Origin of the sequence: Ruegeria arenilitoris (genome assembly GCF_013032445.1) — a bacterium.
Lineage (GTDB): Bacteria > Pseudomonadota > Alphaproteobacteria > Rhodobacterales > Rhodobacteraceae > Ruegeria > Ruegeria arenilitoris_F.
The window spans coordinates 57,672-113,000 of record NZ_WQCA01000011.1 but is presented as its reverse complement, the minus strand read 5'-3'; the positions used below and the strand labels follow the sequence as shown (position 1 = coordinate 113,000).

Here is a 55,329-nt window from a genome sequence, read left to right as displayed (position 1 = left end):
AGGCCCTGATGGCAGACAGCGATTTTCCCGGTTGGCATGGCACAACGATCATTGGCGTCAAAAAGGGCGGCCAGGTGGTGATTGCCGGCGACGGACAGGTCAGCTTGGGCCAAACCGTGATCAAAGGCACCGCCCGCAAAGTGCGCCGCCTGTCGCCCGGCGGGTTCGAGGTTGTGGCTGGATTTGCCGGATCGACCGCCGATGCGTTCACCCTGCTGGAACGACTGGAAGCCAAGCTTGAGGCCACGCCAGGACAGTTGGCCCGCGCCTCGGTCGAATTGGCCAAGGACTGGCGCACAGATAAGTACCTGCAAAAGCTCGAGGCGATGCTAATCGTCACCGACGGCAAGGATCTGCTGGTGATCACCGGGGCAGGCGACGTGCTGGAGCCGGAACACAACGTGGCGGCCATCGGATCGGGCGGAAACTTCGCCTTGGCCGCAGCCCGCGCGATGATGGACAGCGACAAAGAGGCCGAACAGGTCGCGCGTGAGGCGATGGCAATCGCCGCCGATATCTGCGTCTACACGAACGGAAATCTAACGGTGGAAACCATTTCAGGCTAACAACGCTTTGATCTCTTTTCCTTTCCAACGGCGATGCATCCCGATCAGGCCAAAGATCGCGACGATGATCACGATGTAATAGGGCACGCGGATGTCGATGCTCATCAGCCCGCCGCCGATCAGGGACATGATCCCTCCGGCGAGGCAGAAGACCGCCGTGGTCACACCCATGACCCAGCCTTGATCCGTCTCGCTGACGCTGGATGAAAACAGACCCAGTAGGGTTGGGTAAGAAACGCCGAAGAAGAAATAGAAGAAGAAGACTGGCACATAGCTCAGCACCCCGCTGGGGCTGAAGGCAAAGGCAAAGCCGCAGATCACCATGACAACCAGCGAAGTATAAACGATCTGGTGCTTGCTGAATCTCTCCTGCGCGGGTTTCACCAGGAAGGTACTGGAAAACGCTAGCGCAAAGCCAATCACCACCATCGCCACGCTGCCGCCGATCACGCCATAACCAAAGCGGCTGGTCAGGAAATTGTCGACAAAGACATAGAAAGTCACGTTGGCGATCATGAAGAACGCATAGACTGGCAGGATTTTCAGAACCATCGGATGCCCGCGCACGGCAATCAGACTGTCGGTGATATCACGGGGGCGGAAAACAAAGGCAGCGCGCTCGGTCCGCGTATCCTTGAAGAAGAACAGCACAAGGAAAATGGCGATCAACACCAGAACGAAAGCACCGTAGAACGGGGTTTTCAGCGTGGCGACACTGCCCAGCAGCGCCGAATCCGACAGGACCGCCCCAATGATCGGGCCTCCGACCAGGCCAAAGCTGACGCCGGTCACGATATACCCCATGTTGCGATCCCGGTCGGCTGCATCAGTGCTGCCGTCAATCATCGCCGCCTGCGCAATCGGCTGGTTGCCAGCCGTGAACCCCGTGATCGACCGGCCCAGGATCAGCAGCAGCAGGCTGTCCATATAAAGCGAGGCAATGGTAATCGCATAGCCTGCCAACGCTCCGCCCAAACAGACCAGCAAAGCGTTTTTGCGCCCGATGGAATCCGATACCTTCGAGACATAGACCACCCCCAGAAACCACGACAGAAAAAAGCACCCGATCACCAGCCCGTAATAAAAATGTCGGCGGCCGTCGGGAGTGCTGTCGGGTAGAAAACCGGATTTCGTCTCCATGATCAGTGAGTTGATGATCGGGAAGACAAGCCCCTGTCCGATCAGGTCCACAAACACCACAAACAGCAAAGTAATCTTGGCAATTTTCGTCATGTCCGCGCTCCTGACCCTCAACGCCTTGAAAACACTGTATCAGAGCGGGCGGATTTCACCTATGGAAAGCATTTGCAAACCGGGTGGGGCATTGCTAACCAACGCTGCTAATGAAAAAGGCTTGGTTGTTTTCGCCTCAGCGGTGATTACCTAAGCCCAAGCTTTGATATGCCGACCGGAAGGACTACGCTTTGACCGACCTGACCCCGCGCGAGATTGTCTCGGAACTGGACCGTTTCATCATCGGTCAGAAGGATGCCAAGCGTGCCGTCGCCGTAGCCCTGCGCAACCGCTGGCGGCGCAAGCAATTGGCCGATGACATCCGCGATGAGGTCTATCCCAAGAACATCCTGATGATCGGCCCCACCGGCGTTGGCAAGACCGAGATCAGCCGCCGTCTGGCCAAACTGGCTCGCGCGCCCTTCATCAAGGTTGAGGCCACCAAATTTACCGAGGTCGGATATGTCGGGCGCGACGTGGAACAGATCGTGCGCGATCTGGCCGATGCCGCCATCATCCAGACCCGTGAATACATGCGTGAGGATGTGAAAGCCAAGGCGCATCAGGCCGCCGAAGACCGCGTCATCGAGGCCATCGCCGGCACCGACGCCCGCGAAGGCACCCGCGAGATGTTCCGCAAAAAGCTGAAAGCGGGTGAGCTGGACGATACGGTGATCGAGCTGGAACTGTCCGACACCTCAAATCCGATGCCGATGTTTGACGTGCCCGGCCAGCCCGGCAGTCAGATGGGCATGATGAATCTGGGCGATATCTTCGGCAAGGCCTTTGGCGGGCGCACCGTCAAGAAACGCATGACAGTCGCCGAAAGCTATGATGCGTTGATCGGGGAAGAAGCCGACAAACTGCTGGAGGATGAAACCGTCAACCGCGTAGCGTTGGAATCCGTGGAACAGAACGGCATCGTGTTTCTGGACGAGATCGACAAGGTCTGCGCCCGCGCCGAAGTACGCGGCGGCGACGTCAGCCGCGAAGGGGTGCAGCGCGATTTGCTGCCCCTGATCGAAGGCACCACCGTCAGCACCAAGCATGGCCCGGTGAAAACCGACCATATTCTGTTCATCGCTTCTGGCGCGTTTCACATCGCCAAGCCCTCGGACCTGTTGCCGGAATTGCAGGGCCGACTGCCGATCCGCGTGGAACTGCGTGCACTGACCGAAGAAGATTTCGTGCGCATCCTGACCGAGACCGACAACGCCCTGACCCTGCAATACACCGCCCTGATGGGCACCGAAGAGGTCACCGTCAGCTTTACCGAAGATGGTATCGCGGCGCTGGCCCGTATTGCTGCGGATGTGAACCAGACCGTCGAGAATATTGGCGCACGGCGGCTTTACACGGTGATGGAGCGAGTGTTCGAAGAGCTGTCCTTTACCGCGCCCGATCATGCCGGAGCCGAGATTACCGTGAACGCGCAGTTCGTGGACGACAATCTGGGTGAGCTGACCAAATCCACCGACCTCAGCCGTTACGTTCTGTAACACGGCCAGCCGGTTTTTGCCGTTCCTATTGCCCCATGTTGCTGGACGCGGGGCCAGAAATCGATAGCTTGGCGCAAAAGCTTCCGAGGTCTGCCCGTGCTGCGCTATTTTATTGTTCTGATTGCCTCACTGTCTGTGACCGCCTGCGTCGACAGGACGATCACGGAAACTGTGCCCTCGGCCCTGACCGTGGGTACACCCAAAACCGTGTTTGCCAGCACATCGCGCGCACGTGAGGTGGATGGGTCATACGGCTTCCGGCGTGGCGAAACGCTGCAATACCTGGAAACCAAAGTTTCTATCCCGCCGAACCACACACCAGGAACGCTGAAGTTTTCCTACGCCAACCCGAACCCACAAAAAGAATTCGTTCTGGCGGACATAACCGAACTGAATGGACCACAGGGGTTACGAGAGCATCTTCGCGGACAGGACGACGTTACGATCTTTGTGCACGGCTATAACTCGACCCAAACGGAAACCATCTTCCGCGCGGCGCAGTTATCCCATGACATTGGTCTGCCCGGACAGATCCTTGTTTATTCCTGGCCCAGCCGCGCGACAGGGTACGGCTATGCCTACGATCTGGACAGTATGCTGTTTGCCCGCGACGGGTTAGAGCAAACAATCCGCGAACTGAAATCCATGGGTGTTAAGCGTGTCATTCTGGTGGCGCATTCCATGGGGAGCGCCTTGTCGATGGAGATGATGCGGCAGGCCGAATTGCAGGAACCCGGTTGGGCCAACAGGAACCTCGAAGGCGTCGTACTGATCTCACCCGATCTGGACGTGGACTTGTTCCGCTCGCAGATGGAGCGGATCAAGACACCGCCAGATCCCTTTATTGTTATGGTGTCGCAGAAAGACAAAATCCTGAACATCTCGGCCCGCCTGCGTGGCACGGACGAAGGAGAAAGACTTGGTAATATCAGCTCGGTCGACTCGCTGGCCGAGTATCCGATCAATGTGATCGACACTACGGCCTTCAACAGCGATGCTGAATCCTCGCATTTTGTGGCCGCCACCTCTCCGGCGTTGCTGGCAATCCTCAGTTCGGTCCGGCGGGTCAGCAACACGTTCGGTCCCGATGAACGGCCCGGAATCGATGTTCTGGTACCGCCCAGTCAACGCAACCCAGATGGCGCAACCGAGATCGTCCTGACGGAAACCGGTGAGGCCGAGGTGACAACCCCGTGACAGGGTTCAGCCTGCGCCGGTATCTGATTGAAAATGCAAACTGGCTGAGTGCGGGCGTCCTTCTGACCTTCATGTCCAGCTTTGGACAGACCTTCTTCATCTCGATCTTCTCGGGCCATATCCGCACGGAGTTCGGCCTGACCCACGGCTCATGGGGCGCGATCTATTCGCTGGGCACCACGGTATCGGCCATTGTGATGATCTGGGCCGGGGGCCTGACCGACATCTTCCGCGTGCGGATATTGGGGCCGGTTGTTCTGGCCGGTTTGGCGATGGCAGCGATGGCGATGGCCACGAACACTGCGCTGTTTCTGTTGCCCGTGATGATCTTTCTGTTGCGCCTGTTCGGGCAGGGGATGAGCATCCATCTGGCGCAAGTCGCCATGGCGCGCTGGTTCACAGCGACTCGGGGCAAGGCCCTGTCCGTTGCCTCGCTGGGTTATGCGATTGGGGAATCCCTGCTGCCCCTTATCTTTGTCGCCGCAATGGCTTTTCTGGACTGGCGCTGGTTATGGGTGGTCGCCGCGGGGGTGACGATCACAGGTATCCCGGTCCTGATGGGTTTATTACGGCATGAACGCACCCCGCAGAGCCTGACAGGCGATCACACCGCCACCGGGATGCAGGACCGCCATTGGACCCGGCGCGCGGCGCTGCTTCATCCGCTGTTCTGGTTCATGGCCCCTGCAATCCTTGGGCCATCGGCCTTCATAACCGCTTTTTTCTTCCATCAGGTGCATTTAGCTGCGGTCAAGGACTGGCCCCATATCCAACTGGTGGCCCTGTTCCCGATGTTTACAGGTATGTCGATCCTGTCGATGTTTGCGGCGGGCTGGGCGCTTGATAGGTGGGGCACGGCACGCATCATGCCCTATTACCAGCTACCCATGGCGGTTGGCTTTGCCATCCTCTCGGTCACGGACACGATCGGCGGAGCATTGGTCGGCCTGATCTTTCTGGCCCTGACCGTCGGCGCGAACACGACATTACCCAGTGCCTTCTGGGCCGAGTTCTACGGCACTCGGCATATCGGCGCGATCAAGGCGCTGGCAACGGCGGTCATGGTGCTGGGATCGGCCATCGGCCCGGCTCTGACCGGCGTTTTGATTGATCGAGGCATTTCGCTGGGCACTCAGTTCCTATGGATCGCCGTCTTCTTTGTGCTGGTTTGCGCGCTGTGTTGGATCGGTATCCGCCGCGCCCGATCCGAGCTCTAACGGCTGCGCCGCAGATATACGTAGTAGGCCCCATCACCACCGTGACTGATATGGGCAGGTGTCACCTGCAGCACGGCTTGCGCCAACGGCGGGATCGACAGCCAGTGCGGCACATTGTTACGCAGCACGCCGCGCGGGGTCGGGATCGGGCCGGGTTCATCCCGGTCCTTGCCTTTGCCGGTCACCACCAGAACCAGCCGCTTGCCCTGCGCCTGCGATGTCAGGACAAAGCGGATCAGCGCCGGGTGTGCTGTGTCAACGCGCATCCCGTGCAGGTCAAGTTTTCCTTCGGGCTTTAACTTTCCGCGTTTCATCCGCCCAAACGCTTTGGTGTCCATCTGCACCGGGCTGGCGCGCAGGCTATCGGTGACTGAAGGTTTCAGTGCATGACGCACCGGCTTGACGTGGGCGGTCTGGCCAACCTCAAACCCCTCCAGACGTATCTTTGGTGCTTTGGTCGGTTTGGGCTTTGGCAGGGTGGTCGGATGCACCGATTGCGGCAGTTCCGGGTGCAGGCGTTCAGCCTGTTTGGTGACCTTGCGCCATAGCTCGATCTCTTCTTCGGTCAGTTTGCGCCGGGTCATCAGAATTCGTCCGGGATCAAGGCGTAGGCGCGCTGGATCGGCAGCAGAAGGACCATTCGGCCCGGATCTTTCAAACGTCCGGCGGCTTGTCCGGCCTCATCACCAGTGCCAAAGAAGATATCCGCCCGCTGCGCCCCCTTGATGGCCGCGCCCGTGTCCTGTGCGATCATCAGCCGACGCAGCGGTTCTTTGCCGTCTTTTTCCACCCAGACCGGAGCCCCCAGTGGCGTATAGGCCGGATCGGCAGCGATACTACGCATAGTGGTGACGGATCGGTTCATCGCACCCAGCGGCCCGAATTCAGGCGCGACGCGGGTGACCTCTCGGAAGAATACGTAAGAGGGGTTGTGAAGCAGCAACTCCGCCCCGGCCTCAGGGTTCTTGCGCACCCAGGCCTTGATCATCTGGGCACTGACCTGATGTGCGCCCAACGCACCCTGCCGGATCAGTTCCGAGCCGATGGAGCGATAGGGGTGCCCGTTGGCACCGCCATAACCCACGCGCAACGCCCCTCCACCGGCAAGGCGGATACGGCCCGACCCCTGAATCTGTAGAAAGAACAGTTCGACCGGGTCATCGACCCAGGCAATCTCAAGCCCCCGGTCCGTCATGGCCTCACCGGTCAGGATTTCACGGCGGCTGAGCCACAGCCCTTCAGCTCGCGCTTCGGGCGGCATCTTATAGATTGGGTATTTGAAACGGTCTGTCCGGGTGCGGGACCCGTCCAGTTCGGGTTCAAAGTATCCAGTGAACAGTCCATCTTTGCCGTCTTCGACCAGAACCGGGCGGAAGAACAGTTCAAAGAACGATCGCGCGGCGTCGGCCTCATAGGTTTGCGCCACGTGGCACAGCGCCCGCCAATCCGGGTCGTCCAGATCGCCGCAAGTGTTCAGAAAAACAGAAAGGGCCGCCCCGTGGTCATCGGCGGCCCAGCCTTCAAGATCGTCAAACGACAGGATTGAGCGCGTCGCCTCAGCTCCGGCGGCGCTTGCGGTGGTCATCGCGCCCACCAGTAAAAGCGACCGGAGTGCGGCAATCATGCGTCCGTGGCAACAAGCAGCCAGTTCGGATCGTCCGAGCCCATCACACGGGCAAAGGTCCAGCTGTCCTTTTGGCGTTTGACGGTGTTGGGGTTGCCTTCGATGATATCGCCGCCGCGATCCCGCACGACCGAGGTCAGTTCACCCACAAACTTCATGGTGATCTCGGCCTGATTGGTATCTTTGTCGAACTTCACATCAGCCAGCGAGGTCTCGCGGACGCCAATGAATTCGGCTTCGATGGTTAGGCCTTTGTCTTCCCGATCGGCAACGACGGAAACGAAGGTATCAAACACCTCTTCGGACAGGAAAGGCTGGATTTCGTCCAGATTTCCTTTTTCGAACCCCATGACGATCATCTCATAGGCGCCGCGTGCACCCTGCACAAACTCACTGACGGAAAAGCTGGGCTCAACCCGCTTCATCGCAGCCAGAGTTTGCGCCTGTTCGCTGTCTTCGGCGACATGGTCTGTGATGTCGTGATCCGGGCCGCCTTCGATCACCTCGAACCCGCGACGGGCATTCTGTGTATCGGGCTGCTTCTGAACAGGAGGTTTCTCAAAACCTTCACGCGTGCCCAGCACGCTTTTCAGGCGCAGGATCAGGAAAACGGCAATTCCGGCCAGGACCAGCAACTGGATCATCGGTTCGTTCATTTCATCCTCTTTTCAGACTGCGGCTTTGTATACGCAGCCTCATGCCACTATGTAGGTGACAGTTCGTGGCAAGTCCACCGCCCGGCCTCTGGTAAAGGATAACGCAAATGTATCTGTTCTTGGCATTTTTATTGGTCCCGATCATTGAGATTGCCCTGTTCATTCAGGTTGGCGGTCTGATTGGCCTGTGGCCAACCCTTGCAATTGTGGTTCTGACGGCCGTTCTGGGCGCTGCATTGGTCAGGACACAAGGTCGCATGGCGCTGGCCAATCTGCAGCGATCCTTTGCCGAACTGGACGATCCGACCGAGCCATTGGCCCATGGTGCTATGATCCTGTTGTCGGGTGTACTGCTGTTGACGCCCGGGTTCTTCACAGATGCGGTCGGCTTTGCGCTGCTTATTCCGGGCATTCGGGTGGCGGTGTTCCGCTATCTCAAGTCAAGAGTGACTATCACACAGTTCCAGATGGGCACCGGGGCGCAGTTCCGGTCCGGACCAGCACCGTTTGACGATGACGTGATCGACGGCGAATTTACCGAGGTCCGGCCCCGTCAGGACCCCTCGAAGCCATCGAAATGGGTCGAAGGCCCGTGACCTGCATTGAGGTGCCGCGCCCAACTTGTTAAGCAGAAGCGAATTTCATTTTCGGAGTAGATCCATGGCTGACGAAAGCCCTGCAGAAAACACCGCGGCGCAGGCTGCACCGCAAATTCAGATGCGCGTTCTGGGACAATTCATTCGCGACCTGTCTTTTGAAAACGTGATGGCGCAAAAAGGCGTGTCAGGTGACGTTCAGCCCGAGATCGCAGTTCAGGTGAATCTGGATGCGAAAAAGCGTTCGACCGAGCATCAATACGAAGTGGCAATCAAGCTGAACCTCAAGTCGAAAGCCAAGGGCATGGAGGACGTTCTGTTCCTGTGCGAGATCGACTATTGCGGCCTGTTCCACATCGAAGGCGTAGCCGACGACCAGCTGCACCCGTTCCTGATGATCGAATGTCCGCGGATGCTGTTCCCGTTCCTGCGCCGCATCGTCAGCGACATCACCCGCGACGGTGGCTATCCACCGGTGAACCTGGACAATATCGATTTTGTCGGACTGTACCGCAACGAATTGATGCGTCGTCAGGCCGAAGCACAGAAAGCCGAAGCTTAATCTGTACGACCCGCGCCGGGATTGGTATCAGGCGCGGGTCCACAGGGCGTTTTCGCCCAGTTTTTCCACAAATTCCTCATGCGCCGCGCGTTCTGCGTCGGTGATCTTTGACGCCAGTGGTGTCGGGCGCGCCGTTGGTCGCCAGTCATCTTGACCACCTGCGCCCGATGACGCGGATGTCGATAGTCCGAAATCCGGCTGCCGTCCGCCGATCAGTTCCAGATAAACCTCAGCCAGAATCTCCGAGTCGAGCAACGCCCCGTGCAGCACCCGGTTGGTATTGTCGATATTGAACCGCCGGCACAACGCATCCAGAGAGGCGGGCGAACCGGGAAACCGTTTGCGCGCAATCGCCAGCGTATCCAGCGCCTGATCCACCGGAATCTGCGGCAGGCCCAACCATCTGAGTTCCGCGTTCAGGAATTTCATGTCGAAGGACGCGTTGTGGATGACCAGCTTGGAATCCTGGATGAAATCCAGAAAGCCTTGACCCACCTTGGCGAAGACAGGCTTGTCTTTCAGCGTCACCTCACCCTTTTCAGGCGGGCGCGGGGTTTCCAGCAGGTCGGGGCCGATGCCATGCACGCCAAACGCCTCTTCGGGCATCGAGCGTTCGGGGTTGATATAGACGTGATAGGTCTCACCGGTGGCCACGTGGTTCCACAGCTCGACCGCACCGATTTCAACGATCCGGTCGCCGCTTTCGGGGTCAAACCCCGTGGTTTCGGTATCGAGTACAATCTCACGCATCTGCCATCCCCGCCCGTATCTGCCTGACAACATCCTGCACCTGCGCGCGGGCGTGGTCCAGCGTATCCGTCACGATCACATAATCCGACCGCGCGCATTTTTCGTCATTCGGCATCTGCTTGGCGCGGATCTGCTCGAACTGAGCCTCGGTCATGGTACCGCGTTCCATCACGCGGCGCTTTTGTTCATCAGCCGGAACGGAAACACAGGCGACGGCATCCATCGCCGCATCGCCACCGGTCTCAAAAAGCAAAGGAATGTCGAACACCAAAATATCCGCCTTGGTCTGCTCGCGGAATGCGGCCCGGTCGGTGGCCACCAGCGGGTGCACGATGGCTTCGATCTGTTTCAACGCAGTTGGGTCCTGCGCGATGATCTGTTTCAGCACATCGCGGCTGACGGTACCCTCAACAATCGCATCCGGAAAGGCTGCCTGCATGGGCTCAACGGCGGCTCCTTCCCTTGAATAGAGTCTATGTACGGCCTCATCCGCATCCCACAGCGCGCAGCCTTCATCGACGAAGATCTGCGCCGTGGTGCTTTTGCCCATCCCGATTGAGCCCGTCAGGCCAAGCGCGAAACTCATCCCAAAACCGCCGCACGAAGATCATCGGTCACCTCGGGGCGGACACCAAACCAGCTTTCGAATCCAGGCACTGCCTGATGCAGCAACATGCCCAAGCCGTCGACGGTGGTACAGCCGGCCTGTTCCGCCGCTTGCAACAAGTGCGTCTTCAACGGGGCATAGACCAGATCGGTGACCACCGCACCGGGCTGCAATCCATCCAGCGGAACCCGCAATTCCGGCTGCCCCAACATCCCCAATGAAGTTGTGTTGACCACCAGTTCCGCGTTTTCGATGACATTTCCCGCCTGTAGCCAATCAACAACGGAAATGCGGTCACCGAATTCCTCCTGCAACTGGTCTGCACGTTCGCGGGTGCGGTTGGTCAGCATGATCTGGGACACGCCCGCGTCCAGCAAGCTCTGCAATACCGCCCGCGCCGCGCCGCCTGCGCCAAACACCACCGCCGGGCCGCCCGAGGGTGTCCAATCCGGTGCACCGCTGCGCAGGTTCTCAAGGAATCCATAGCCGTCGGTGTTGTCCGCGTGGATCGAACCGTCCTCCTGAAACACCAGCGTATTCGCGGCACCTATGACCGATGCGCGTCCAGACACATGATCGGCAATGCGCAGCGCGGCTTCTTTATGGGGAACGGTCACATTGGTGCCGACAAACCCGGCCTTAGGCAGAGTGCGCAGGACGGTCTCAAAATCATCCGGGGCCACGTCCATCGGAACGTAATGCCCCGCCAGACCATATTTCTTCAGCCAGTGGCCATGCAGTTGGGGCGATTTGGAATGCGCGATCGGGTGCCCAATCACCCCGGCCAATGGAATTCGGTTATGCGTCATTGATCGATCACCCCTTTGACGGCCAGAAAATTGAGCAGTTCCAACAGGGGCATACCCAAGACATTAAAATAGTCGCCGTCAATGGTGGCGAACAGGCGGACACCTTCCTCTTCCAGCTTATAGGCGCCAACCGCATGGCGGATGCTGTCCCAGTTGCGGTCGATATAGTCGCGCAGGTAAGCGTCCGAGCTCATCCGCATCCGCAGGCGCACTTGTCCAACGTGGCGCCAGATCGGCTCACCATCCTGATAGATCACCGCAGCCGAAAACAGCATATGACGTTTGCCCCGCATCGCCTTGAGTTGCGCCAGAGCGTCCTCGGGCGTTTCGGGTTTGGACAGCAACTGCCCTTCAAAGTCCAGCACCTGATCGCAACCCAGAACCATCGCCCCGGGGGTTTTGTCACTGACCTTGCGGGCCTTCATCTCGGCCAGAGCGTCGGCGATGTCGCGGGGCGGGGCGCCTTCGGCCAGCAGCGCGCGTTTCATGGTATCCTCGTCCAAGCGGGCAACCTGAACGGAAAACGGCACGCCTGCGTTTTCCAGCAGCTGCGCGCGAATGGATGAGCCTGAGGCCAAAATGATGGGGACAGACATGTGGACAACCCCGTGTGCAAGTAGTTGAGCGTTCTGGGACGGTTTGTATGGTTTTCCGATTGACACGCAACCCCGGGAATTTCGCGCAAAACTTCCCTGAGTCGCTCGAACGCTGTCCATCCGGGACAAGGATAAGTCAGACAGGGGGGATAAGCGGGAGCTCCACAGATACTCCACGATTTATCCCCAGACAGATTGCAGGACGTTGTTCTTAAATATTTGAAATTATGTTATTATTTTCGAAACTCACAGAATCATACCCCTGAACCAAAAAACTTTCCACCTGGGGAAAACACATGTGTAAAAAAGTAATCCACGGATTTTGTTCACCCTACAAAACCATCTTCCTTTTTCTTTTCTTATTTTTTTATTAGGGAGAGTTCCGAGCAACGCCCGGAGCCAGAATGACCGATCTTCTTTTCACGATTTACCCGTGGGTGAAGTCTTTACACATCATGGCCGTGATCTCGTGGATGGCCGGATTGTTCTATCTGCCCAGACTGTTCGTCTATCACGTAGAAAAGGCACAAGCCGTCGACGGGGCGGAACCCATTTTCTTTGAAATGGAAGACAAGCTGCTGCGCGTGATCATGCGCCCGGCAATGTACGTGGCGTGGGTTTGCGGGCTGATCATGGTGTTCACGCCCGGCATCGTTGGGTGGGATTGGTCCTGGCCCTGGGTGAAGGGCGCAGCGGTGCTTGGGATGACCTGGTTCCATCATTGGCTGATGGCACGGCGCAAGGACTTCGCTGAGGGCCGAAATAAGCTCACTGGACGGCAGTATCGCATGATGAACGAGGTTCCGACCATTCTGATGGTTGCCATAGTCCTGGCGGTCATTCTGAAGTTCTGACGGCCTGTTTGACTCCGACGACTGCCGCGCTTATGTAGGGATCAACACGCCCGTCCGGGCGGCGTATTTTCCGTACTGAAATTCCACTTCGTGCCGCGCAGTAAGCGGTGAAGGTATGTATCATGTCCACTGAATCCCTGAATCTGGCCGACCTGAAAGCCAAAAGCCCCAAAGACCTTCTGGCGATGGCCGAAGAACTAGAGATCGAAAACGCCTCGACCATGCGCAAAGGCGAGATGATGTTCCAGATTCTGCGCGAACGCGCGGATGAAGGCTGGACTGTCGGCGGCGATGGCGTGCTTGAGGTGCTGCAGGACGGCTTCGGCTTCTTGCGCTCGCCCGAGGCAAACTATCTGCCGGGTCCGGATGACATCTATGTCTCGCCCGACATGATCCGTCAGCACTCGCTGCGGACGGGTGACACGGTGGAAGGCGAGATCAAGGCACCTGATGATAATGAACGCTATTTTGCGCTGACCAATGTCACCAAGATCAACTTTGAAAATCCTGAAAAGGCAAAGCACAAGATCCTGTTCGACAATCTGACGCCTCTGTATCCGGACGAGCGTCTGAAGATGGAGATTGAAGATCCCACCATCAAGGACAAGTCGGCCCGTGTGATTGATCTGGTTGCGCCGATCGGTAAAGGCCAGCGTTCGCTGATCGTGGCGCCGCCGCGGACCGGTAAAACCGTGATCCTGCAGAACATCGCGCATTCGATCGAACAGAACCACCCCGAATGCTATCTGATCGTGTTGCTGATCGACGAACGCCCGGAAGAGGTGACGGACATGCAGCGCTCGGTGAAGGGTGAGGTTGTGTCCTCGACCTTCGACGAACCGGCAACGCGCCACGTGGCCGTGTCGGAAATGGTCATCGAAAAAGCCAAGCGATTGGTCGAACATAAACGAGATGTTGTTATTCTTCTTGATTCTATCACAAGGCTTGGTAGGGCCTTTAACACTGTAGTGCCGTCCTCGGGTAAAGTTCTGACCGGTGGTGTGGACGCAAATGCGTTGCAACGACCCAAGCGTTTCTTTGGTGCGGCGCGGAATATCGAAGAGGGTGGTTCGCTGACCATCATCGCCACCGCGCTAATCGATACCGGCAGCCGGATGGACGAAGTGATCTTTGAAGAATTCAAAGGTACCGGTAACTCGGAAATCGTTCTGGATCGCAAGATCGCCGACAAGCGCGTGTTCCCAGCCATCGACATCCTCAAGTCCGGTACGCGGAAAGAGGATCTGCTGGTCGACAAGGGCGATCTGGCCAAGACCTTTGTCCTACGCCGCATCCTCAACCCGATGGGCACCACCGATGCGATCGAATTCCTGTTGTCGAAGTTGAAGCAGACCAAGACAAACGGTGAGTTCTTCGATTCGATGAACACCTGACACAGGTCTTAACTGACGCGAGGCCTTCGAATGGATACGATATTCGCCTTGGCCAGCGCACAGGGCAAAGCAGGGGTGGCGGTGATCCGCCTCTCTGGCCCTTTAGCGCATTCTGCTGCGGCTGGCCTGACCTGCGACCCGCTGCCGCCCCGTGGTATGCGGGTTCGATCCTTGTATGCGGATGACGGTTCGCGACTGGATGACGGGTTGATCCTGACCTTCCAGGGGCCGGCCAGCTTCACCGGAGAAGACGTGGCCGAGCTGCAAATTCACGGCAGCACCGCTTCAGTCAACGCAGTGATGCGCTGCCTGTCTGATACAGACGGGCTGCGCCTTGCAGAACCCGGTGAGTTCACGCGCCGCGCGTTGGAAAACGGAAAAATGGACCTGACCCAGGTCGAAGGTCTGGCCGACCTGATCGACGCGGAAACCGAAGCGCAGCGGAAACAGGCGCAGACCATTTTGGCCGGGGAACTGGGTGGATTGGCCGAACGCTGGCGCCGTCATCTGATCCGAGCGGCGTCGCTGTTGGAAGCCGTCATCGATTTTGCCGACGAAGAAGTGCCAACGGACGTCACACCGGAAGTGCAGACACTGGTGACCGGTGTCATGCAGGACCTGCAGCGTGAGGCGGATGGCGTCAAGATTGCCGAACGCATCCGGACCGGGTTTGAAGTGGCAATTGTCGGCCTGCCAAATGCGGGCAAGTCGACCTTGCTGAATGCCTTGGCGGGGCGTGAGGCCGCGATCACCTCGGAATATGCAGGCACGACCCGCGATGTGATCGAGGTTCGGATGGATCTGGCCGGGTTGCCGGTGACGCTGCTGGATACGGCCGGTTTGCGCGAGACCGAGGATCACGTCGAAAATCTTGGGATTGAGCTGGCCCGTAAACGCGCGGACTCGGCTGATTTGCGGGTATTTTTAACCGAAGATCCATCAGAGCTTGGCGTTCAGATGCTGGACGGTGATATTCAGATGCTGCCGAAATCTGATCTCCGTGAGGATGGCAATGGCGGGATTTCCGGGAAAACGGGGCAGGGGATTGATCAGCTGATCTCCCATATATCGTGTGTTTTGGGTAAGCGATCTACCAGTCATGGTATTGCAACTCGCGAACGGCATCGTGTCGCGTTGATTGATGCCCGGACGGCATTGGGTGCAGCGATGGCGGTTCTGGAATCAGGGCCAGACCTGTATGATATCGCTGCTGAAGAACTACGCACGGCGATCCGTGCCTTGGAAACACTGGTTGGCAGGATTGGGGTCGAAGACCTTCTGGACGAGATATTCTCCAGTTTCTGTCTGGGTAAGTAGGGAGTGTTTCACGTGAAACATTCAAAGTTCGATGTGATTGTTGTTGGCGCGGGTCATGCCGGAACCGAAGCCGCGCATGCTGCCGCACGGATGGGGGTAGAGACGGCTCTGGTCACTCTGTCCGCCTCTGATATCGGTGTGATGTCCTGTAACCCCGCCATCGGAGGTTTGGGAAAAGGGCATCTGGTGCGCGAGATTGATGCGCTGGACGGCGTCATGGGACGGGTTGCAGATCAGGCGGGCATTCAGTTCCGTTTGCTGAATCGCCGAAAAGGACCGGCGGTGCAGGGCCCCAGAACCCAAGCTGACCGCGCGTTGTATCGGGCCGCGATGCAAAAGGAGACGCAGGCGCAGAATCATTTGACTGTCGTGGTTGGAGAGGTCGTCGACTTTTTGATGGACGGTCCTAAGGTGGTCGGAATCAAGTTGGCAGACGATACAGAAATCCACGCCGGTGCCGTTATCCTGACTTCGGGAACCTTCTTACGAGGTATTATCCATATCGGTGATGTTTCCAGGCCAGGAGGGCGGATGGGGGATAGGCCCTCGGTCAAACTGGCGGAACGCTTGGATAGTCTTGATCTGCCGATGGGGCGCCTGAAAACAGGGACACCGCCAAGGCTGGACGGTCGGACAATCGACTGGTCCGATCTTGAACGTCAGGACGGAGACGACGATCCTTCGTTGTTTTCCTTTCTCTCAACATCCGTTGTGGCACCCCAGGTTTCGTGCGGAATCACGCATACAAACGCACGCACCCATGAGATCATCGAAAAGAACCTGTCCCGATCTGCCATGTACGGGGGGCATATCGATGGGGTGGGGCCGAGATACTGTCCTTCGATCGAAGACAAGATAGTTCGATTTGCGGAAAAGGATTCTCACCAGATTTTCCTGGAGCCGGAAGGGGTTGAAGACCACACGATCTATCCGAACGGTATTTCGACCTCTTTGCCTCAGGACGTACAACAGGATTATGTACGTTCAATAAAGGGTCTGGAGAAGGCCGAAATCTTACAACCGGGCTACGCGATTGAATATGACTACGTTGATCCCCGCGTTCTGACGTCGTCACTGTCTTTACCTGATGCACCGGGTCTATATCTTGCGGGCCAGATCAACGGCACCACAGGATATGAGGAAGCAGCTGCCCAAGGCTTGGTGGCCGGATTGAATGCTGCCTTGGCCGTTTTGGGTCGCGATCCCATTCATTTCACTCGGGCCGACAGCTATATCGGCGTGATGATCGACGATCTGACCACACGCGGTGTGGCCGAACCGTACCGTATGTTCACCTCTCGTGCGGAATTCCGTCTGTCCTTGCGGGCTGACAATGCGGATCAACGACTGACACCGATAGGCATCGGCCTTGGGTGTGTCGGAAAGGAGCGACAGAGTCGTTTCGGCGAAAAGATGGACAAACTCACCGCCGTCAAGTCCAAGCTGACCGATCGAACATATACGCAGAAAGAGGTGCGAGCCGTCGGAATCAACGTCAATCAGGACGGAAATCGTCGGGATGGTATGGCGTTGTTGGCGTTTCCCGACGTTTCATTTGATGATTTGGTTCCTCTTGTCCCGGAGTTGGAGGCGGTCGAAACGGGCATCCGCCTCCAGGTCGAGCGGGATGCGCTATATGCCAACTACATAGCGCGTCAGAAAAAGGATGTCGAAGCGATGAAACGCGATGAATCCTATGAAATACCACGGGATTTTGACTACTCCGCGTTGGAAGGCCTGTCATCCGAGATGAAACAGAAGCTGTCACTGGCCAGACCCTTGAATATTGCTCAGGCCGGGCGCGTCGAAGGAGTAACACCAGCCGCGCTTACACTGTTGTTGGCCAAATTGAGGCGTGAACAAAAGGTACGCAAGGCATGAGCCAAGAGATCTTTGATGGTTTGAGTGTTTCACGTGAAACATTCGAGCGGCTCGAGACCTATGTAGATCTGGTGCAACGCTGGAATCCAAAGATCAATCTGGTATCCCGCAATAGTTTAAAGGACATCTGGGCGCGGCATATTCTGGACTCCGTACAGGTATACCGCTGTGCAGGCACGTACAAAACCTGGGCGGACTTGGGCAGCGGTGGTGGATTCCCTGGTATGGTCTGCGCGATCATGGCCATAGAGGAAGCACCAGATGCCAAATTCACTTTCGTGGAAAGCGACCAGCGCAAATCGGCCTTCCTGCGCAGTGTGGCACGGGAATGCGGCGCCAATTGTGCTGTCATTTCAAAGCGAATCGAAACTGTGGTGCCGTTGCAGGCAGAGGTGTTGTCTGCGCGGGCGCTTGCCGATCTGAAGGCATTATTGTCATTTTGTGACAGACATTTAGGAAAAACCGGTATTGCTTTGTTGCCGAAAGGTGCAAGCTGGAAAAAAGAGCTGGAAGCTGCACGCGAGCAATGGAATTTCGAGTGCGAGCCGATTACAAGTTTAACTGAACCCCAAGCTGTTATCCTAAGGATCAAAGGAGTATCGCGTGGTTGATCTGTCTCGTCCCTCAGGGCCCCGGATAATTGCGGTTGCCAATCAAAAGGGTGGGGTGGGAAAAACGACGACAGCGATCAATCTGGCCGCTGGTCTGGCAGAAGCAGGATGCAGGGTTCTGGTTGTTGACCTCGATCCACAGGGCAATGCCTCGACCGGCCTTGGCGTCGAAGACCGGGACTGGACGACCTATGATTTGATCCTTGACGACGCGCCGCTTGAGGCGGTGGTGCAAGAGACCGAAATCGAAGGCCTGTTCGTGATCCCCGCAACCGTTGATCTGAGTTCGGCCGATATTGAACTGATTTCCAACGAAAAGCGCAGCTATCTACTGCATGACGCGCTGCGCCAGACGCCAATTGACAAGTTTGAGCTGGATTTTGTGCTCATTGACTGCCCACCATCTCTGAATCTGCTGACCGTAAACGCCATGGTTGCGGCCCATTCCGTTCTGGTTCCGTTGCAAAGCGAGTTCTTTGCGTTGGAGGGCTTATCGCAATTGATGCTGACGATACGAGAGGTCCGTCAAACCGCGAATCCGGACCTCAGAATCGAAGGTGTTGTGTTAACAATGTATGACAACCGCAACAACTTGTCCCGTCAGGTTGAAAAAGACGCGCGTGACAATCTGGGTGAGATGGTATTTAAAACCAAGATACCCAGAAATGTGCGGGTCAGCGAGGCGCCGTCGTACGCTTTGCCGGTTCTGCAATATGACTCGGGGTCGTTGGGGGCGATGGCATATCGGCATCTGGCGCGCGAAGTCATTCATAAGAATAAGAAAGCCGCCGCCTGAGCGGCAGTGAGGAGGGCTCAGTGGCCGTCAAGAAATCAAAACCCAGAGGTTTGGGCCGCGGATTGTCGGCTCTGATGGCAGATGTAACGCAAGAAACTGAAGGATTGGTCCCGTCTGAACCCCGCCGACCAGACATGAAAGTCCCGATTGAAAAGCTTCGCGCCAATCCGAACCAGCCGCGGCGAACGTTTTCGCCGGATCAGCTGGATGAGCTTGCGGCTTCGGTCAAAGAAAAAGGTATCATTCAGCCGTTGATCGTGCGGGAAATCAACGGCAGCGAATATGAAATCGTGGCAGGTGAGCGCCGCTGGCGCGCCGCCCAAATGGCGCAGCTGCACGATATTCCGGTCATTGTCCGTGATTTTGACGATACCGAAGTGCTGGAAGTCGCGATTATCGAGAACATTCAGCGTGCAGACCTGAATGCCGTCGAAGAGGCGGCAGGCTACAAACAGCTGATGGACCGGTTTGGGCATACGCAGGAAAAACTGGCAGAAGCGCTGGGTAAAAGCCGTAGTCACATCGCGAACCTACTGCGATTACTGTCTCTACCTCTGGACGTGCAGACGCTTGTGATCGAAGGAAAACTGTCTGCAGGTCATGCGCGGGCACTGATTACGGCGGAAAGCCCGTCCGAACTGGCGAAAATCGTTGTGAGGGACGGGCTATCGGTGCGTGCGACCGAGGCGCTGGTGAAGAAACAAAACGGTGATCCGGCTAAGGCTGCTCCGCGCTCCAGAAACCTGGATGCGGGCAAGGATGCCGATACGAGGGCGCTTGAGAAGGATCTTTCCGCGATTCTGGCGATGAAGGTTTCGATCAATCACAAGGCCGGAACCGAAACCGGACAGGTTGTTCTGACTTATGAAAACTTGGATCAGCTGGACGATCTTTGCGCCAAGCTCAGCCGTTAGGACGGGTCCAGATAAAGATCATCACCGCGCTCAGCACCACGGCCTGAATGATCAGGACGTGTGAGGGCAGGGCCAACAGAAGTGACAGCCCGAACACGGCGGCGATCGAAACGGTGGCCGCCTTTTTTGCTCTTGGACGAATGGCGCCAGAGCTTTGCCAATCCACGATCAGCGGTCCGAATGAGGGGTGCGTGATCAGCCAATTATGCAGGCGCGAGGATGAGCGGGCAAAAAAGAACGCAGCCAAAAGCAGAAACGGCACCGTTGGCAACAGGGGCAGAACAACGCCCACCATCGCAAGCCCGACGCAGATCAATCCCAGAATGGCCCAGATATATTGCATCATCTATCCCAACAATTCCCGGATCACCGCATTCAGTACCGCGCGCCCGTCTTTGGTGGCGATCAGTCGTCCGCCTGTCTGCTCAATCATGCCAAGTTCGACCAGATCAGCCAGCCTGTTCTGCGGCAAAGGCTGCTTGGACAAGGCGTTAAACCTATCAATATTTAGCCCTTCGGCAACCCGTAAACCCATCATAAGGTATTCGTTTGCCTGATCTTGCGATGAAAGCGCGGCACGCTCTTTTTCTCCGGATCCGTTTTCAACAGCCTTCAGCCAGGCATTCGGAGACAGGTAGGTTTCCGTCGCCAGTTTCCGACCGTTCAGCGTGATACGACCATGCGCCCCGGGTCCGATGCCGACATAATCGCCATAGCGCCAATAGATCAGGTTGTGCTGCGACTCCGCGCCGGGCCGGGCGTGGTTTGAAACTTCATAGGCGGGCAGGCCGTGCGCCCCACAAATCTCTTGCGTGGCCAGATACATGTCGGCGGCGCTGTCGTCCTCGGGCAGGCCCCGCAGTTTTCCGATGGCGTAGCGATCACCGAATGCGGTGCCGTCCTCGATGGTCAGTTGGTACAGAGACAGGTGATCGACGGCCATCGACAGCGCCTCAGTCAGTTCTGCGCGCCAAGTATCCAATTTCTGATGTTGGCGGGCGTAGATCAGGTCGAAACTGACCCGGTCAAAACAATTGCGGGCGATGTCAAAGGCGGCGCGGGCCTCGGCCACGGAGTGAATGCGGCCGAGACGGCGCAGGTCTTCATCATTCAGGGCTTGCACGCCCATTGAGATACGGTTCACGCCAGCGTCGCGATAAGCGGCAAAGCGGCCGGCCTCAACCGAGCCTGGATTGGCTTCGAGCGTGATTTCCATGTCGTTGGCAGGCCGCCACAGGGCGCGGGCCTCGTCAATCACCGCAGCGACGGTGTCGGGCTCCATCAGGGACGGGGTGCCACCGCCAAAGAAGATCGTATTTAACACCCGGTCGGGTGTTTCGGCAGCCGAACGACGAAGTTCACTTAGATAAGAGTTAAGCCATTGTTTTTGATAAATATTTCGTGAAACATGGCTGTTGAAGTCGCAATAGGGGCATTTGGCCTCGCAGAAAGGCCAATGCACATACAGGCCAAAGCCCCCGTTGCGCCAATCATCCGCCAAAGCAGCCTTTCACGAACATCTCCACCGCGCGGCCGCGATGGCTAATCTTGTTCTTTTCCCAGCGATCCATTTCGGCAAAGGTAATGTCGTATCCGTCGGGGACAAACATCGGGTCATACCCAAACCCACCTTCGCCCCGGATCGGCCAGACCAGATGGCCGGGGGCGATGCCTTCGAACACCTCGTCATGCCCGTCGGGCCAGGCCAAAACCAGCGTGCTGCGGAACTGTGCGGTGCGGGGGTGCGGAGCGCTTTTCGCCTCAAGCTCATTATGGGCACGGGTCATCGCCATCAGGAAATCGCGGCCATTTCCGGTTTCGGCCCAATCTGCCGTGTAGACGCCGGGCGCGCCGTCCAGCGCATCGATGGTGATGCCGGAATCGTCCGACAGGGCAGGTAGGCCGGTCGCCTTGGCCGCCGCATGTGCCTTGATTCGGGCGTTGCCGACGAAAGTGTCCTCGGTCTCTTCCGGTTCGGGAAGGTTCATCTCTGCGGCACCAACAACCGCCACGCCAAAGGGTTCGAGGAGATGCGCCATTTCCTCAAGCTTGCCCTTGTTATGCGTGGCCACCAGCAGCCTGTCGCTGTCGAACTTGCGTGTCATGCGGTGGCGGCCTTTTGCGCGGTGGCAAGTTCACCAACACCTTTTTCGGCCAGATCCATCAGCTGATCCATCTGGGCGCGGCTGAAGACCGAACCTTCGGCGCTCATCTGCACTTCGATCAGTTTGCCGGACCCGGTCATGATGAAGTTGCCGTCCACGCCTGCTTCGCTGTCTTCGGGATAGTCGAGGTCCAGAACCGGCTGACCGGCGTAGATACCGCAAGACACGGCAGCGACCGGGTCTACCAAGGGGTCCGAGATCACGTCACCCGCCTTCATCAGCTTGTTCACTGCCAGACGCAGGGCGACCCAACCACCGGTGATCGAGGCGCAGCGCGTGCCGCCATCGGCCTGGATAACGTCACAATCGACGGTGATCTGACGCTCACCAAGCGCAACCCGATCCACACCGGCACGCAGGGCGCGGCCGATCAGGCGCTGGATTTCCACGGTTCGGCCGCCTTGTTTGCCACTGGCGGCCTCACGGCGCATCCGGGTGTTGGTGGCGCGTGGCAGCATGCCGTATTCGGCGGTGACCCAGCCCAGGCCCGAACCCTTGATAAAGGGCGGCACGCGATCTTCGATCGTGGCGGTGCACAGCACGTGGGTATCGCCCATTTTGATCAGGCAGGACCCTTCGGCATGTTTGGTGAAACCTGTCTCAATGGAAACAGCGCGCATTTCGTCTAGATTACGTCCTGAGGGTCGCATGGAAATTCCTTTGTTTGCTGGCTTGGGGATAACGCCCCGCGGCGTTACGATGCAACCCCGATTGACCTTTCTTGTGCCTGGGATTTAATGACAATCCAGCAGAGGGTTGCCGATGAGCGAAGCAAGCAAAATTCTGAACGAGATGAATGACCGGTCGCGCGAAGTGTTTCGGTTGATCGTTGAGAGTTATCTGGACAGCGGCGAGCCTGTTGGTAGCCGCACCCTGACCCGAACCCTGTCGGAGAAAGTTAGCGCCGCGACGGTGCGCAATGTGATGCAGGACTTGGAATTTCTGGGCCTGCTCGACAGCCCTCATGTCAGCGCGGGGCGGATACCGACGCAGCAGGGGCTGCGGATGTTTGTCGACGGGCTGCTTGAGGTCGGTGATCTGGGCGCGGATGATCGGCAAAAGCTGGATGAGACTTTAGGCTCTAATGCAGGCGATGTGGGTGGAATGCTGGACCGGGTGGGGTCGGCATTGTCACACGTGACACATGGGGCGTCTCTGGTTTTGACGCCCAAGCATGAATCCGAGATCAAACATATCGAGTTTGTCTCGTTAGCGCATGACCGCGCGTTGGTGGTTCTGGTGTTCGCCGATGGTCATGTCGAAAACCGACTGTTCACACCGCCCCCCGGGCAGACGCCCAGCTCGATGCGTGAGGCGGCAAATTTCCTGAATGCGCTGATCGAAGGGCGCACGCTGGGCGAAGTGCGCCGTCAGATGCAGACCCAGATCGACGCGCGCAAGCAAGAGATCGACGTGCTGGCGCGTGCTATGGTTGAAAGCGGCATGGCGGCCTGGGACGGGGACGGCGGCGACTCGGCCCGTCTGATCGTGCGTGGGCGGGCGAATCTGCTGAATGAACCCGGTCAGGAAGAGGAACTGGACCGAATCCGGACGCTGTTTGATGATCTTGAACGCAAGCGCGACATCGCCGAATTTCTTGAATTGACCGAAGAAGGTGAGGGTGTGCGCATTTTTATCGGCTCTGAGAACAAACTTTTCTCACTTTCGGGTTCCTCTTTGGTGGTGTCTCCATATATGAACTCTGATCGAAAGATAATTGGTGCGGTTGGGGTCATCGGACCCACGCGTCTGAATTATGGACGGATCGTGCCGATCGTGGATTATACGGCGCAACTGGTCGGCAAGCTGATATCCGACCGGAGCTAGAGGGTAAGAGATGGCAGAGCCCAAGAACGAAGAATTTCTGGACGATATCATGGCCGCTGAAGCGGAAGAACTGGCCGAGGAATTTGCTGAAATCAGCGACGAAGCGCTGGAACTGGATGAGTTGCGCGCCGAGCGCGACGATTACAAAGACAAGTTCATGCGCGCGCTGGCAGATGCGGAAAACGCGCGCAAACGCGGTGACAAAGCGCGTCGTGATGCGGAAAACTACGGTGGGTCGAAACTGGCCCGTGACATGCTGCCTGTTTACGACAACATGAAGCGCGCGCTCGAGGCCGCGACTGATGAGCAGAAAGAGGTTGCCGCCGGCCTGCTGGAAGGGGTCGAACTGACCATGCGCGCGCTGAAAGACGTGTTCCAGAAGCACGGGATTCAGGTAATCACGCCTGAGGTTGGTGATCGTTTTGATCCGAACATTCACGAGGCGATGTTCGAAGCGCCTGTCCCGGGCACCCGTGCCGGTGACATCATTCAGGTCTCGGCCGAAGGCTTCATGCTGCACGACCGCCTGCTGCGCCCGGCGCAGGTTGGCGTGTCTTCGACGCCTGCAAGCTAAGTAGCTTTACAACTGAAAAGTGTTGAGGCGGTCAGGTTCTGGCCGCCTCTTTCAGTTTGTAGATCAGGTCCAATGCCTCGCGCGGGGTCAACTCGTCCGGCAGGATGTCATCCAGCATATCCGTGACAGGTGAGGCCTTGGGCGCCGGAGGTGGTGATGGAGGGGCAGCCGAGAACAGCGGCAGGTCGTCGATCAGGGCCTTCTGCTTGCCGCCTTCGCGTTCGGTTTTCTCCAGTTGATCCAAAACCACGCGGGCACGTTCAACGACCGAAGCGGGCAGGCCAGCCAGCTGCGCGACCTGAACACCATAGGACCGGTCGGCGGCACCTTTGTGGACCTCGTGCAGGAAGATCACCTCGCCTTCCCACTCCTTGACGGCAACTGTGGCGTTGTCGACACCTTCCAGATTACCGGCCAGCGCGGTCAATTCGTGGTAGTGGGTGGCGAACAACGCGCGGCATTTGTTGGCGGCGTGAAGGTGTTCCAGCGTGGCCCAGGCGATTGAGAGGCCGTCATAGGTGGCCGTACCCCGCCCGATTTCGTCCAGAATGACCAGCGCGCGGTCGTCGGCCTGATTCAGGATGGCGGCGGTTTCGACCATTTCGACCATAAAGGTTGAGCGGCCCCGGGCCAGATCGTCAGAGGCGCCGACGCGGCTGAACAACTGGCTGACCACGCCGACATGGGCCTGTTCCGCGGGAACGTAGCTGCCCATTTGAGCCAGCAGCGCGATCAGCGCGTTCTGCCGCAGAAAGGTCGATTTACCAGCCATGTTGGGACCGGTGAGCAGCCAGATCGCGGCGCCTTGATCTGCGCTCAGATCGCAGTCATTGGCGATGAAGGCATCGCCATTTTGTTGACGCAGCGCATGCTCCACGACCGGATGACGGCCTCCCTGAACATCAAAAGTGCGTGACGTATCGACTTGCGGTCGGCACCAGTTTTCTCCGCGTGCTAGATCAGCCAGCGCCGTGGTCAAATCCAGCTCGGCCAGCCCTCGGGCGGCTTGGTTCAGGCGAGCGGCGAGGGTTAAAATATCGTCAGAAAGCCTTTGATAGAGCCGCTTTTCGATCTCAAGCGCCAGATTTCCCGCGTTCAAGATGCGGGTTTCGATCTCGGACAGTTCGACGGTCGTGAACCGCACCTGATTGGCTGTGGTCTGACGGTGGATATAGGTTTCAGAGAACGGCGGGTTCAGCATCTTCTCGGCATGGGTGGCCGTGGTTTCGATGAAGTAGCCCAGCACGTTGTTGTGCTTGATCTTCAACGAGGTGATGCCGGTATGTTCCGCGTATTTCTGCTGAAATCCTGCGATGAACGAGCGGCCTTCGTCGCGCAGGGTGCGCGCTTCGTCCAGTTCAGCGTCGAAGCCGGGGGCGATAAAACCGCCATCGCGCGCAAGAAGGGGTGGTTCGGCGACAAGCGCTTCGTCCAGAAGGTTCAGCAGGTCGTCAAACCCGACAAGGTTTTGCAAAGCGGTCGCCAGCAGAACCGGCAGGTCCTGACCTTCACAAATTCCGGCAATGGCGGCGGCCTGGGTCAGCCCGTTGCGGATGGCGGCCAGATCACGAGGACCGCCGCGGTCCAGCGACAGGCGAGACAAGGCGCGGTCCAGATCGGGAGTTTTGCGCAGCGCTTCACGTAGGTCCGAAGCGGTCAGGCTGTCCTCGGCGGCAAAACTCACCGCGTCCAGCCGCGCATGGATCACGTCCAGATTGCGGGACGGGCTGGATAGCCGTTGTTCCAACAACCGCGCACCGCCCGGTGTCACGGTCCGGTCGACCACCGACAGCAACGAACCGGCGCGGCCGCCGGACAGGGACCTTGTCAGTTCCAGATTGCGTCGCGTGGCGGCGTCGATTTGCACCACGCGATCCTCGGATTCCTTCAAAGGCGTTTGCAGCAGGGGCAGTTTGCCCTTCTGCGTGATCTCAAGATAGTCGATCAACGCGCCCATCGCTGAAACCTCGGCGCGACCAAACGACCCAAACGCGTCCAGCGCGCCCACGTGAAACAAACCGCAGATACGTTTTTCCGCTGCTGTGCTGTCGAAACTGGCGCGTCCAATAGGTGTCAGCGAAATCCCCAGATCGCGCACTGGTTCACCCAGCTTTTCCTGCACCCCATCGGCCACGATCAACTCGGACGGGGCCAGCCGCGCCAGTTCGGGGCTGAGGCGGACCGAGGTCAAAGGCATCACGTGAAACGCACCGGTTGAGATATCGGCCCAAGCCAGCGCGGCCTCATCCCGAACCTCGGCATAAGCGGCCAGAAAGTTGTGTCGGCGGGCCTCCAACAGCGCGTCTTCGGTCAGCGTGCCGGGCGTCACCAGACGCACCACATCGCGCCGAACCACCGATTTAGAGCCTCTTTTTTTCGCCTCTGCCGGGCTTTCCATCTGTTCGCAAACGGCGACGCGGAACCCTTTACGGATCAGCGTCAGCAGATACCCCTCGGCCGAATGCACCGGCACGCCGCACATCGGGATATCTTCGCCATTGTGCTTGCCGCGCTTGGTCAGGGCGATGTCCAGCGCCTCGGCTGCGTTGACCGCGTCTTCGAAGAACATCTCGTAGAAATCGCCCATGCGGTAAAACAGCAGGGCGTCCGCGTGGGCCTCTTTGATCTCGAGATATTGCGCCATCATCGGCGTGACTGTGGACAAGAGCGGCCCCCTTCTGGCGTATTCCGGGCGCGACCTTACAAACCCGGCCTCTGCTGTGAAAGGTGAAAACGTATTGTCGTTGAGGCGCGCCCCAGCCTGCGCTATGACGCATCAGCCCCGAAGTCATGGAAACGACCGTTAAGATGCCCAAAACGAAGATCACCAAAGAAGAAGCGCTGGCCTTTCATCTGGACCCCACCCCCGGCAAGTGGGAGGTGCAGGCCACAGTTCCCATGACCACGCAGCGCGATCTGTCGCTGGCCTACAGCCCCGGCGTCGCTGTTCCATGTGAAGCCATCGCCGAAGCGCCCGAGACCGCCTATGACTATACCAACAAAGGCAATCTGGTCGCCGTAATCTCGAACGGGACGGCAGTTCTGGGTCTTGGCAACCTTGGTGCGCTGGGTTCGAAACCGGTGATGGAGGGGAAATCCGTCCTGTTCAAACGGTTCGCCGATGTGAACTCGATCGATATCGAGCTGGACACCGAAGACCCGGACGAATTCTGCCGCGCGGTGCGGTTGATGGGCCCGACCTTTGGCGGCATCAATCTGGAAGACATCAAGGCGCCCGAGTGTTTCATCATCGAACAGCGCCTGAAGGAAGAGATGGATATCCCCGTCTTCCACGACGACCAGCACGGCACGGCGGTGATCTGTGCGGCGGGTCTGCTGAACGCGCTGCATATTTCGGGCAAAAAGATCGAGGACGTGAAGATCGTCCTGAACGGAGCGGGCGCGGCAGGGATCGCCTGTATCGAGCTGCTCAAGTCGATGGGCGCGCGGCACGAGAACTGCATCGTCTGTGACACCAAGGGTGTGATCTATCAGGGCCGGACCGAGGGGATGAACCAGTGGAAATCGGCGCACGCGATCACCACCGACCTGCGGACGCTGGAAGATGCCATGAAAGGCGCGGATGTGTTCCTTGGCGTGTCGGTCAAAGGCGCGGTGACGCAGGATATGGTTGCCAGCATGGCCGACAACCCGGTGATTTTTGCGATGGCAAACCCCGATCCCGAGATCACTCCGGAAGAGGCGCATGAAGTCCGCGTCGATGCCATTGTCGCTACCGGACGCAGCGACTATCCGAACCAGGTGAATAACGTTCTGGGCTTCCCCTACCTGTTCCGTGGCGCGCTGGATATTCATGCCCGCGCTATCAATGACGAGATGAAGATCGCCTGTGCCCACGCGCTGGCGCGACTGGCGCGCGAGGATGTGCCTGATGAGGTCGCCATGGCCTATGGCAAATCGCTGACTTTTGGCCGTGACTACATCATCCCGACGCCTTTCGACCCACGCCTGATCCACCGTATCCCTCCGGCGGTTGCTAAGGCCGGGATGGATACCGGGGCCGCGCGCCGTCCGATCATCGATATGGAGGCTTATGAACTGAGTCTCAAATCCCGAATGGATCCGACAGCAAGCATCCTGCGCGGTCTGAACGCCCGTGCGCGTCAGGCGCAAAGCCGGATGATCTTTGCCGAGGGCGACGATCCCCGCGTTCTACGCGCAGCGGTGACCTATCAGCGGTCCGGCTTTGGCAAGGCGCTTGTTGTGGGCCGTCAGGACGATGTGAAACAAAAGCTGGAAGAGGCCGGTTTGGGCGACGCTGTGCGCGAGCTGGAGGTGGTGAATGCCGCCAATACCACACACCTCGATACCTATAACGATTTCCTCTACAAACGCCTGCAGCGTAAGGGGTTTGACCGTAAGGACATTCACCGGCTTGCTGCCCGCGATCGGCATGTGTTCTCGTCTCTGATGTTGGCGCATGGGCATGGCGACGGTCTGGTCACCGGGGCTACTCGTAAATCGGCGCATGTGCTGGATCGGATCAACCACGTGTTTGACGCCGATGCGGCACATGGCGCGGCGGGTGTGACCGCACTGCTGCACAAGGGGCGGATCGTTCTTATCGGCGATACTCTGGTGCATGAATGGCCGGACGAAAACGATCTGGCCAATATCGCCGAGCGTTCCGCCGCCGTGGCCCGCCACATGGGGCTTGAGCCGCGCGTGGCCTTCGTCAGTTTCTCGACCTTCGGCTATCCGGTCTCGGAACGAGCTGAAAAGATGCACCGTGCGCCCGCTGTTCTGGACCAGCGTGGCGTTGATTTCGAATACGAAGGTGAGATGACCGTGGACGTGGCGTTGAATGTGGATCAGCAAGCAGCCTATCCGTTCCAGCGTCTCACCGGCCCAGCCAACATTCTGATCGTTCCTGCACGGCACTCAGCGTCGATTTCGACCAAGCTGATGCAGGAAATGGGCGGTGCCACCGTGATCGGCCCGATCCTATCGGGTGTCGACAAGCCGATCCAGATCTGTTCGACTGTTTCGACGGCGAATGACATTCTGAACATGGCCATTCTGGCCTCCTGCGATATCTCGGGCAAACCATGACGATCTGGAACCTCGGCTCGATCAATGCGGACATGATCTATGACGTGCCGCATCTGCCCGGGCCGGGAGAAACCCTTTCGGCCAATCGACTGGATCGGTTTCTGGGCGGCAAAGGCGCGAACATGTCGGTGGCGTCTGCACGGGCAGGGGCGCAGGTGGCACATATCGGGGCCGTCGGACCTGGCGGGCGCTGGGCGCGGGATCGCCTGACGGAATACGGCGTGGACACGCGCCATATCGCTGAGGTCGATGTGCCCACCGGCCACGCCATCATCGCCGTGGATGCGCAGGGTGAAAACAATATCATCCTGTTTCCGGGTTCGAACCACGCAATCAGGCCGGATCAGCTGGGGCAGGCGCTGTCCTCTGCTTCGCAAGGCGATCTGCTGGTTATGCAGAATGAAACCACTTTGCAGGTCGAGGCCGCAAAGATGGCCCGCGCGCTAGGCCTGACAGTCTGCTACGCCGCAGCACCATTTCAGGCCCAGGCGGTTCAGGCCGTGTTGCCTTATCTGGATTTCCTGATCCTGAATGAGGTCGAAGCCGAGCAATTACGCGATGCAACCGGCCAACCGGTGACCGATCTGGAGATCGAACATGTGATCGTCACGCTGGGGTCAAAAGGCGCGCGGTATTACCATCGCGGTGAGGCTTCGGATTTTCCGGCCCACAAGGTACATGCTGTGGATACGACGGGTGCTGGCGATACGTTCACCGGCTATGTTCTGGCAGGGATGGATCGCGGGATGCCGATGGCGCAGGCGGTTGCTCAGGCAAATCGTGCCGCGGCCCTGATGGTCACGCGGCACGGAACGGCGGATGTGATCCCCGACCTCAAAGAGGTGCACGAGGCGCGGTTCGATTAAGATCCGGCGAACGGAGCAGCGCTGCCCCAAAGTTGCTTGACGCGGGCGTCGCGTCCGCAGGCTTTGCGATAGGCTTTGTAGGCGCTGTGCTGACGCTTGGGACCAAAGCGGGTTAGGACCAGCTTAGTGCCCTTGTAGTAATCCTGATGATAGGCTTCTGCCGGATAGAACGCGCCCTGTTGCAGGATCGGGGTCACAACCGTTTGCCCCAAAGCGCGTTGGGCATCCGCTTTGGCTTGCTGTGCAAGTGCTTTTTCCCCAGCGTTAGAGACGAAAATCGCCGTTCGATAGCTGTCTCCCCGATCACAGAATTGACCACCTGAATCGGTGGGATCGACCGAGCGGAAGAACATGTTCAGCAGTGTTTCACGGGAAACGCGGGCCGGGTCAAAGGTGATTTGGACGGCTTCGTAATGGCCAGTGCCGCCTTTGGTGACCTGATCATATGTTGGGTTGGCGGTATTGCCTCCGGTAAAGCCGGACACTGCACCGATCACTCCCGGAACGGATTCGAAATCAGATTCGACGCACCAGAAACATCCACCAGCAACTGTCAATGTCTCGGTTCCGGCGGCGGGTGCAGGCGCGGCGCGCAGCAATGCTGCCAGAGTGATCAACGCAAGCAGAAGTGTCGGTTTAACAAAGTCGAGATAAGCGGTGCGGGTCATGGCAGGTCTCCTTTCGGGATCAGGCTGCCCTGACTTATGAACCTGCGCAATCCGCTGACATGGTTTGTCACGCGGTGGTGAGACGAGTTTATCGTCTTAGCCCAGAAGCTGCCCCAGCTTCACCGCAACGCCCATATTGCCCGAAATCTTGAGTTTACCCAGAGCCACCCCGGTCATCGGGTTAAGCTTGCCGGTCAGCAGTTTGGTCAGGTTGTCCTGTGAGATTCTGATGGTACAGTCGGTGTCACGATCCTGCGTGGTGGCCTGATTGTCGGCCAGAACAATTACACCTGCTTCGCCGCAATCGAATTTCAATGAGCCCTCAAAGCTCTTGCCATTCAAACCTTGTTGAATCCCATCGGCTATGTCCTGAAGCATCCCCGCCCCCTTCACAGTTTACGTATGCGTAAAGGCTTGGGGCGTTCCTGCGCAAGGGTGACCCAACTGGACCCTTCGGTTAAAGCATCCGCAGGATTTGCAATGTCCGCTCACAGGGTTGCCCTGCATAAAAAGCATCAAGCACAGCCTGAAACTCTGGCGGGGCCCCGGGAACGGACGAAAACAGCGTCATCGAGGATCGCAGTTTCTTGGCGTCGATCCCGCCCAGAATGTCACTGGCATCGCGCCCTTTGTGCCGCAACATCAGACCTGCAACTTTGGTCAGGCGCTGACGGAGGTCCGGGTGATCCAGATAGGCCTTGGCCTCATCCAGATCCTCGATGCCATATAGCTGTGCCATGTGAGAGCGGCCAAGTTCGGCCAACTGCGGAAAAACGAACCACATCCAGTGGCTGGTTTTCTGCCCCTGTTCCAGTTCGCGCAGGACATCGGACCACACCGTGTCCTGCGCTTCGATGAACATATCGAGCTCGTTGTCGATGTTGTCGTCTTCGGTCACTTGGACAAACGCTTGTCTCGCGCGGCCAGAAGTTTCAGGCGCAGGGCATTCAGTTGGATGAAACCAGCCGCATCTGTCTGATCATAGGCACCGGCGTCTTCCTCAAACGTCACATGCGCCTCGGAATACAGCGAGTGATCCGACCAGCGACCCACGGTTGAGGCCAGACCTTTATACAGTTTCACGCGGACGGTACCGGTGACGTGTTCTTGCGATTTGTCGATCGCGGCTTGCAGCATTTCGCGCTCGGGCGAGTACCAGAAACCGTTATAGATCAGCTCGGCATATTGCGGCATCAACTGGTCTTTCAGATGCATCGCGCCGCGGTCCATGGTGATGGATTCAATGCCGCGGTGTGCTTCCAGTAGGATGGTGCCGCCCGGCGTTTCGTAGATGCCGCGTGATTTCATACCGACAAAACGGCCTTCGACCAGGTCCAGACGGCCAATGCCATGCTTGCCACCGTATTCGTTCAGCTTGGTCAGGATGGTGGCCGGGCTCATCGCCTCGCCATTGATGCTGACCGCGTCGCCTTTTTCGAAACCGATCTCGATGTATTCGGGTTCGTTCGGGGCATCCTCGGGGTGGACGGTGCGCTGGTAGACATAGTCCGGCGCCATATCGGCGGGGTCCTCCAGAACCTTGCCCTCGGACGAGGTGTGCAGAAGGTTGGCATCGACCGAGAAAGGCGCCTCGCCGCGTTTGTCTTTGGCAATCGGAATTTGATGCGCTTCGGCCCATTCGATCAGGCGGGTACGGCTGGTCAGATCCCATTCGCGCCACGGGGCGATAACCTTGATGTCGGGGTTCAGCGCATAGGCTGCCAGCTCAAAGCGAACCTGATCGTTGCCTTTGCCGGTTGCGCCATGCGCAACGGCGTCGGCACCGGTTTCCTGCGCGATCTCAACCAGACGTTTCGAAATCAGCGGACGCGCGATCGAGGTGCCCAGCAAGTACAAGCCTTCGTACTGCGCGTTGGCGCGGAACATTGGGAAGACGAAATCGCGGACAAACTCTTCGCGGATGTCCTCGATATAGATGTTCTCGGGCTTGATCCCCAGCATCTCCGCCTTTTGGCGGGCGGGTTCCAGTTCCTCACCCTGACCCAGATCGGCAGTGAAGGTGACGACCTCACAGCCATACTCGGTCTGCAACCATTTCAGGATGATCGAGGTATCAAGGCCACCGGAATAGGCCAGGACAACTTTCTTGGGCGCGGACATCTGACTTCCCCTTATGCGTAGAACGCTTGGCCCCTAACGGGTTTTGAAAGCGGGGGCAAGTTATCTGCGTTGACGCGGCACGGGATTTGCGGTGAAACGGACGGAAAGAAAACAAGGATTGGTTGAAAGGGCAGTTTTAGGATGTTGGGTTGGCAGATTTTTGTGCACTCGGTGCGGATGGTGTTTGGGAACCTCAAACAAGTTCTACAAATCACTTTTGGTCCCGCTTTGATTGGAACGGTTCTGGTCGTTTTGTTGTTCATGGTATCAGGTATTCCGCTGGAAGCCCTTGAGTCAGACGCAAACGGTTTACCACCGGGCACCTCTACAGGCGGGGTCTTACTATTCGTTTTCGGTCTGTTTGCAGTGATATTTATCACCATGTTCTGGATCGCGGTGTCCTGGCACCGGTTCATCCTGCTTGAAGAATATCCAACAGGCATATTCCCAACGTTCCGCTTCGATCGCATTCTTGCGTATTTTGGACGCGCTTTGCTTCTTGGCCTGATGATCGGGCTTGCTTGGATTCCGGGTGGGATGTTGTTCGGTGGATTACTTCAAAGCTCACCGGTCGGAGCGGTTGTCCTTGTTGCCGCCTACATGATCTTTTTGTCCGTGTGCTTCTATCGTCTTGCTATCATTCTGCCGGCTGCAGCGATTGGCAAACCGATCAAACTTGGCGCGGCTTGGACCGGCACTGCCGGTGCGGGCTGGTCCATTCTGGTCCTTCTTATTGTCGCGCTCCTCTTTCAGGTACTTGTGCAGCTTATTTTCACTGTGCTGGCTGTCATTCCGGTGTTGGGGATACTGCTGACAGTGTTCTTTGGAATTCTGGTTCTGCCGATGATTAATGTCAGTCTGTTCACCACAATGTATGGCGTCTTCATCGAAAAACGCGAACTTGCTTGATCCGCGTACACATATGTATTCCTTGCCCTTTTAGTCAGGATAGGCCACTGAACGGGTCATGACTGATTTCATGACCCGCGCCCGCGCCGCTGAACAGGCGATGCGTACTGTGTTTCCGCCCACACCTCTGCAGCGGAACGCCCATCTGTCCGACCGCTATGGCGCGGATATCTGGCTCAAGCGTGAGGACCTTAGCCCGGTGCGGTCCTACAAGATCCGCGGTGCGTTCAACGCTATGCGCAAGCAGCAGGGACAGGAATTGTTCGTCTGCGCTAGCGCGGGCAACCACGCGCAGGGCGTGGCCTATATGTGCAAGCATCTGGGCGTGAAGGGTGTGATCTTCATGCCGGTGACGACGCCGCAGCAGAAAATCCAGAAGACCCGCATCTTTGGTGGCGACAATATCGAGATTCATCTGATCGGCGACTATTTCGACGACACTCTGGCCGCCGCGCAAGCATGGTGTGCACAGCAGGGCGGACATTTCCTGTCTCCCTTCGACGATGAGGATGTGATCGAAGGTCAGGCCTCATTGGCGGTTGAGATTGAGGCGCAGCTGGGCGGTCTGCCCGATCACGTGATCCTGCCGGTGGGCGGGGGTGGCATGTCCTCGGGCGTGGCGACGTGGTTCGGGGATCGGACCCATTGCTTATTTGTCGAGCCCAAGGGCGGGGCCTGCCTGCACGCGGCGATGGCGGCGGGGCATCCGGTGGCCCTGGATCATATCGACAATTTCGTCGATGGTGCGGCGGTGGGCAAGATTGGCGCGAAACCGTTTGAGCTGCTTAAAGATCGCCACCTGTCCGACGTGCATGTCCTGTCCGAAGACCGCATTTGCACCACGATGATAGAGATGCTGAATGTCGAAGGCATCGTGCTGGAACCGGCGGGGGCGCTGGCGATCGAGGCGCTGGGCGATATTCAAAGCTTCATCCGAAACAAGACCGTGGTCTGCGTCACCTCTGGCGGCAATTTCGATTTCGAACGCCTGCCTGAGGTCAAAGAGCGGGCGCAGCGTTATTCTGGCGTCAAGAAATACTTCATCCTGCGCCTGCCGCAGCGCCCCGGCGCGTTGAAGGAGTTTCTGGGCATTCTCGGCCCCGAAGACGACATCGCCCGGTTCGAATACATGAAGAAATCGGCGCGCAATTTCGGCTCGGTCCTGATCGGTATCGAAACCCGCAAGCCCGAGAACTTTGCCCGCCTGTTCGCGCATCTGGACGAGGCCGGATTCACCTATACCGACATCACCGAAGACGAGACGCTGGCGCAGTTCGTGATTTAGGTCAGGTTCGCGGCCTTGTCAGTCAGGAACACGGCGCGGGACTCGTCAAAGATCTTAAGGATCGCTGGCAGATCGACTTCGGCCGCCTTGCCAGCGGCGGCGTTGCGCTCGGCATCCTGACATAGGCTTGAGAAGCGGTTGAACCCAAGGCTCAGCGCGCTGCCTTTGAGGAAATGCATGTTCTGTTCGAACTCGGCACGGTTTGCGTCCCGGTGCACTCGTTCGATGGTTTCCTGCACCTCGTCCAGAAAGATCTGCACCACCTCGTCAAACTCATCTGCGCCTACCTCATCCCGCAGTTGTCTGACCCTGGACCAGTCGATCATGTTCGGCGCCTCCACACTTATCGCGACATGATCTGCGTATCCCAAGGCCGGTAAAGATGGGGTTAAACTACGCAATCAGAACGCCTTCACGGGATGTTAAACCGCCGCGCGCTAGGGTCGGTGCGTTCAGGTATGGTCGCAGTGCAGAGGGTGCAAGTGACAGAAGGCAGTCAGGCAGAGGCCAGGACAGAGCTGGATTTTGGCGCGATCCAAAAGGTGCTTGTCGTTGATGACAGCCGCCTGCAACGGCGGATTCTGGTGGCTTCGCTGAAAAAATGGGGCTTTGAGGTGCTTGAGGCCGACAGCGGTGACGCCGCGATCGAGATGTGCCAGACCAACCCGCCGGATTTGGTGGTCAGCGACTGGGTCATGCCGGGGATGAGCGGGCTTGAGTTTTGCCGTACCTTCCGGGCGTTGGATAGCGAACAGTATAGCTATTTCATCCTGCTGACCTCAAAAAGCGAAAAGCAGGAGGTGGCAAAGGGGCTGGATGCCGGGGCCGATGACTTTCTGATCAAACCGCTTGAGGCCGATGAACTGCGCGCGCGCATTTCGGCCGGGGCGCGTATCCTGGACATGCAGCGCGAGCTGTCCGAGAAAAACCGCATGATCGAAACTGCGCTGAAAGAGCTGCGCGTGGCCCATGACGCCATCGACAAGGATCTGATGCAGGCCCGGAAAATTCAGGACTCGCTGGTTCCGGAACTGACGCGTGAATTTGGCAAGTCGCGGGTCAGCATGTTGCTGAAACCCTGCGGCCATATTGGTGGTGATCTGGTGGGGATGTTCTCGCCCGGGGTCAACCGGCTGGGGTTCTACAGCATCGATGTGTCGGGCCATGGCATCACCTCGGCAATGATGACGGCGCGGTTGGGCGGCTATCTGTCCAGCAAGCATTTCGAACAGAACGTGGCGATGGAAAAGCGGTTCGATAAGTTCTACGCGCTGCTGCCGCCAGAGCAGGTGGCCGAGATGCTCAATTCCCGCCTGATGGCGGATGCCGGGGTCGAAGAGTATTTCACCATGGTCTACGCGATCATCGATCTCCGCAACGGGCATCTGAAAATGGTGCAGGCCGGGCACCCGCACCCGCTTGTTCTGCGCTATGACGGCAGGACTGAGTTCCTGGGCGAAGGCGGCTTGCCCATCGGGTTGCTGTCGGATGTTTCGTTCCAGCAGACCGAAACCTATCTGCACCCCGGCGACAAGCTGCTGCTGTATTCGGACGGTTTTACCGAGTGCGGCCTTGAGGGGGGTGGATTGTTGGAAGAAGAGGGCCTGCGCCAGATGGCCTTGGACTGCGCCCCTGGCCGCAGCGGAACCGAGTTTCTGGACGACATGTTCTGGCGCCTGACACAGGCCGTGGCCCCCGGCAGCGGCATGGATGACGACGTGTCAGCGGTATTCTTCGAATATAACGGGCCTTAAAGCCCGTTCAGATGCTGGTTGGCAAAGTGGCGGTCACCGGCATTACCCAACATCTGACAGGCATCTGCGGTATCCATCCACAGCGCCTCGTGAAATGGTTCGGTCGGCGGGCCGACGCGGCGCACGGGGCGGGCGCGATAGATCAGGCAGACCTTCTCGGCCCACAGATCGTATTCCGGCATGAAGGTGAACCGCCGGAACGCGCCGACGCGGCGCGGCGCAGCCACAAGCCAGCCGGTTTCCTCAAACACTTCGCGGTGCAGGGCGGTGACGGGTGATTCGCCCGGGTCGATCCCGCCGCCGGGCAGTTGCAGATCGGGGCCGGGCTCCATCTGGCAGGTCAGCAAAAGGTGTCGGCCACGTGGCAATAATGCATAAACACCCATACGCCTGATGTATTTCTGCCCCGCTTGCGGGGTTTCACCGAACCGTCTGATCATGTATGGCCCCTTACAACCCGAATTGTTCGACCTATATGCTGGCGGTATGCCAACCTGTGGCGTGTAAGGAAACCCCATGTCTCTTGGAACGAAAATCGCGTGGGACGATACTGTCCTGCCCTTTCAACTTGATGTATCGGATATGCGCGGCCGCGTGGCCCGTCTGGATGGCGTGCTCGACGGCATCCTGAAGCAGCATGACTATCCGGAAAAGGTCGAGGCCTTGGTGGCCGAGATGGCCCTGCTGACCGCACTGATCGGCCAGACCATTTCGCTGCGCTGGAAGCTGTCGTTGCAGGTTCAGTCCAAAGGCCCGGTGCGTATGATCGCGACCGACTATTATGCCCCCAAGCAAGAGGGCGAGCCGGCCCGCATCCGCGCCTATGCCAGCTTTGACCGTGACCGCCTGACTGACGGCGCGCCGTTCGATCAGGTGGGTGAGGGCTATTTCGCTATCATGATCGATCAGGGTAAGGGCTCGCAGCCGTATCAGGGAATTACGCCGCTGGCCGGTGGGTCGATCAGCGCGTGTGCCGAGGCATATTTTGCGCAATCCGAACAGCTGCCGACCCGGTTCTCGCTAAGCTTCGGAAAATCGACCGAGCCGGGCGTTGGCGAACATTGGCGCGCCGGTGGGGTCATGTTGCAGCACATGCCGAAAGCCTCGCCCTTTGTGGCTAGCAGCGAGGGTGAGGGCCAGATCCTGACCGCAGAAGATCTGGTGGATGGTGAAGAGGGTGAAAACTGGGGCCGCGTCAACATCCTGCTGGATACGGTCGAGGATCTGGAACTGATCGGGCCGTCGGTGGCGCCCACCGATCTGCTGGTCCGGCTGTTTCACGAGGAACAACCGCGGGTCTATGACGCACAGCCGGTGCAGTTCGGCTGCACTTGTTCCGAGGAGCGTGTGCGTCAAAGCCTGTCAATCTACTCGGCCAAGGACATCGAAAAGATGACCACGCCCGAGGGCACGGTAACTGCCGATTGCCAGTTCTGCGGCGCCCACTACGTGCTGGAACCGGGCTCGGTCGGCTTTGATGCGGACGACTCCTGATCCAACCGAGCAACTGCGGGCGGCGCTCAGCCGCCCCGGTCATGGGTCCAGCGATTTCGACCTGAACCCCGAAACCGTTCTGCCCGAGGGCCGCAAGCTACGCCCCGCTGGCGTTCTGGTGCCGATCTCGGTTGCAACCGGCAAGCCGCGGCTGATTCTGACCAAACGGTCGTCGGCGCTGAAACACCATCCAGGCCAGATCGCATTTCCTGGCGGCAAGCAGGACGAGGGTGACGCGGACGTCACCGCCGCCGCCCTGCGCGAGGCGCAGGAAGAGATTGGCCTGCCGCCCAACTTGCCCGAGATTCTGGGGCATCTGCCGACGCATGAGACTGTCACCTCGTTCACCGTGACGCCGGTTGTGGCGATCCTGCGCACTCCGTTTCAACCGATCCCCGAGCCGGGTGAAGTCGACGAGGTGTTCTCGGTTCCGCTTGAACATGTGCTCAACGCTGCGAATTATATCGTTGAATCGCGCCGCTGGCGGGGTCACAAAAGATACTATTACGCAGTGCCGTTCGGTCCTTATTACATCTGGGGCGCGACGGCCCGGATGTTGCGGGGATTGGCAGCGCGGGTGAGTGAATGACGCAAATTTCGGAAGGCTGGGTTTCTGATCCGGCTACACAAAAGGTTTGCGCGACCCTGAACGGAGCCGGGGCGCAGGCGCTGTTTGTGGGCGGCTGCGTGCGAAACGCGCTGCTGGGCGCGCCGGTCTCGGATATCGACATTGCCACTGACGCGCATCCTGAGCGGGTGATGGAGCTGGCGCAGGCGGCGGGCCTCAAGGCTATTCCCACCGGGATCGACCATGGCACCATTACCGTGGTTAGCGGCGGTGCCCCGCATGAGATCACCACTTTTCGCCGTGATGTGAAAACCGATGGCCGCCGGGCTGTGGTGGCCTTTTCCGACAAGGTGGAAGAGGATGCCGCGCGTCGCGATTTCACCATGAACGCGATCTATGCCCGGCCTGACGGCACCGTATTGGACCCGCTGAGCGGTCTGCCCGACCTGCAGGCGCGGCGGGTGCGGTTCATCGGCACCGCCGAAAACCGTATTCGCGAGGATTACTTGCGCTCGCTGCGCTATTTCCGCTTTCACGCCTGGTATGGCGATGCCGAGGCCGGGTTTGACCCGGACGCGCTGGCGGCGATTGCCGCCAATCTGGACGGGTTGGCCAGTTTGTCCCGCGAACGGGTTGGGGCCGAGCTGTTGAAGCTGCTGGGCGCACCCGATCCCGCGCCCTCGGTCGCTGCCATGCGTCAAGCTGGTGTTCTGGCGCAGTTACTTCCGGGGGCCGATGATCGGTCGCTGGCGCCTCTGGTCTCTTTGGAGCAACAGGCCGGGGCCGCGCCCGAACCGATCCGCCGTCTGGCCGCCATTGCCACGCCCGAGATCGCTAAAACCTTACGCCTGAGCAAGGCACAGCTGCAACGGTTGACCCGGATGCGGGATGAGGCATCCGGCACCGCCAGTATTGCCGAACTGGGTTTCCGCTATGGCGAAGAAGGCGGGATGCACGAAACCCTGCTGCGCTGTTCCTTTCTGGAACAACCCTGGTCCGAAAACATGCGTCTGGATTTGCGCAAGGGCGCCGCCGCAGATTTTCCGGTTCAGGCCACCGATTTAATCCCCGGTTTCACAGGCCCTGCGCTGGGCAAAAAACTGGCCGAGCTTGAAGCCCGCTGGATCGCCTCTGGCTTTTCCCTGACCCGCGAAGATCTCCTAGGCGGCTGAGACGAAGTCTCAAAAGGGGATGACAAACAAAAAATATTGTGGTTACTTTCGCGTGTTACCTGATTTGGAGGGAGGCATGCGAATGTACTACGGGATCTGGTTCGGCTAAAGCCGGAACACTTTGACCCGTAAGGGTGGTGTTCTGGCGCCATCTTTTTTCGCACGTCCTGAATTTCCTGCTCAATCGGAGCACCCTCCATGTTTCGCTATTTCGAAAACCTCGTTGACCCTTTTGTTGCCTATGAAGAAACCGACACGCCGCCCACGCGGCTGTGGCCTTTCATGCTGGACTATTCCCAACCGTTTAAGCAGGTGTTCTTCTGGGCCGCGCTGATCTCGGTTATTGTTGCCGCTGTTGAGATCGGGTTGATCTACTATATGGGTCGCGTTGTTGACCTGTTGTCCGGGCCGCCTGCAGAGGTTTGGCAAGCCCACGGCACCGAACTGATCCTGATGGCGGTGTTTGTGCTGCTGCTGCGCCCGATGCTGCATGTGGTCGATGTGCTGCTGCTGAACAACACGATCCTGCCGAACTTTGGCACTTTGATCCGCTGGCGCGCGCATAAACACGTGTTGCGGCAATCGGTGGGCTGGTTTGAAAATGACTTTGCCGGTCGTATCGCCAACCGGATCATGCAAACGCCGCCCGCCGCGGGTGAAGCGGTGTTTCAGGTGTTTGACGCCATTTCCTTTTCGATCGCCTACCTGATCGGGGCGGCGATCCTGTTGATGGCGGCTGATCCGCGCCTGTTGTTGCCACTGCTGATCTGGTTGGTTCTTTACGGTTTGTTGGTGCGCTGGACGGTGGCCCGGGTGGGACCGGCGTCACAGGCAGCCTCGGACGCGCGCTCTGCCGTCACGGGTCGAGTGGTGGACAGCTACACCAACATCCATTCGGTCAAGATGTTCGCCCATGACGAGCAAGAGCTGGATTATGCCCGCGAAGCCATCGAGGAAACCCGCCGCACCTTCCAGATCGAGATGCGGATCTTCACCATCATGGACGCGGTTCTGGTCACGCTGAACGGTTTGCTGATCGTCGGCGTTGTCGGTTGGGCCATTGCCCTGTGGATGCAGGGCAGTGCCTCGGTCGGTGTGGTCGCAGCGGCAACCGCGCTCACGCTGCGGCTGAACGCAATGACCGGGTGGATCATGTGGGCGTTGACCAGCTTCTTCCGCCAGCTTGGTGTCGTGGCCGAGGGGATGGAGACCATTGCCCAGCCCATCGACCTGTTGGACAAGCCTGCGGCCAAACCGTTGCATCTGACCAAAGGCCAGATCGATATCCGCGATCTGTCGCACCATTACGGGCGCAAGACCGGCGGTCTGGATCACATCAACCTGACAATCCATCCGGGGGAGAAAATTGGCCTGATCGGACGGTCAGGTGCAGGGAAATCGACTCTAGTTAAGCTGCTTTTGCGGTTTTATGACGTGGAACAGGGGGCGATCCTGATCGACGACCAGAACATCGCAAGCGTCACGCAGGACAGTCTGCGCAGCAAAATTGGTATGGTGCAGCAGGACAGCGCTTTGCTGCATCGCTCGGTCCGCGACAACATCCTCTATGGCCGCCCTGAGGCCACTGAGGAACAGATGATCGCCGCCGCCAAACAGGCCGAGGCGCATGAGTTCATCCTTGATCTGCAGGACCCACAGGGGCGCACCGGCTATGACGCGCATGTGGGCGAACGGGGCGTGAAGCTGTCCGGTGGCCAGCGGCAGCGGGTGACACTTGCGCGGGTGATACTGAAGGACGCACCGATCCTGCTGTTGGATGAGGCAACATCCGCCCTAGATTCCGAGGTCGAAGCGTCGATTCAGGAGACCCTCTACGGCATGATGCAAGGTAAAACCGTGATCGCCATCGCCCACCGGCTAAGCACCATAGCCCAGATGGACCGCATTCTGGTCATGGATGGCGGCCGGATCGTGGAACAGGGCGGCCATTCCGAGCTGTTGGCCCATGGTGGCCTTTACGCCCAGTTCTGGGCGCGGCAATCTGGGGGCTTCCTGAACCCGGAGGCTGCGGAATGAAGGTTGCCGACCTGATCGATCCGTTCAGAAATACCGAAACGCCCCCGCCGCAAACGCTGGGGGCGTTTATTCGCTGGTGCTTGTCGGGCGCGTGGCCAATGATTTTTGTCGCGGCGTTTTTCTCGGCAACGGCGGGCGCGATGGAGGCTGGAACAGCCTGGATGCTGGGTCTGGTGATCGATCTGGCGACCGAGAGCGGGCCCGAGAACATCCTGACCGGCAGCAACCTGTGGACGATCCTTGGCGTCGCGGCGTTCTTCATGCTGTTGCGCCCTGTATTTTTCGGGTTTTCGGCGTTTTCGAACAACTATGTCGTCATGCCCAACATTCCGCCCTTGGTTCTGGCCAAGCTGAACCGCTGGACGTTGGGTCAGTCGGTCACCTATTTCGACGATGATTTCGCGGGGCGGATCGCGCAGAAGCAGATGCAGACCTCGAACGCGATGGCCTCGGTGGTGTCCGAAACGATCAGCGCGATTGTCTTTGCATTGGCGTCGCTTGCGGGCTCTTTGCTTTTGTTAGGGTCTATTCATCCGCTGGTGATCCTGCCTTTCGCCGGCTGGCTGGTGGTCTATTTCCTGCTAATCCGCTGGTACCTGCCGCGTATCCGCGTGCGGTCGTCGGCACGGGCCGGGGCGCGGGCGATGGTATCGGGGCAGGTGGTCGATACGATCACCAACATCAAAACCGTCAAGCTGTTCGCCCATTCCGCGTTCGAGGATCAGGCCGCGCGGAACTCGATGGTCGATTTACGGGAAAAGATGCTGGCCTTCGGTAAGCTCTCTGCCAGCTTCCGCTTTATCCTGATGGTGCTGGCCGGCGTTCTGCCGGTCCTGTTGATCGGCGTGACGTTACTGCTGTGGCGCAACGGAATTGCAACGGCGGGGGATATCGTGGCGGCAGGGGCGATCTCGATCCGGGTATCGCAGATGACCGGCTGGGTCAGTTTCACGCTCATGGGGTTGTATGCCAATGTGGGTGAGATCGAAAACGGTATGAAAACACTGGCGAAGCGCGAGCGGGTTGAGGATGCGGGGGACGCCACCGCGCTGAAAGTGACGACGGGGCAGATTGATTTCGACCATGTCAGCTTTGCCTATGGCCGCGATGTTGGGGGTGTTTCGGATATAAACATGACCGTCCATCCGGGCGAAAAGCTTGGCATTGTTGGTGCTTCGGGGGCGGGGAAATCGACCTTGGTTTCGCTGCTGCTCCGGCTTTATGACGGGGAAAAAGGCGCCATTCGCATCGACGGGCAGGGTGTCAGCGGGGTAACGCAAGACAGTTTGCGCGGCCAGATCGGCATGGTCACGCAGGAAACTGCGATGTTCAACCGCTCAGCCCGTGAGAACATCCTTTACGGTCGTCCCGATGCGTCCGAGGACGAAATGGTCGCCGCCGCCAAAAAGGCCGAGGCACACGAATTCATTCTCAGCCTGCAGGATGCCCATGGTCGCAAGGGCTATGACGCGCATCTGGGTGAGCGCGGTGTGAAACTCAGCGGCGGACAGCGGCAGCGGATTGCTCTGGCCCGCGCCATTCTGAAAGACGCGCCGATTTTGGTGCTGGATGAGGCGACCTCTGCATTGGATTCCGAGGTCGAGGCGTCAATTCAAACGGCGCTGCATCGGGTGATGCAGGGCAAGACTGTGTTGGCGATTGCGCACCGGCTGTCCACGCTCAGCGAGATGGATCGGATCATCGTGTTGGATGAGGGGCGCATCGTTGAAACCGGCACCCATAGCGCGCTGTTGGAGCAGGGCGGGCTCTATGCCCGGTTCTGGCACCGTCAGTCAGGCGGGTTCATTCAGGCAGAAGCGGCGGAATAACGCTCTCGGGGGTTTTGTTGTGCGCAAAGCCCCGGTATCAGGCCCTCCATGACGCAGCAGTTCACCATAAACCGCCTGGGCCATCAGGGCGACGGCATCGCTGATGGTCCCGTTTACGCACCTCGCACCTTGCCGGGTGAGGTGGTCAGCGGCACCTTGGTTGGCCAGTTACTGACCGATATTCGGGTCGAGGTGCCCTCGGACCAGCGGGTCAAGGCACCGTGTCGGCACTACAAGGCCTGCGGTGGGTGTCAGCTGCAACATGCCGCAGATGATTTCGTGGCCGATTGGAAGGTCGCGGTGGTGCGCAACGCGCTGGCCGCGCGGGGGCTCGATGCCCCGATGCGGCCAATTCACACCTCGCCCGAGCGATCACGACGCCGGGCGACTATTGCGGTGCGGCGGACAAAAAAGGGCACGCTGGCCGGGTTTCATGGGCGAGCGTCCGACACGATCACTGAAATTCCCGACTGTCATTTGCTGGACCCGGCCCTGATCGCCGCCATTCCGGTGGCCGAAGCGCTGGCTGTTCTGGGTGGCAGCCGCAAGGGCGTGCTGGCGGTGACGCTGACCCTTTCCGAAGGTGGGCTGGACGTGGCCGTCGAGGGCGGCAAGCCGTTGGACGGCCCGCTGGAGTTAGCCCTGGCGCAAGCGACCGAGAAACATGGTCTGGCGAGGCTCAGTTGGGATGGTGAGGTGATCGCCATGCGCCAGCCTCCGGTGCAGCGGTTCGGCTTGGCCGGGGTTGTGCCGCCGCCGGGCGCGTTTCTGCAGGCGACGAAAGATGGAGAACAGGCTCTATTACAGGCGGTTCTGCAGGCCACGCGGGGTGCAAAGCGTGTTGTTGACCTGTTTGCGGGCAGCGGTACGTTCTCATTGCCTCTTGCCGAAACCGCCGAGGTTCACGCGGTTGAAGGTGAGGCCGCGATGACCGACGCTTTGGATCAGGGCTGGCGTCGCGCGCAGGGTTTGAAACGCGTCACAACCGAGGCGCGCGATCTCTTCCGCCGCCCGCTGATGCCTGATGAACTGAAACCGTTTGACGCTGTCGTCATCGACCCGCCCCGCGCAGGGGCCGAGGCGCAGGTGGCCGAACTGGCGCAGGCGCAGCGCCCGGTGATGGCCTATGTCTCATGCAACCCGGTCACCTTTGCGCGGGATGCAAAAACGCTGGCTAACACTGGCTACACCCTTGAATGGGTGCAGGTGGTGGACCAATTTCGGTGGTCATCACACACCGAACTCGCCGCGCGGTTTGTCTTGGGGTCTGCAGCATGAGCACACAGGAGAAAGTCACAATGGGATTCAATCAACGCCTGCTGGGCATCATTGAAAATCCCACTTTTGGCCGGTTCATCACGGGGGTCATCATTTTCAACGCCATCCTTCTGGGGATGGAGACTTCGCCCACCCTGATGGAGGCCGCAGGCCCTCTGATCGTGACGCTGGACAGTATCTGTCTGACAATCTTCGTGGCTGAGATCACGATGAAATTGATAGCGACCGGGCGGCGATTCTTCACAAACGGTTGGAACGTCTTCGACTTCATCGTCGTCGGAATCGCCTTGGTCCCCAGTGCAGGTGGTCTGTCGGTCCTGCGGGCGCTGCGTATTCTGCGGGTTCTGCGCGTCATCTCGGTCGCGCCGCGCCTGCGCCGGGTGGTCGAGGGGTTCATTTCGGCCTTGCCGGGCATGGCCAGCGTGTTCCTGCTGATGGCGATCTTGTTCTATATTGGCGCCGTGATCTCGACCAAGCTGTTTTCGACCTCTTTCCCCGATTGGTTCGGCGATCTGGGCCTGTCGGCCTATACGCTGTTCCAGATCATGACGCTGGAAAGCTGGTCCATGGGAATCGTGCGTCCGGTGATGGAGGTGTACCCCTACGCCTGGTTGTTCTTCGTGCCCTTCATCATGGTCACCACATTCGCAGTGGTGAACCTGTTGGTCGGTTTGATTGTGAACTCGATGCAGGATGCGCACCATGCAGAGGACGAAGTAAAAACCGACGCTTATCGTGATGAGGTGCTGGAGCGACTGGAAAGCATCGAACGTCGCCTGACTGAGCAATCAAACAGCAAAAAGTGATTTCAGTTTTTCCATTTTCTGGCATAATGCTGAAAAAAACGAGCAGGCAGTGAAACATGGATCGTCGAGCATTTGGATTGGGCGCTATGGCAACGCTGGGCCTTTCGGCCTGTGCATCGGCCGGCCCGCGATTTCTGACTTATGATGGCCCTCAGGTGACCTCTTTGGTCATCAACAAGGGCGCGCGGAAGATGTACCTTCTGCACAATGAAACCGTCCTGAAGGAATACAAGGTTGATCTGGGCTTTGCGCCAAACGGCACCAAGACCAAGCGCGGCGATGGTCGTACACCCGAGGGAAGCTATCTGATTGACCGCCGCAACCCAAACAGTCGGTATCACCTTTCGCTGGGGATCTCATATCCGAACTCGGAGGACATCGCGCAAGCCAAGGCGGCAGGTGTTGATCCGGGTGGCGACATTTTCATTCACGGCCAGCCCAAAAAGCGGTCGGAACGGAAACGTGCCAAGAAGACGGCGGATTGGACCGCGGGCTGTATCGCAGTCAAGAATGAAGAGATCGAAGAGATCTATGCGATGGTAAACAAAGGCACGCTGATCACTCTGCGTCCGTAAGCGGCTTCCAGTCCCCAAACCCGAACTGCATATAGTCACGCTGGTAGGCTTCGGTCGCCAGCGCCTCAAGCTTGTCATCGTATATTTCTGCCAGAGTGAATGGTGAATCCGGTGCGCTGAGGCCGGGAATTGGCGGGTTGTCATGCCCCAAGCGGCGCGCAATATCGGGTAGAGCCACTGCAATCTCGTCTTCACGCAAGATCAGGTCGGGCAATGCGAAAGAAGCCATTCCTTCCAGCACCTGAGATTGACTGCACCACACACCGTCCACGCGTATCGGTGTCTGCCCGGCAAGGTTCTGGCGCAGAAAGGAAAGGAAGGCCGAAAATGCCTCATAATGCTGGTCTGCTGGGTAATTGTCCTTGCGCAGCTGGCCGGGGATCGGAACCTTGAAGCGATTGCGCAGCATATTTCGGATTTTCAGATAGGCGCCGGGTTCAGTGCTGAGGATATACGAACAAAAAGCAGAATGCGCCCGCGCCAGAGGGTGACGCAGCACCGTGAATTTACGATGCCCCGGATGGGCTTGCCGCCACTGCTGCGTTTGTTTTCTGTTCTGACTGGTGATCAATTCACGTTGGTCAATGTCATCCAGGTCAGCCAACCATTGCGTTATCGTTCCTTCAATACCGCTGCGCACCGGTAGATACATTAAAGACGTGTTCGGGGCCGCGATGTATGTAGCAACGGCGGGGCCGCGCCGAGGCTCGAAGTTTGGTGTGCGATGCAGGTTGAAACTGTCAACACTGGCCAGCGCCTGATCTGCCTCTTGGGGATTTGTTATTTTAGACAGGACAGGTTCGGGATTCTGCGGCTTGATCGTATTGTCGATCGAAGAAAGCCGGGATTTTACCCCCAGCCATGTTGCAAGGCCGTTTAATACATCCAGGTTGGTCAGATCGTCATAAGCAATATAGTATGCCGTCTGCCCCGTGGTCTGAAGCGCGTTGAGAAGCAGCTGTTGAAAGTTTTGCTGCTGATCGAGGTAATTCTGGAATTCCTGCGCATCAAACTCGATCCGCGCTTCGCGTCGGCGTTTGACGTTCTTCAACTGCCATTGTTTGGTTTTTCGTGCAATTTTCAATGAGACGTAGCTGTCTAACGGGTTGCGCGTCAGAATAATCTTGGCGCAGCGTGGATCGTTCAGAACAGGCTCTAACAAGCGGGGATCGTGGCCCTGAAAGAACCGAAATCCGTTGAGTTCCCCCGGGGCGGTTTTGATCGCCTGGACCAGTTTCATAGGGTCGTTGTCACGTTCTTCAAGCGTTACGTCCAGCAAGCTTTCGGATTTGAGGCGGCCGATGAAATGAGGATTAAACGCCTCACCATGGCAGGTGACGCCGTCCAGAGCGTTCAGGTTGAATTCTAACAGATTGGACCCGGTACGCATGGCGCCGAGAATGATGAAATAGTCAAAATCAGAAGTCATCACAGGCTATTGCACCAGATACGGTTTCTTGTAAGGCCTGACGCTTGCGCCAAACACATCGTCAGCGGGAAAGTCACCCATCAAGTAAGGATGCATGCCCTGATTCTTCAGGTTTTGCAGGAATTTTCCAAAGCCCGAAAGATCAACCATCACCGGCGCTTCGGTCAGATGGCTGGATCTGTTGGATCCGATTTCGTCGATCACGGTCTGCAGAGGCTCCATCGGAGATTCTACGAACTCGGCCAGAGACCAGGTGCGCACCCGAGCCTTGGTCCAGACCGAATTTAAGACCTCAAGCTGTTTGGTTTCGATCTGTTGCAGGCGGGCAGCCTCGTTACGGATGTCGGTGAAATTCTTGTTGGACCGAAATAGTGGTATCGCCCAAGCGCCGGTAATGACTGAGATTTGCGCGTTCTTGTCGCGCGCCAAAAACCAGTTGATCTGTTGGGAATCTTCAGGGCCGAATTGAAAGCACTGCCGCTCGCCTCGTGTGTTCCAGATCAGATTCGAGACAAAAGCAGTCGGATTATAATCCCGCAAAACGGCGCAATTGCTGAGGGCTCCGTTGGTGATTGTTTCTCCCCCGGCAAATTCGGCGCGCGCGGGACCAAACAGATGCCCATGTACCCGTGCTCCGGTGGTCTTTGCTAGCCAGGGCGCGAACTCTTCAAACAATTCGGTAAAGCCCTGAAAAACCGAATAGGGATAGGATGTCAGCCCGTTCTCGCTGCCATGTCGGGGAAAGCGGCTTTGCATATATAGACCGTCGCGCCCGCGGGTGCGACGTTCAACCGCTTTGGAAAACAATCGGTCGATCTTGCCGGGGTTGGGTTCGGCCGGACGCATGGCGCTGTTCTGATCCGTCAGGAAGGATTGATACAGCCGATCCGCACGCGGCCAGATTTTCCGGGCTACGAAGCAATCGGATCGGCGCAGCAGTTGCAAATGGTCGTCATAGAAAATGTGCGGCCGCCCCTGATAGTCGAATTTGGACAGAGTTAACGACCGACTTTCGATGTGGGTGGAATACAACCGAGCCAGCGTCTGGAAGTAGCTTTCATCCGGAATCCAGACCCGCCGGAAATAACGATCATACGTCCGGCGTTTTGGGTCCTGCAGAATGGCTGACAGGGTCTGGCGCGTCAGACACCACCACTGGCTGCCCATATGGGGCACCAAACCCTCAGGGATCTTGCGGCGCATGCCCGTAGCACGCTGCAGTTTCACATAGGCGTCGAACAGTTTGCGGTTCTTGCGCCAGGAGAATGGAAACCGCAGGGTAAAGCGTTCCTTATCCAGTCCCCCGATGGTCCAGCTAACATCGGCTGTCGTGGCGCTTTCGATGAAATCGACGCGGGGTCGATCCGCGAGGTATTCGACTAGTTCCCCCACCGGTCTCAACGGCAGGCACGCGCCCGAAGACAGGTAGACATGATGCACGTCCGGATAGGTGTTCAGCATCATTTCGGCTGCGGATTGCGAAGCCGCTACAATGCCCCACCCGCCCCAGTCGCAGGTGTGACGCTCTGAGAACCGGATTAGCGGGTTGTCCGCGCAAGCAGTGACGAATTCGGAAAACTCATGGGCGGGTACCTTGCGATCCACGTGGATCACCACCGGGCAGCCCGACTTCGTCCAGTGGCGCGCCACTTGCTCGGCTCGGTCCAGAGCTGTGTGAACCAGCATGGCAACGCCCAAGCGACTCATGCCCAGTTTCCCTTTGACATCAGGCCCAGAATCTCAAGCTGCCGCCAGTTGATGAATTTCTCGGATCGGTCACACCAGAACACCGGCTTGTCACCCAGCCCTTCGGTATAGGCGCGGTACTCGCCCGAACGGCGATAGTGTTCGCGGCGCTGCATCTCTTCGGCGGCTTTTTCACCCAATGTGCTGATCAGCTTGGCATGCAGCAACGCACCGCTGGTTTTTTCGCCGCCCCATTCGTCATAGACCTGATTCAGCCCGCGCGGCAGCAGTGAATGGGTTGAGCTGACATAGACATAACGCCGGTCCCATTTGACCAGAGGGATCTTGTTCAGAGCCGGTGCCTTCGAGGGGGTGTCGCGGAAAAACACCCGTGCGCGCGGGCCGCCCTGGATCCACAGGTTCCCGTAATCCGGGTTTTTTGTGATCATGTAATTTCCAGCATCGAACCAGCGAGCGATCTGAAACGGGTCCTTGCCTTCGCGATAGGGTTCCGCGTCCAAAGGTCCCTGCGGGTACATGTCGATCAGCATGGTCCCAAAGCTGCGCACCGCGCAGCCGTCCAGCCAATCGGTCAGGGCACGGATCGGGCGGGTGTCGCAGAACGGGTAGATGAAGAACTCATCGGGATCGACGGTCAGAACCCAGTGCCCATGCGCGTATTTACGCAGCAGATAGTTCGACCAGTCTAGCCCGAAAGAGGCCCGTTTGTAGCTGGCCCGCGCGTGCCAGACCGAGGCGTCGGGCTGGCTGGCCAGATACTCGCGCGAGCCGTCATCGCTGTCATTGTCGATGAAAAGGAAATGGTCAACGCCAAGCTTGCGGTAGTATTCCAGAAAATAGGGCAGACGGATTTTTTCGTTCCGTAGCACACTCATCAACAACACGTCGTTGCGTCGGATGTTGGCGGTCCTGTCGGACATCGGTTTCAGCTGCCGCCGCTTTCGAAGACAACGCGCAAGGCGGCGCTTGCGCCGCAATCTCATCCGGTATGAAGCCAACAGGCTCACGCGTGCGCTCTGCCCTTTTTTGTTACGCGAGCTTGCCCAGGAGCTGGATGGTCCAGAGTGGTGCCGGGCAATTGACGTTTTATGCCACCGTTACAACTTTCAAGGCAACGTCTTTAAAAGTCGTTAGTCACATATGCAGCATTTCAGCAAACTTTCCCCATAAGGCCCAGTTTTTGCAGCTGGGCCCAACCCTGATAACGAACCGACCGGGGCGTCCACATGTCGGGGCGGTCGGCGATTGCATCATAATATGACGCGAACTGGTCCGGATCGTGGAAATGTTGGCGCCGTTCTTTCTCGGATTTTGACTTGCCGATCACTTCGGGCAGGAATTTCGTGTGCAGCAACACCCCTGCAGGGGCGTTGCCATCTGGTCCGTCATAGGTGGCATTGAGGTGTCGGGGCAGGGCAGAATGGCACGAGTTTACAAAGGCATAGCGCCGCGACCACCGGACCAGAGGAATCTTGTTCAGCGTCGGCGAATGGTGGGGCCGGTCGGCAAAGAACATGCGCTCGCGCATACCGCCCTGAACCCACAGGTTGCCCAAAGGGCTTTGCCGCTGCGCCCGATATGGGCCGGGATCGAACCAGTTCAAAACCTCGGTCGGATCGGTTTCCGGGTCATAGCTTTGCCTGCCCAGCGGCCCTTTGGGATAGAGGTCCAGCATCAGGGCACCAAAACCTGCGCGGCCTTGCTGGTCCAGATCAGCGGTCAGGTCCTGCAGGGGTTTGCTGTCGTGATCGGGATATATCAGCAGTTCATCGGCGTCGACCATCAGGGTCCAGTGACCGTGCCCATAGCGCATTTGCAACCAGGTCAGCCAATCCAGCCCATAGCGCGCGTAGCGATAGCTGGCAGGGGTTTGCCACAGCGACACATCCGGCTGATCACGCAGGAAATCGACCGAGCCGTCATCGCTGCCGTTATCCACGATCAGAAAGTGATCGACACCCAGCGCGCGGTAATGGCGGAAGAACCAGGGCAGGCGGGTGGTTTCATTGCGCAGCGTGGTGAAGGCCAGAATGGCACTGGGCCTGATCTGCGCAGTCCTGTCGTTTAGGCAAGTCAGTTGGTGGCGGCTGCGAAAGGATCGCCAGAGCAACCGCCGACGTTTTAGCCGCAACCGGTAGTGCTGCACCCATCCTATGGGGGGAAGAGGATCGGTTGCGGGATGCGTCACCTGGCGATCACTTCTCGTAATTGCCGTTCTGATGCCAGCGCCATGCATCGCCAATCATCGTCTCTAACGTTGATCTTTTCGGGGTCCAGCCCAGCTCGTCCCCAGCGCGGATTGAGCCCGAGACCAGCTTGGTGCAATCCCCGGCGCGGCGCGGGCCGATGGAATAGGGTACTTCGCGGTTGGTGACTGATTTGGAATGGCCGATCACCTCCATCACCGAAAAGCCCGAGCCGGTGCCCAGATTGAACACCCGGCTGCCCTTGCCCTGTTCCAGCCAGTTCAGGCCCAGCACATGGGCATCGACCAGATCGCAGACATGCACATAGTCGCGGATGCAGGTACCGTCGGGCGTGTCATAGTCGGTACCGAACACGGTCAGACCGTCGCGCTTGCCGTCGATCGCGTCCAGCATCAGCGGCACCAGATGGGTCTCGGGGCGGTGGAATTCGCCCACCTCGCCCTCCGGGTCGGCTCCGGCGACGTTGAAATAGCGGAAGATGACGTGGTTCAGCTCGTGTGCCGCCTGAAAATCGCGCAGGATATCCTCGATCGCGCGTTTCGAAGCGCCATAAGCGTTCAGCGGTTCCTGCGGCGTGTCTTCGTCCAGCACAACATTGTCATGCTCGCCATAGGTGGCGCAGGTAGATGAGAACACGAAGTTCAGGCACCCGGCGGCGACGGCGGCTTCGATTAGGGACAGCGAACCGGTGACGTTGTTGGTCCAGTATTTACCGGGTTCCGACATCGCCTCGCCCACCTGGCTGAGGGCGGCGAAATGCATTACCGCGGCGGGTTTGTATTTGGCAAAGACCTCATCCAGCCGGGCGCGGTCCAGCAGATCGCCCTGCTCAAACGGGCCGAATTTCACCGCATCCTGCCAGCCAGTGATCAGGTTGTCATAGGTCACCGGCGTATAGCCCGCCTGCGCCAGAGCCTTGCAGGCATGAGAACCGATATACCCGGCCCCGCCAGTTACAAGAATGTTGGTCATCTATTCTTCCAGCTTAAAATGGAGGGCATCACCGTGCCGGGGAGAAGGCAAGTCGCGCGGGGCTGGAATATCAATCCAGACCCATCGCCATCATCATCTCTTCCAGCTTTGGGACGTCCTGCGGGTTGTTCAACTCCCAGAACTGGCGGCCTTTGGCTTCGACCTCGACGCACAGAACCTTGCGACCGTTCTCCATAAAGCGCAGCTGCTCAAGCCCTTCCAGCTTCTCCAGCGGACCAGTGGGCCAAGTGGGATAGGCGGCCAGCGCATCGGGGCGGTAAGCGTAGACACCCACATGGTGGAAGATCGGGGTCGCGTCGTCTCCGCCATAGGTTTCGGCGGTGTAGGGGACGACCTCTTTCGAGAAATACATGGCGCTGTGATCGGCGGCGAAGACGGCTGTGGTGCCGCCTACGCGCCCGTTCTTGCGGTCGTTCAAAAGGCTGTTCAAAGCATCGCCATCGCAGCGCAGAACCGGCGTGGCGACGCCGGCCTCAGGCGCGGCGCGTAGACCGGCAACCAGATCTTCGACAAACCAGTGCGGGGTCAGCGGCGCGTCACCTTGAAGATTCACCACAATGTCATATCCCGCGCCCAGCACCTCATGCGCCTCGGCGCAGCGTTCTGTGCCGTTGCCGCAGGTTTCCGAGGTCATCACCACTTCGGCCCCGAAGCCTTCGGCCACTTCGCGGATACGGTCATCATCGGTGGCGACAACCACCTTGTCCACGCCCGAAACTGAACATGCCGCGTGCCAGGACCGCTCGATCAGGGTCATCGCGTTGCCGCTGGCACCGGTCAGCGGCACCAGCGGTTTGCCCGGATAGCGGGTCGAGGCGTACCGGGCGGGAATGGCGATCAGAACGGACATCAGGCCTCCTTCAGCTCAACACCTGGAGCATAGGCAATGAAGAACGGGTTTGCATATTCATCTTTGCCATATGTCAGCGGCGTATGGTCATCAAAACGAACAACCTGCCCGCCAGCGCCCGCCAGAACGGCGTGACCTGCGGCGGTGTCCCATTCCATCGTGCGACCGACGCGAGGATACAGGTCCGCTTCACCGGTGGCGACCAGACAGAATTTCAGCGACGAGCCCGCGCTTTTGCTGTCCTGCACCTGATATTTGTTGATGTAGTCCTCAGTCGCTTGGTCCCGGTGCGATTTCGACGCCACGATCAAAAGTGCCGAATTGTCGGGTTTAGACACTGCAATCTGTGTCGTGTCGCCAGCCATTTCCTTATCCAGCGCGCCGGTTTCTTCGACGGATTGACCGTCCGCTTGCGTGTAAAACATCCGCCCTTTCGCAGGAGCATACACTACGCCACGGGTCGGAACGCCGTTTTCCACCAGCGCGATATTCACAGTGAAATCGCCGCGGCGGTTGATGAACTCTTTTGTGCCGTCCAGCGGATCGACGATCAGGAACGTGTCGCCCTTTTCAGAGTGCGAGGCGGCCTGTTCCTCGGTTACCAGTAGAATGTCGGGAAATGCCTCGCGCAGACCGGCCGAGATCAGGGCATCGGCGGCTTCATCTGCTTCGGTCACAGGGCTGGAGTCGGATTTTACTTTAACGTCGAAATCGTCCGCCTCGTAAGTTTCCATGATCTTGTCGCCCGCTTCCAGGGCCAAACGTCGGATAACGGGAATGAGGGCGTCATAGGTCACAAAAATGCTCCGTTCTTGTGAATTGTTGATCGAATATCCTGACGACCTTATGATGTGCCGGTTACGGAACGGCAAGAAATTCGTGCCAGATTGCAGGCGAAACCACGGGAAAGACGCTTCGGGTGTATTATTTCAAGCGAAACCAATCGTTATTGGGCGGCGCGTTTACAACGGCCGAACTCATTTTCCATGCCGTTGTGCGCAACGTGCGCTCTCAGCACAGCAATGCGGTGCTGGCCATTCTGGTTAGCATTTTACAGATTCTGGTTCTGGTCGCGGTGTTTTACACTATCATGTCCTTCATGGGTCCACGCATTGCCAAAATCCGAGGGGATTTTGTATTGTACCTGCTGTCCGGCGTGTTTCTGTTTCTGACGCATGTCAAATCTGTCAGTTCGGTGGCGGGTGTCAGCACTGGAAACAACCCGATGATGCTGCATTCGCCGATGAACATGATGGTTGAATTGCTGGCGACCGCATTCGGCACGCTCTACACGCAGTTGGTGGCGATCCTCATCATTCTGTTCGTTTACAGCGTTGCGGTTTCTCCGATTGAGATTCAGCATCCCGGCGGTGCTTTTGCGATGTTGATGCTGGCTTGGTTTACAGGATGTTCCATTGGCGTTGTCCTAATGGCCCTAACGCCTTGGTTGCCAACTGTTTCCT

55 protein-coding genes (1 of these 55 cut by a window edge) are annotated in these 55,329 nt (G+C 58.4%); 29 read left to right on the top strand and 26 right to left on the bottom strand.

The window, feature by feature from the left end; all coding sequences use genetic code 11:
• Positions 1-8 precede the first annotated feature (8 nt).
• On the top strand, positions 9-566 hold the full coding sequence (hslV, locus tag GOW98_RS17445) for an ATP-dependent protease subunit HslV (protein ID WP_170334334.1): 558 nt from the start codon (positions 9-11) through the stop codon (positions 564-566).
• Here hslV and GOW98_RS17440 read toward each other — a convergent pair.
• Positions 558-1,799 (bottom strand): MFS transporter, encoded by a 1,242-nt coding sequence (locus GOW98_RS17440; RefSeq protein WP_170334332.1) that lies wholly within the window; start codon positions 1,797-1,799, stop codon positions 558-560. The two genes, hslV and GOW98_RS17440, sit on opposite strands and share 9 nt — an antisense overlap.
• A gap of 191 nt (positions 1,800-1,990) precedes the next feature.
• On the opposite strand from GOW98_RS17440, the gene hslU reads away from it, so the two are divergent.
• The 3 genes from hslU to GOW98_RS17425 all read left to right on the top strand — a co-directional run bounded on the left by hslU (position 1,991) and on the right by GOW98_RS17425 (position 5,712).
• Entirely contained in the window at positions 1,991-3,298 is a 1,308-nt protein-coding gene (gene hslU / locus GOW98_RS17435; protein WP_170334330.1) for an ATP-dependent protease ATPase subunit HslU, read from the top strand.
• A gap of 96 nt (positions 3,299-3,394) precedes the next feature.
• Positions 3,395-4,495: an alpha/beta hydrolase gene (locus GOW98_RS17430; RefSeq protein ID WP_170334328.1), complete on the top strand. Its 1,101-nt coding sequence runs from the start codon at positions 3,395-3,397 to the stop codon at positions 4,493-4,495.
• On the top strand, positions 4,492-5,712 hold the full coding sequence (locus tag GOW98_RS17425; protein WP_367646863.1) for an MFS transporter: 1,221 nt from the start codon (positions 4,492-4,494) through the stop codon (positions 5,710-5,712). Before GOW98_RS17430 ends, GOW98_RS17425 begins: the two co-directional genes overlap by 4 nt.
• Here GOW98_RS17425 and GOW98_RS17420 read toward each other — a convergent pair.
• The 3 genes from GOW98_RS17420 to GOW98_RS17410 are packed head-to-tail and all read right to left on the bottom strand — an operon-like array spanning position 5,709 to position 7,992.
• Positions 5,709-6,296 (bottom strand): Smr/MutS family protein, encoded by a 588-nt coding sequence (locus GOW98_RS17420; protein ID WP_170334326.1) that lies wholly within the window; start codon positions 6,294-6,296, stop codon positions 5,709-5,711. The genes GOW98_RS17425 and GOW98_RS17420 overlap by 4 nt on opposite strands.
• Positions 6,296-7,336, bottom strand: coding sequence for a murein transglycosylase A (mltA, locus tag GOW98_RS17415; protein ID WP_170334324.1), 1,041 nt, complete (start codon positions 7,334-7,336; stop codon positions 6,296-6,298). Before mltA ends, GOW98_RS17420 begins: the two co-directional genes overlap by 1 nt.
• Positions 7,333-7,992, bottom strand: a complete 660-nt coding sequence (locus GOW98_RS17410) for a Tim44/TimA family putative adaptor protein (protein WP_170334322.1) — start codon at positions 7,990-7,992, stop codon at positions 7,333-7,335. The genes mltA and GOW98_RS17410 overlap by 4 nt, the downstream gene beginning before the upstream one ends.
• A gap of 107 nt (positions 7,993-8,099) precedes the next feature.
• Here GOW98_RS17410 and GOW98_RS17405 point away from each other — a divergent pair, with 107 nt between their 5' ends.
• A complete protein-coding gene (locus GOW98_RS17405; RefSeq protein ID WP_170334320.1) occupies positions 8,100-8,588 on the top strand; it encodes an FxsA family protein in 489 nt (162 codons plus the stop codon).
• A gap of 64 nt (positions 8,589-8,652) precedes the next feature.
• The gene (gene secB, locus GOW98_RS17400) at positions 8,653-9,150 is read left to right on the top strand and encodes a protein-export chaperone SecB (RefSeq protein ID WP_170334318.1); all 498 of its coding nucleotides are present in this window, start codon (positions 8,653-8,655) and stop codon (positions 9,148-9,150) included.
• A gap of 27 nt (positions 9,151-9,177) precedes the next feature.
• Here secB and dnaQ read toward each other — a convergent pair whose 3' ends face one another.
• Genes dnaQ through GOW98_RS17380 form a run of 4 tightly spaced genes read right to left on the bottom strand, consistent with a single transcriptional unit; the run spans position 9,178 to position 11,912 of the window.
• Positions 9,178-9,900, bottom strand: coding sequence for a DNA polymerase III subunit epsilon (gene dnaQ / locus GOW98_RS17395; RefSeq protein WP_170334316.1), 723 nt, complete (start codon positions 9,898-9,900; stop codon positions 9,178-9,180).
• Entirely contained in the window at positions 9,893-10,486 is a 594-nt protein-coding gene (coaE, locus tag GOW98_RS17390) for a dephospho-CoA kinase (RefSeq protein ID WP_170334314.1), read from the bottom strand. The genes dnaQ and coaE overlap by 8 nt, the downstream gene beginning before the upstream one ends.
• Complete coding sequence (locus tag GOW98_RS17385) at positions 10,483-11,316, bottom strand: shikimate dehydrogenase (protein WP_170334312.1); 834 nt, start codon at positions 11,314-11,316, stop codon at positions 10,483-10,485. The genes coaE and GOW98_RS17385 overlap by 4 nt, the downstream gene beginning before the upstream one ends.
• On the bottom strand, positions 11,313-11,912 hold the full coding sequence (locus GOW98_RS17380) for a Maf family protein (protein ID WP_170334310.1): 600 nt from the start codon (positions 11,910-11,912) through the stop codon (positions 11,313-11,315). The genes GOW98_RS17385 and GOW98_RS17380 overlap by 4 nt, the downstream gene beginning before the upstream one ends.
• A gap of 404 nt (positions 11,913-12,316) precedes the next feature.
• Between GOW98_RS17380 and GOW98_RS17375 the strand changes: the two genes are divergently transcribed.
• The 7 genes from GOW98_RS17375 (at position 12,317) to GOW98_RS17345 (ending at position 19,679) form a co-directional block, all read left to right on the top strand.
• Positions 12,317-12,766 (top strand): CopD family protein, encoded by a 450-nt coding sequence (locus GOW98_RS17375; protein WP_170334308.1) that lies wholly within the window; start codon positions 12,317-12,319, stop codon positions 12,764-12,766.
• 122 nt (positions 12,767-12,888) lie between these two features.
• Positions 12,889-14,160: a transcription termination factor Rho gene (rho, locus tag GOW98_RS17370; protein WP_170334306.1), complete on the top strand. Its 1,272-nt coding sequence runs from the start codon at positions 12,889-12,891 to the stop codon at positions 14,158-14,160.
• A 30-nt stretch (positions 14,161-14,190) separates the two neighbouring features.
• Positions 14,191-15,477 carry a tRNA uridine-5-carboxymethylaminomethyl(34) synthesis GTPase MnmE gene (gene mnmE, locus GOW98_RS17365; RefSeq protein WP_170334303.1) on the top strand — a complete coding sequence of 429 codons (1,287 nt, stop codon included), beginning with the start codon at positions 14,191-14,193 and terminating at the stop codon, positions 15,475-15,477.
• Between the two features lie 12 nt (positions 15,478-15,489).
• The gene (gene mnmG, locus GOW98_RS17360) at positions 15,490-17,358 is read left to right on the top strand and encodes a tRNA uridine-5-carboxymethylaminomethyl(34) synthesis enzyme MnmG (RefSeq protein ID WP_170334301.1); all 1,869 of its coding nucleotides are present in this window, start codon (positions 15,490-15,492) and stop codon (positions 17,356-17,358) included.
• Positions 17,355-17,969: a 16S rRNA (guanine(527)-N(7))-methyltransferase RsmG gene (gene rsmG / locus GOW98_RS17355; protein WP_170334299.1), complete on the top strand. Its 615-nt coding sequence runs from the start codon at positions 17,355-17,357 to the stop codon at positions 17,967-17,969. Before mnmG ends, rsmG begins: the two co-directional genes overlap by 4 nt.
• Positions 17,962-18,765: a ParA family protein gene (locus tag GOW98_RS17350; RefSeq protein WP_170334297.1), complete on the top strand. Its 804-nt coding sequence runs from the start codon at positions 17,962-17,964 to the stop codon at positions 18,763-18,765. The genes rsmG and GOW98_RS17350 overlap by 8 nt, the downstream gene beginning before the upstream one ends.
• Before the next feature lie 20 nt (positions 18,766-18,785).
• Positions 18,786-19,679, top strand: coding sequence for a ParB/RepB/Spo0J family partition protein (locus GOW98_RS17345; protein WP_170334295.1), 894 nt, complete (start codon positions 18,786-18,788; stop codon positions 19,677-19,679).
• Here GOW98_RS17345 and GOW98_RS17340 read toward each other — a convergent pair.
• Genes GOW98_RS17340 through rph form a run of 4 tightly spaced genes read right to left on the bottom strand, consistent with a single transcriptional unit; the run spans position 19,669 to position 22,494 of the window.
• Positions 19,669-20,022 carry a YbaN family protein gene (locus GOW98_RS17340; RefSeq protein ID WP_170334293.1) on the bottom strand — a complete coding sequence of 118 codons (354 nt, stop codon included), beginning with the start codon at positions 20,020-20,022 and terminating at the stop codon, positions 19,669-19,671. The genes GOW98_RS17345 and GOW98_RS17340 overlap by 11 nt on opposite strands.
• Positions 20,023-20,025: 3 nt before the next feature.
• Entirely contained in the window at positions 20,026-21,180 is a 1,155-nt protein-coding gene (hemW, locus tag GOW98_RS17335; RefSeq protein ID WP_170334291.1) for a radical SAM family heme chaperone HemW, read from the bottom strand.
• Positions 21,170-21,784, bottom strand: a complete 615-nt coding sequence (gene rdgB / locus GOW98_RS17330) for an RdgB/HAM1 family non-canonical purine NTP pyrophosphatase (RefSeq protein WP_170334289.1) — start codon at positions 21,782-21,784, stop codon at positions 21,170-21,172. The genes hemW and rdgB overlap by 11 nt, the downstream gene beginning before the upstream one ends.
• Positions 21,781-22,494, bottom strand: coding sequence for a ribonuclease PH (gene rph / locus GOW98_RS17325; protein WP_170334286.1), 714 nt, complete (start codon positions 22,492-22,494; stop codon positions 21,781-21,783). The genes rdgB and rph overlap by 4 nt, the downstream gene beginning before the upstream one ends.
• 112 nt (positions 22,495-22,606) lie before the next feature.
• Between rph and hrcA the strand changes: the two genes are divergently transcribed.
• Positions 22,607-23,671 carry a heat-inducible transcriptional repressor HrcA gene (gene hrcA, locus GOW98_RS17320; protein ID WP_170334285.1) on the top strand — a complete coding sequence of 355 codons (1,065 nt, stop codon included), beginning with the start codon at positions 22,607-22,609 and terminating at the stop codon, positions 23,669-23,671.
• 10 nt (positions 23,672-23,681) lie between these two features.
• Positions 23,682-24,245, top strand: coding sequence for a nucleotide exchange factor GrpE (locus tag GOW98_RS17315; protein ID WP_170334283.1), 564 nt, complete (start codon positions 23,682-23,684; stop codon positions 24,243-24,245).
• Between the two features lie 31 nt (positions 24,246-24,276).
• Here the strand turns inward: GOW98_RS17315 and mutS are convergent, their stop codons facing one another.
• Positions 24,277-26,892, bottom strand: a complete 2,616-nt coding sequence (gene mutS, locus GOW98_RS17310) for a DNA mismatch repair protein MutS (RefSeq protein WP_170334504.1) — start codon at positions 26,890-26,892, stop codon at positions 24,277-24,279.
• Between the two features lie 161 nt (positions 26,893-27,053).
• On the opposite strand from mutS, the gene GOW98_RS17305 reads away from it, so the two are divergent.
• A complete protein-coding gene (locus GOW98_RS17305; protein ID WP_170334281.1) occupies positions 27,054-29,318 on the top strand; it encodes an NADP-dependent malic enzyme in 2,265 nt (754 codons plus the stop codon).
• Complete coding sequence (locus GOW98_RS17300; protein WP_170334278.1) at positions 29,315-30,184, top strand: ribokinase; 870 nt, start codon at positions 29,315-29,317, stop codon at positions 30,182-30,184. Before GOW98_RS17305 ends, GOW98_RS17300 begins: the two co-directional genes overlap by 4 nt.
• Here the strand turns inward: GOW98_RS17300 and msrA are convergent.
• From msrA to GOW98_RS17280, 4 genes are all read right to left on the bottom strand, one after another.
• Entirely contained in the window at positions 30,181-30,852 is a 672-nt protein-coding gene (gene msrA / locus GOW98_RS17295; RefSeq protein ID WP_170334276.1) for a peptide-methionine (S)-S-oxide reductase MsrA, read from the bottom strand. The genes GOW98_RS17300 and msrA overlap by 4 nt on opposite strands.
• A 96-nt stretch (positions 30,853-30,948) precedes the next feature.
• Positions 30,949-31,230, bottom strand: a complete 282-nt coding sequence (locus GOW98_RS17290; RefSeq protein WP_170334274.1) for an SCP2 sterol-binding domain-containing protein — start codon at positions 31,228-31,230, stop codon at positions 30,949-30,951.
• 79 nt (positions 31,231-31,309) lie between these two features.
• A complete protein-coding gene (locus tag GOW98_RS17285; protein ID WP_170334502.1) occupies positions 31,310-31,714 on the bottom strand; it encodes a DUF1810 domain-containing protein in 405 nt (134 codons plus the stop codon).
• A 32-nt stretch (positions 31,715-31,746) separates the two neighbouring features.
• Positions 31,747-32,973, bottom strand: a complete 1,227-nt coding sequence (locus GOW98_RS17280; RefSeq protein WP_170334272.1) for an argininosuccinate synthase — start codon at positions 32,971-32,973, stop codon at positions 31,747-31,749.
• Positions 32,974-33,114: 141 nt separating this feature from the next.
• Between GOW98_RS17280 and GOW98_RS17275 the strand changes: the two genes are divergently transcribed.
• Positions 33,115-33,882: a hypothetical protein gene (locus tag GOW98_RS17275; protein WP_170334270.1), complete on the top strand. Its 768-nt coding sequence runs from the start codon at positions 33,115-33,117 to the stop codon at positions 33,880-33,882.
• A 58-nt stretch (positions 33,883-33,940) separates the two neighbouring features.
• The gene (gene ilvA, locus GOW98_RS17270; protein ID WP_170334268.1) at positions 33,941-35,167 is read left to right on the top strand and encodes a threonine ammonia-lyase IlvA; all 1,227 of its coding nucleotides are present in this window, start codon (positions 33,941-33,943) and stop codon (positions 35,165-35,167) included.
• On the opposite strand, the gene GOW98_RS17265 is transcribed toward ilvA, so the two are convergent.
• Positions 35,164-35,493, bottom strand: a complete 330-nt coding sequence (locus GOW98_RS17265) for an Hpt domain-containing protein (RefSeq protein WP_170334265.1) — start codon at positions 35,491-35,493, stop codon at positions 35,164-35,166. The two genes, ilvA and GOW98_RS17265, sit on opposite strands and share 4 nt — an antisense overlap.
• Before the next feature lie 156 nt (positions 35,494-35,649).
• Between GOW98_RS17265 and GOW98_RS17260 the strand changes: the two genes are divergently transcribed.
• Complete coding sequence (locus tag GOW98_RS17260; RefSeq protein ID WP_367646862.1) at positions 35,650-36,921, top strand: PP2C family protein-serine/threonine phosphatase; 1,272 nt, start codon at positions 35,650-35,652, stop codon at positions 36,919-36,921.
• Here GOW98_RS17260 and GOW98_RS17255 read toward each other — a convergent pair.
• Positions 36,918-37,361: an NUDIX hydrolase gene (locus GOW98_RS17255; protein ID WP_170334261.1), complete on the bottom strand. Its 444-nt coding sequence runs from the start codon at positions 37,359-37,361 to the stop codon at positions 36,918-36,920. The genes GOW98_RS17260 and GOW98_RS17255 overlap by 4 nt on opposite strands.
• A gap of 76 nt (positions 37,362-37,437) precedes the next feature.
• On the opposite strand from GOW98_RS17255, the gene GOW98_RS17250 reads away from it, so the two are divergent.
• The 8 genes from GOW98_RS17250 to GOW98_RS17215 all read left to right on the top strand — a co-directional run bounded on the left by GOW98_RS17250 (position 37,438) and on the right by GOW98_RS17215 (position 46,680).
• Positions 37,438-38,415, top strand: a complete 978-nt coding sequence (locus tag GOW98_RS17250) for an Hsp33 family molecular chaperone HslO (RefSeq protein ID WP_170334259.1) — start codon at positions 37,438-37,440, stop codon at positions 38,413-38,415.
• Positions 38,399-39,004, top strand: a complete 606-nt coding sequence (locus tag GOW98_RS17245) for a CoA pyrophosphatase (RefSeq protein ID WP_170334257.1) — start codon at positions 38,399-38,401, stop codon at positions 39,002-39,004. The genes GOW98_RS17250 and GOW98_RS17245 overlap by 17 nt, the downstream gene beginning before the upstream one ends.
• On the top strand, positions 39,001-40,155 hold the full coding sequence (locus tag GOW98_RS17240; protein ID WP_170334255.1) for a CCA tRNA nucleotidyltransferase: 1,155 nt from the start codon (positions 39,001-39,003) through the stop codon (positions 40,153-40,155). The genes GOW98_RS17245 and GOW98_RS17240 overlap by 4 nt, the downstream gene beginning before the upstream one ends.
• A gap of 198 nt (positions 40,156-40,353) precedes the next feature.
• Positions 40,354-42,192 (top strand): ABC transporter ATP-binding protein, encoded by a 1,839-nt coding sequence (locus GOW98_RS17235; protein WP_170334253.1) that lies wholly within the window; start codon positions 40,354-40,356, stop codon positions 42,190-42,192.
• Positions 42,189-44,021 (top strand): ABC transporter ATP-binding protein, encoded by a 1,833-nt coding sequence (locus GOW98_RS17230; protein ID WP_170334251.1) that lies wholly within the window; start codon positions 42,189-42,191, stop codon positions 44,019-44,021. Before GOW98_RS17235 ends, GOW98_RS17230 begins: the two co-directional genes overlap by 4 nt.
• A gap of 48 nt (positions 44,022-44,069) precedes the next feature.
• Entirely contained in the window at positions 44,070-45,299 is a 1,230-nt protein-coding gene (locus GOW98_RS17225) for a class I SAM-dependent RNA methyltransferase (protein WP_170334249.1), read from the top strand.
• A 20-nt stretch (positions 45,300-45,319) separates the two neighbouring features.
• Positions 45,320-46,105 carry an ion transporter gene (locus GOW98_RS17220; protein WP_170334247.1) on the top strand — a complete coding sequence of 262 codons (786 nt, stop codon included), beginning with the start codon at positions 45,320-45,322 and terminating at the stop codon, positions 46,103-46,105.
• 56 nt (positions 46,106-46,161) lie between these two features.
• A complete protein-coding gene (locus tag GOW98_RS17215; RefSeq protein WP_170334245.1) occupies positions 46,162-46,680 on the top strand; it encodes a L,D-transpeptidase family protein in 519 nt (172 codons plus the stop codon).
• Here the strand turns inward: GOW98_RS17215 and GOW98_RS17210 are convergent.
• The 7 genes from GOW98_RS17210 to cysQ form a co-directional block, all read right to left on the bottom strand.
• Complete coding sequence (locus tag GOW98_RS17210; protein WP_170334243.1) at positions 46,664-48,109, bottom strand: nodulation protein NodH; 1,446 nt, start codon at positions 48,107-48,109, stop codon at positions 46,664-46,666. The two genes, GOW98_RS17215 and GOW98_RS17210, sit on opposite strands and share 17 nt — an antisense overlap.
• Positions 48,110-48,115: 6 nt before the next feature.
• The gene (locus tag GOW98_RS17205; RefSeq protein ID WP_170334241.1) at positions 48,116-49,816 is read right to left on the bottom strand and encodes a DUF5927 domain-containing protein; all 1,701 of its coding nucleotides are present in this window, start codon (positions 49,814-49,816) and stop codon (positions 48,116-48,118) included.
• Positions 49,813-50,799, bottom strand: a complete 987-nt coding sequence (locus GOW98_RS17200) for a glycosyltransferase family 2 protein (RefSeq protein ID WP_170334500.1) — start codon at positions 50,797-50,799, stop codon at positions 49,813-49,815. The genes GOW98_RS17205 and GOW98_RS17200 overlap by 4 nt, the downstream gene beginning before the upstream one ends.
• A 167-nt stretch (positions 50,800-50,966) precedes the next feature.
• Positions 50,967-52,004 carry a glycosyltransferase family 2 protein gene (locus GOW98_RS17195; protein WP_367646861.1) on the bottom strand — a complete coding sequence of 346 codons (1,038 nt, stop codon included), beginning with the start codon at positions 52,002-52,004 and terminating at the stop codon, positions 50,967-50,969.
• A 7-nt stretch (positions 52,005-52,011) separates the two neighbouring features.
• Positions 52,012-52,995, bottom strand: a complete 984-nt coding sequence (gene galE / locus GOW98_RS17190) for a UDP-glucose 4-epimerase GalE (protein ID WP_170334239.1) — start codon at positions 52,993-52,995, stop codon at positions 52,012-52,014.
• A gap of 70 nt (positions 52,996-53,065) precedes the next feature.
• The gene (locus tag GOW98_RS17185) at positions 53,066-53,866 is read right to left on the bottom strand and encodes a 3-deoxy-manno-octulosonate cytidylyltransferase (RefSeq protein WP_170334237.1); all 801 of its coding nucleotides are present in this window, start codon (positions 53,864-53,866) and stop codon (positions 53,066-53,068) included.
• On the bottom strand, positions 53,866-54,663 hold the full coding sequence (cysQ, locus tag GOW98_RS17180) for a 3'(2'),5'-bisphosphate nucleotidase CysQ (RefSeq protein WP_170334235.1): 798 nt from the start codon (positions 54,661-54,663) through the stop codon (positions 53,866-53,868). The genes GOW98_RS17185 and cysQ overlap by 1 nt, the downstream gene beginning before the upstream one ends.
• Positions 54,664-54,785: 122 nt before the next feature.
• On the opposite strand from cysQ, the gene GOW98_RS17175 reads away from it, so the two are divergent.
• Positions 54,786-55,329: the 5' portion of an ABC transporter permease gene (locus tag GOW98_RS17175; RefSeq protein ID WP_170334233.1), read on the top strand. It continues 278 nt past the right edge of the window; the window shows 544 of its 822 coding nt (coding positions 1-544); the start codon lies at positions 54,786-54,788; its stop codon lies beyond the right edge, outside the window.

What these genes read in the sequence shown, in the direction of transcription:
- hslV (WP_170334334.1), top strand. Translation starts at nt 9, where the DNA reads ATGGCAGACAGCGATTTTCCCGGTTGGCATGGCACAACGATCATTGGC.
- GOW98_RS17440 (WP_170334332.1), bottom strand. Translation starts at nt 1,799, where the DNA reads ATGACGAAAATTGCCAAGATTACTTTGCTGTTTGTGGTGTTTGTGGAC.
- GOW98_RS17420 (WP_170334326.1), bottom strand. Translation starts at nt 6,296, where the DNA reads ATGACCCGGCGCAAACTGACCGAAGAAGAGATCGAGCTATGGCGCAAG.
- mltA (WP_170334324.1), bottom strand. Translation starts at nt 7,336, where the DNA reads ATGATTGCCGCACTCCGGTCGCTTTTACTGGTGGGCGCGATGACCACC.
- GOW98_RS17410 (WP_170334322.1), bottom strand. Translation starts at nt 7,992, where the DNA reads ATGAACGAACCGATGATCCAGTTGCTGGTCCTGGCCGGAATTGCCGTT.
- GOW98_RS17405 (WP_170334320.1), top strand. Translation starts at nt 8,100, where the DNA reads ATGTATCTGTTCTTGGCATTTTTATTGGTCCCGATCATTGAGATTGCC.
- secB (WP_170334318.1), top strand. Translation starts at nt 8,653, where the DNA reads ATGGCTGACGAAAGCCCTGCAGAAAACACCGCGGCGCAGGCTGCACCG.
- dnaQ (WP_170334316.1), bottom strand. Translation starts at nt 9,900, where the DNA reads ATGCGTGAGATTGTACTCGATACCGAAACCACGGGGTTTGACCCCGAA.
- coaE (WP_170334314.1), bottom strand. Translation starts at nt 10,486, where the DNA reads ATGAGTTTCGCGCTTGGCCTGACGGGCTCAATCGGGATGGGCAAAAGC.
- GOW98_RS17385 (WP_170334312.1), bottom strand. Translation starts at nt 11,316, where the DNA reads ATGACGCATAACCGAATTCCATTGGCCGGGGTGATTGGGCACCCGATC.
- GOW98_RS17380 (WP_170334310.1), bottom strand. Translation starts at nt 11,912, where the DNA reads ATGTCTGTCCCCATCATTTTGGCCTCAGGCTCATCCATTCGCGCGCAG.
- GOW98_RS17375 (WP_170334308.1), top strand. Translation starts at nt 12,317, where the DNA reads ATGACCGATCTTCTTTTCACGATTTACCCGTGGGTGAAGTCTTTACAC.
- rho (WP_170334306.1), top strand. Translation starts at nt 12,889, where the DNA reads ATGTCCACTGAATCCCTGAATCTGGCCGACCTGAAAGCCAAAAGCCCC.
- mnmE (WP_170334303.1), top strand. Translation starts at nt 14,191, where the DNA reads ATGGATACGATATTCGCCTTGGCCAGCGCACAGGGCAAAGCAGGGGTG.
- rsmG (WP_170334299.1), top strand. Translation starts at nt 17,355, where the DNA reads ATGAGCCAAGAGATCTTTGATGGTTTGAGTGTTTCACGTGAAACATTC.
- GOW98_RS17340 (WP_170334293.1), bottom strand. Translation starts at nt 20,022, where the DNA reads ATGCAATATATCTGGGCCATTCTGGGATTGATCTGCGTCGGGCTTGCG.
- rdgB (WP_170334289.1), bottom strand. Translation starts at nt 21,784, where the DNA reads ATGACACGCAAGTTCGACAGCGACAGGCTGCTGGTGGCCACGCATAAC.
- rph (WP_170334286.1), bottom strand. Translation starts at nt 22,494, where the DNA reads ATGCGACCCTCAGGACGTAATCTAGACGAAATGCGCGCTGTTTCCATT.
- hrcA (WP_170334285.1), top strand. Translation starts at nt 22,607, where the DNA reads ATGAGCGAAGCAAGCAAAATTCTGAACGAGATGAATGACCGGTCGCGC.
- GOW98_RS17315 (WP_170334283.1), top strand. Translation starts at nt 23,682, where the DNA reads ATGGCAGAGCCCAAGAACGAAGAATTTCTGGACGATATCATGGCCGCT.
- mutS (WP_170334504.1), bottom strand. Translation starts at nt 26,892, where the DNA reads ATGATGGCGCAATATCTCGAGATCAAAGAGGCCCACGCGGACGCCCTG.
- GOW98_RS17305 (WP_170334281.1), top strand. Translation starts at nt 27,054, where the DNA reads ATGCCCAAAACGAAGATCACCAAAGAAGAAGCGCTGGCCTTTCATCTG.
- GOW98_RS17300 (WP_170334278.1), top strand. Translation starts at nt 29,315, where the DNA reads ATGACGATCTGGAACCTCGGCTCGATCAATGCGGACATGATCTATGAC.
- msrA (WP_170334276.1), bottom strand. Translation starts at nt 30,852, where the DNA reads ATGACCCGCACCGCTTATCTCGACTTTGTTAAACCGACACTTCTGCTT.
- GOW98_RS17290 (WP_170334274.1), bottom strand. Translation starts at nt 31,230, where the DNA reads ATGCTTCAGGACATAGCCGATGGGATTCAACAAGGTTTGAATGGCAAG.
- GOW98_RS17285 (WP_170334502.1), bottom strand. Translation starts at nt 31,714, where the DNA reads ATGTTCATCGAAGCGCAGGACACGGTGTGGTCCGATGTCCTGCGCGAA.
- GOW98_RS17280 (WP_170334272.1), bottom strand. Translation starts at nt 32,973, where the DNA reads ATGTCCGCGCCCAAGAAAGTTGTCCTGGCCTATTCCGGTGGCCTTGAT.
- GOW98_RS17275 (WP_170334270.1), top strand. Translation starts at nt 33,115, where the DNA reads ATGTTGGGTTGGCAGATTTTTGTGCACTCGGTGCGGATGGTGTTTGGG.
- ilvA (WP_170334268.1), top strand. Translation starts at nt 33,941, where the DNA reads ATGACTGATTTCATGACCCGCGCCCGCGCCGCTGAACAGGCGATGCGT.
- GOW98_RS17265 (WP_170334265.1), bottom strand. Translation starts at nt 35,493, where the DNA reads ATGATCGACTGGTCCAGGGTCAGACAACTGCGGGATGAGGTAGGCGCA.
- GOW98_RS17255 (WP_170334261.1), bottom strand. Translation starts at nt 37,361, where the DNA reads ATGATCAGACGGTTCGGTGAAACCCCGCAAGCGGGGCAGAAATACATC.
- GOW98_RS17250 (WP_170334259.1), top strand. Translation starts at nt 37,438, where the DNA reads ATGTCTCTTGGAACGAAAATCGCGTGGGACGATACTGTCCTGCCCTTT.
- GOW98_RS17245 (WP_170334257.1), top strand. Translation starts at nt 38,399, where the DNA reads ATGCGGACGACTCCTGATCCAACCGAGCAACTGCGGGCGGCGCTCAGC.
- GOW98_RS17240 (WP_170334255.1), top strand. Translation starts at nt 39,001, where the DNA reads ATGACGCAAATTTCGGAAGGCTGGGTTTCTGATCCGGCTACACAAAAG.
- GOW98_RS17235 (WP_170334253.1), top strand. Translation starts at nt 40,354, where the DNA reads ATGTTTCGCTATTTCGAAAACCTCGTTGACCCTTTTGTTGCCTATGAA.
- GOW98_RS17230 (WP_170334251.1), top strand. Translation starts at nt 42,189, where the DNA reads ATGAAGGTTGCCGACCTGATCGATCCGTTCAGAAATACCGAAACGCCC.
- GOW98_RS17225 (WP_170334249.1), top strand. Translation starts at nt 44,070, where the DNA reads ATGACGCAGCAGTTCACCATAAACCGCCTGGGCCATCAGGGCGACGGC.
- GOW98_RS17220 (WP_170334247.1), top strand. Translation starts at nt 45,320, where the DNA reads ATGGGATTCAATCAACGCCTGCTGGGCATCATTGAAAATCCCACTTTT.
- GOW98_RS17215 (WP_170334245.1), top strand. Translation starts at nt 46,162, where the DNA reads ATGGATCGTCGAGCATTTGGATTGGGCGCTATGGCAACGCTGGGCCTT.
- GOW98_RS17210 (WP_170334243.1), bottom strand. Translation starts at nt 48,109, where the DNA reads ATGACTTCTGATTTTGACTATTTCATCATTCTCGGCGCCATGCGTACC.
- GOW98_RS17205 (WP_170334241.1), bottom strand. Translation starts at nt 49,816, where the DNA reads ATGAGTCGCTTGGGCGTTGCCATGCTGGTTCACACAGCTCTGGACCGA.
- GOW98_RS17200 (WP_170334500.1), bottom strand. Translation starts at nt 50,799, where the DNA reads ATGAGATTGCGGCGCAAGCGCCGCCTTGCGCGTTGTCTTCGAAAGCGG.
- galE (WP_170334239.1), bottom strand. Translation starts at nt 52,995, where the DNA reads ATGACCAACATTCTTGTAACTGGCGGGGCCGGGTATATCGGTTCTCAT.
- GOW98_RS17185 (WP_170334237.1), bottom strand. Translation starts at nt 53,866, where the DNA reads ATGTCCGTTCTGATCGCCATTCCCGCCCGGTACGCCTCGACCCGCTAT.